This window comes from Ferrimonas balearica, from assembly GCF_019802085.1.
GTDB lineage: Bacteria > Pseudomonadota > Gammaproteobacteria > Enterobacterales > Shewanellaceae > Ferrimonas > Ferrimonas balearica_B.
In genome coordinates, this window is sequence record NZ_JAHVHV010000005.1 from 224,997 (window position 1) to 277,233 (window position 52,237).

The following is a 52,237-nucleotide window of genomic DNA, read 5'->3' on the forward strand; positions in this document are numbered from 1 at the left end:
TATGCCCAAGGCGGGGTTTGAGGCGATGAACGCCAAGGCGATGGCGGCGGGGGAGAAAACCTTCGTCAACCCGCGCAACGCCGCCGCCGGCAGCCTGCGCCAACTGGACAGCCGCATCACCGCCGCACGCCCCCTGGCCTTCTACGCCTACGCCGTGGGCGTGGTGGAGGGGGAGGACACCCCCATGGCCAGCAGCCACAGCGCCCAGCTGGCCCAGCTGGGCCAGTGGGGTTTGCCGGTCAGCGATCTGGTCACCGTGGCCGAGGGGGAAGCCGAGGCGCTGGCCTATTTCCGCCGGGTGGGCCAGGAGCGGGACCAGCTGGCCTATGAGATCGACGGCGTGGTGATCAAGGTGGACAGCCTGGCGGAGCAGGCCACCCTGGGCTTCGTGGCCCGGGCGCCGCGTTGGGCCATCGCCTGCAAGTTCCCCGCCCAGGAGGAGATGACGGTCCTCAAGGACGTCGAGTTCCAGGTGGGCCGCACCGGCGCCGTCACCCCGGTGGCCCGGCTCGAGCCGGTGTTTGTTGGTGGGGTGACCGTCTCCAACGCCACCCTGCACAACGCCGATGAGATCGAGCGCCTGGGGGTCAAGATTGGGGATACCGTGGTGATCCGCCGGGCCGGTGACGTGATCCCGCAGATCGTTTCTGTGGTGGCGGACAAGCGACCGGCACAGGCCCGCGACATCGTGTTTCCCAGCCAGTGCCCGGTGTGCGACTCCAAGGTGGAGCGCTTCGAGGGCGAGGCGGTGGCCCGCTGCTCCGGGGGCCTGTTCTGCGAGGCCCAGCGCAAGGAGGCGATCAAACACTTCGCCTCCCGCAAGGCCCTGGATGTGGACGGTCTGGGTGACAAGCTGGTGGAACTGATGGTGGATCAGGAGCTGGTGTCCACGCCGGCGGACCTGTTCGGCCTGTCCGCCTCCCGGCTGACCCTGCTACCCCGCATGGGCACCAAGTCGGCACAGAACCTGGTGAATGCCCTGGATGCGGCGCGAACCACCACGCTGCCCCGTTTCCTCTACGCTTTGGGGATCCGCGAGGTGGGGGAGGCCACCGCCGCCAACCTGGCGCGCCACTTCCGCACCCTGGAGGCGCTGATGGCCGCGGACACCGAGCAGTTGATGGCGGTGGATGAGGTGGGGGAGGTGGTGGCCAAGCACCTCTACTACTTCTTCCGTCAGCCCCATAACCTGGAGGTGATCCAGGCCCTAACCGATCCGGCGGGGGCCAACGTCCACTGGCCGGCCATTGAGGCGGTGGCCGAGGACGCCCAGCCGTTGAAGGGGCAGACCTGGGTGCTGACCGGCACCCTGAGCCAGATGGGGCGCAGCGACGCCAAGGCGGCCCTGGAAGCCCTGGGCGCCAAGGTCAGCGGCAGCGTGTCCAAGAACACCCACACCCTGGTGGCCGGTGAGAAGGCCGGCTCCAAGCTGACCAAGGCGACGGAGCTGGGGGTGGCGGTGCTGGATGAGGCGGGCCTGCTGGCCCTATTGGCCAGCCACCAAGGTTAAACGTCAACGGCGGCCGAAAGGCCGCCGTTGTTGATTCGGGCAGAAAAAAGCCGGTGGCGTGGCCACCGGCGAACGGGAATCAACCCATTACCACAACCGTCCCGAGGGGGCGGGATGAGGGGTCGAGGACAAAACGGAAAAACCCTACTGCGGCACTGTGACGAGCCAGGGAACGGGATTACCCTATCACCTGTGAATATTGTATGCAATATAAAGGCGAGAGGGAGATGGCCCGGAAACGGCGCACGGCGAACGGGCCAAACAAGGGGGATGCTTGTTGCCGTTCCTGGGCTATAATCGGACGCGAAACAGTGTGTTGGGCAGGACTGCCCGGGCACGGGCCAGGGAATACAGGGTGGACAGTTATGGCGGTCAGGGAGTGCAAGATCCCGGTGAACCAACTCAAGCTGGGGCAGTCGATCCGCCTGCCCCTGGCGTGGAAAGAGCACCCCTTCCTGTTCAGCCGGTTCCGCTTAAAGGATCCCGCCCAGATCCAGTTGATCCAGCGACTGGGCCTCAACCACGTGTTCCTGCAACTGGCCGAGGGCGAGCCCGCCCCCCAGTTCGACCTGCCCTCCACCCCCCAGTCGCCCCCCGCCCAGCTCGACCAAAGCGAAGTGCGCCGCCAGCAGGCGGAGCGGAACGCGGTGGCGGAGGAGAGCCGGGTCTACCGACGCCTGCTCAAACGCTGCGAGCAGGCCTATGGCCAATCCCTGGAGCAGGTGCGCAGCAGTTTCACCCGCATGCCCACGGCCCCGGAGCGGGCCTACGCCGACTGCAGCCTGGTGGTGGATGAGATCCTCACCCAGTTCGACGCGGCGGGCAGCGATACCGTGCTGCAACTGGTGGCCGCCAACCAGGAGGGCACCATGCAGTTTCATGGCCTCAACGTCTGCGTGGTGGCCATGGTCCTGGGCAAGGCCCTGGGGCTGGAGGGGCCCAGCCTGCGGGAGCTGGGACTGGCAGCACTGATCCACGATGTGGGCAAGCTGAGGGTGCCCAGCACCATTCTCAACAAACGAGCCCCCCTGACCAGCGCCGAGCAGAACTACCTCAAAGAGCACCCCAAACTGGCGCTGGAGCTGGTCAAGAACACCCCCTTCGCCACCAAGCCCATCCAGGCCATGGTGACCGGGCACCACGAATACCTGGACGGTAGCGGTTACCCCCGGCGCCTGGCCGGCAAGGCAATTACGCCCCTGACCCAAATTCTCACCATCGCCAACGAGTACGACAGCCTGGTCAACGGCACCACCAAATCGCTCCCGCCGTACCAGGCCCTGGCCTATCTGTTCAAGCACCGCGGCGACCAGCTCAACGCCACCTTCCTGCAAACCCTGGTCAAGACCATCGGCGTCTACCCGCCGGGCACCTTGCTCAAGCTGGAGAACGAGCAGGTGGGCAAGGTGATCAGCAGTGAAGCCTCCCAGCCGCTCTACCCGACGCTGATGCTCTACGATCCGGAGATCCCCAAGAAGGAGGCGCCCATGGTGAGCCTGGAGATGCTGGATCTGAAGATCGCCGGAGTGCTCAAGGCCAGCGAACTGACCGAAGCCCAGAGCCACTACCTGGATGTGACGCCGGCGGTGGCCTACTACGTGCGCCGTTAGGCCCACAGGAGTCTCAATGCAATCCCTCTCCATCATCGGCTGCGGCTGGCTGGGGCTCGCCCTGGCGGAGCAGCTGCAAAGCCAGGGCTGGCCGGTGCGCGGCAGTGCCCGCCAGGCAGATACTCTGGCCCGCCTGAAGCTGCTGGGCATTCCGGCTTACTCCCTGAGCATCGGCACCACCCTGGACGGCGACGATCTGGCCGGGCTGTTCCAGGCCGAGGCGCTGTTCGTTAACGTGCCGCCGGGCCGCCAGGCCCAGGACAACAGCTACGCCGACCGGATGGCGCTGCTGGCCGAAGCTGCCTGGCAGCACGGGATCCGCCGGGCGCTGTTCGTCAGTACCACCGCGGTCTACGCCCCGGGGGAGGCGGTGGATGAGCTAGGGGCCCTGGATGAGGGGCCGCGGGCGGCGGCAATGCTGGCGGCGGAGCGGGCGATGGCAGCGCGGTTTGGCGCCGGGCTGACGATACTGCGGCCGGCGGGGCTGGTGGGGGGCGAGCGCCACCCCGGGCGCTTCCTGGCCGGACGCCAGGGGTTGCCGGGGGCCGAGGCACCGGTGAACCTGGTGCATCGGGAGGACGTCATCGGGGCCGTGGTGCGGGTGCTGGAGGCGGAGGCCTTTGGCGAGGTGTTCAACCTGTCGGCGCCGGGCCACCCCAGCCGGGGGGCTTTCTATCCCTACGCGGCCCAGGCCTTGGGCCTGCCGGCGCCCACCTTTGGCGATGCCCCCATGGCCATCAAGCGGATCGACGGCTACAAGATCTGCCGCCAGCTGGGGCTGGTCTACCGCTACCCGGACCCCTTCAAGATGCCGCCTTTGCCGGCGTGATCCGGTAGGCGCAGCGGCTGGCGCCCCCCAACAGGTGCTCGGTGCGGGTCACCTCGGCCTCTGGGGCCAGCAGGCCCTGGAACAGCTCCAGTTCCTGTCGGCACAGCCCCTGACAGTGGCGGGCGGCGGCGCAGATGGGGCAGTGATCCTCCACCAGCAGCCAGCCCTCCTCCTGGGGCAGGACCCGGGCCATGTAGCCCTCCTGGTGGCGCAGTTCGGCCAACCTTTCGACCCTCTGGGACAAACTTTCGCAGTCGGAGAGTGTCTGAGAGTACAGGGTTTTCTGACTCTCGGACCGGTGCTGGATCAGGCGGTCCAGGCCGGCGTCACCGAACAGGTCCTGCACCGACTCCAGCAGCTGGAGGGTGAGGTCCTGGTGACGATCGCCAAACTCCCGGTGGCCCGCGTCGCTCAAAAACCAATGACGGCTGGGTCGGCCGGGGCCCTGGCGACGGTCCTCAAACTGGACCAGGCCGCGCTGCTCCAGCTTCTGCAGGTGCTGGCGCACCCCCATGGTGGTCAGGGCCAGCGCCTCGGCCAGGGGGGCCAGGGGAGAGGGGCCTCGCTGTTTCAGTAAAAACAGGATCTTACTCGCGGCTGAAGACATGGTGCACTCCGAACGGGACCAGGCTCCATTGTCGACGGCTTACCGTACTATTTCAAGTAATCGCTTTATATAAGGAGGCGAATGTGGCATCGCTCAAAACCTGGACCTGCCTGTTGCTGCTGTTGCCCTCGCTGGCCATGGCGGAGGGGCGCTGGATTGAAGTGGAGGGGCTGGGCAGCCTCGAGGTGGCGCCGGACAGAGCTCGGCTGACCGGTCAGATCACCGCCTTGGCGAAAAGCCCCGACGAGGCCAAGGCCGAAGTGGACGAGGTGGTGGACCGGGTGCTGGATGCGCTGGATGAGGCGGAGCTCTCCCCCAGCCAGTACGGCGCCGGCAGCCTCACCCTGGGGCCGCGCTACGACTACCAGGAGCGTCAGCGGCGCCTGTTGGGCTACGAGGCCCGGCGCAGCGTCACCCTGGAGGTGGAGGTGGCCGAGGTGGCCACCTGGCTGGCCCGCTTTACCGAGCTGGGGCTGAACGAGCTGTCCAGTCCCGGCTACTTCGCCAGTGACGATCTGGAGCGTCGGCGCGATCTGTTTCGCCTGGCGCTGGAGGACGCCCTGGACAAGGCCGATGCCCTGGCCCAGCGGCTGGACAGCGAGCTCGGTGAGGTGCTGACCATCACCGAGCAGGGGGCCACCCCCATGCCGCGCCAGATGGCGATGGCGGAGGCGGCCGACAGCGGTCGTTACCAGCCGGCCCGTCAGGCCCAGCAGGTGCGCCTGCTGGTGCGAGTGGCCCTGGATTAAGCCAGGGTCTTCTTGGCTTTCTCCAACATGCTCAGCAGATCACCGGTGTTGTCGGCAAAGGGGTTTTTCAGGCTCGCCTGCTGCTGGGCCTGAAACTCCTCCTGCACCGCCGCCACCTGCTTGGCGGTTTTGTCGTTGGCCTTGCTCTGGGCGGCGGAGACCTTCTGGGTTTCCAGCTGCTGCTCGAACCCCTTGGCCGGCGCGCTCTGGGTGGCGGTGGACTTGGGTTGAATGTTGGCGTCGAAGTTGGCACCGGGCTCCCGGTGGTACTTGGACGTCATCTGGCTTTGTACCGGTGAGACGATCATGGGCTGTCCTCATTGGGTTTGGGGACCTGGGCAATGCAAGGAGTGTGCTCAATCGAACAGTTTCTGGCACCTGGGCGGCACAACCGGCCAAAAAAGCCGCAACTGTTTTGCCGGTGTTAACCGGGCAGAGCCCCAAGTTTGGAGCGATAACAAGGGCGTAACCTGGCCGGGGCAAGGCCTTGCCAGGCGGCAATAGGGGCATTGCCGCCGGGGCTGAGACTAAAGTCTAACGCCCTGAATGGGCCCTTCCAATGGGCCAGTGAACAACATTAAATTACTGAAACAAAAGGAAATTGTATTTTCGCCATTCCTTTTCGCTTCGCGCCCCTTTGACTAAGGTCGATCTTCCTCACACCGCCTCCCTTGCTAGGTTAGCTCTGACTATTCCAACGATAAGGAAAGGGGAGCAGCTCATGGCTTTCGAAAGCAACGAACAGGCAAAAGCATACTGGCGCGAGAACTTGCGTCTGATGCTCAGCCTACTGGCCGTCTGGTTCATCGTGTCCTACGGCTGTGGGATCTTGCTGGTGGACACCTTGAATGCCATCCAGCTGGGGGGGTTCAAACTGGGATTCTGGTTTGCCCAGCAGGGGGCCATCTACGTCTTTGTCGCCCTCATCTTCGTCTACGTGGCCAAGATGAACGCCCTGGATCAGAAGTACAACGTGCACGAGGACTGATGCGATGGACCTGCAAACATTGACCTACATCGTAGTGGGCGCCACCTTCGCCCTCTACATCGGCATCGCCATCTGGGCCAAGGCCGGCTCCACCAACGAGTTCTACGTGGCCGGTGGCGGCGTACACCCGGTGGCCAACGGCATGGCCACCGCCGCCGACTGGATGTCCGCGGCCTCCTTCCTCTCCATGGCGGGCCTTATCGCCTTTATGGGGTACGACGGTGCCGTCTACCTGATGGGCTGGACCGGGGGCTACGTGCTGCTGGCCCTGTGCCTGGCACCCTACCTGCGTAAGTTCGGCAAGTTCACCGTGCCGGACTTTATCGGTGACCGCTACTACTCCCAGACCGCCCGGACCGTGGCGGTGATCTGCGCCATCTTCGTCTGCTTCACTTACGTGGCCGGCCAGATGCGGGGCGTGGGCGTGGTGTTCTCCCGCTTCCTCGAAGTGGACGTCACCATGGGGGTGATCATCGGTATGGTGGTGGTGTTCTTCTACGCCGTACTCGGTGGCATGAAGGGGATCACCTACACCCAGGTGGCCCAGTACGTGGTGCTGATCACCGCCTACCTGGTGCCCGCGGTGTTCATCTCCATCATGCTGACCGGCAACTTCTTCCCGCAGATTGGCTTCGGCTCCGACCTGGTCTCTGAACCGGGCACCTCGGTGTTGTCCAAACTCGATGGCTTGATGTCGGAGTTGGGCTTCAGTCAGTACACGGACGGCTCCAAGTCCACCGTGGACGTGTTCTTTATCACCGCCGCCCTGATGGTGGGCACCGCTGGTCTGCCCCACGTGATTGTGCGCTTCTTCACCGTACCCAAGGTGGCCGATGCCCGGATCTCCGCCGGTTGGGCCCTGGTGTTCATCGCGCTGCTGTACACCACCGCACCCGCCGTGGCCGCCTTCGCCCGTCTGAACATGATTGACACCATCAACGGCCCGGACGGCAAGGGGACCCTCTACGCCGAGCGGCCCCAGTGGATCCAAAACTGGGAACAGACCGGTCTGATTGGCTTCTCCGGCACCGATGAGAACGTGACGGCCGCCGGCGCTGCTGGTGAGCAGATGGCGGAGCAGGGCGTGATGTTCTACTCCGGTGATGAGCGCAACAACATGAAGATCGACCGCGACATCATGGTGCTGGCCAACCCGGAGATCGCCAACCTGCCTAACTGGGTGATCGCCTTGGTGGCCGCAGGGGGGATCGCGGCGGCGCTGTCGACCTCGGCGGGCTTGCTGCTGGTGATCTCCACCTCGATCTCCCATGACCTGCTCAAACGGAACCTGATGCCCAACATTACGGACCGGCAGGAGCTGACCTACGCGCGGATCGCCGCGGCGGTGGCCATCTGCATCGCCGGTTACCTGGGGATCAATCCGCCCGGCTTCGTGGCGCAGGTGGTGGCATTCGCCTTCGGGTTAGCGGCATCGTCGTTCTTCCCGGCCATCATCATGGGGATCTTCTCCAAGCGCATGAACAAAGAGGGCGCCATTGCAGGCATGATCGTCGGCATCACCTTCACCGCCGGCTACATCCTGGCGTACAAGGGCGTGTTCTTCGAGCCGCTGATTGCCAACACGCCGGAGAACTGGCTGTTTGGGATCTCCCCCGAGGGGATCGGTACTCTGGGCATGCTGCTGAACTTCATCGTGGCCTTCTCCGTCAGCCGGATGACCCAGGAGTCACCGCAAGAGGTCCAGGATCTGGTGGAAAGCATCCGCTTCCCGAAAGGGGCGGGAGAAGCCACCCACCACTAAGCAAAAAGGGCACCGCAAGGTGCCCTTTCTCTTTGTTGTCTCAAATCAAACGCCGTTTAACGTCAGGTTGACGATGCGCAGCAGGATCCCGATAAATAGAAACAGGATGCCGCTGCGGTAGAAGCGGAACTCGCTGAGGCTGAGGTCCTTCAGCTTGCCCACCCAGATCTGCCACAGCGCGTGCCAGTTGGCGGTACGACGCAGGTACAGGCCGACCGCCACCACCACCAGGGCCAGGCCCAGGGTGAGGAAAAAGAGTTGTGCTATCGCAATCATGTCTCGCTCCCTGATGTTTTGCCCAGTGTATCAAGGATGTAATGGATAAACATGACCGACCACGACCTGGCGCCCATCATCGATTTTCTCGCCGAGCTGGTGCCCTTTGACCAGCTGGACGACGCCGGGCGGGAGACCGCGGCCCGGGGCATCGAGATCGCCTATTTCGCCAAGTCCAGCGGCGAGGTGCCCCTGGACTACGACAACCCCCACCTCTACATCGTCCGCTCCGGCGCCTTCGAGGTGCGCAGCGACCGGGGGGAACTGTTGGACCGGCTGGGAGAGGGGGACTACTTCGGCTTCCCCTCGCTGCTGACCGGCGAGCAGGTCAGCAACCGCATCCAGGTGCTGGAGGATGGCCTGGTCTACATCTTAAGCGAGTCCTGCTTCCGAGCCCTGAGAGCCCTGAGCCGGGATTTCGACCGTTTCTTTAACCGCAAGCACGCCGAACGGCTTCGCTACAGCGCTCGCTACCTGGCCCGGGAGCACCTCAATACTGCCCGGATCCGCTCGGTGATGGCCTCGCCGGCCAAGAGCGTGGGGCCCTTTGCCCCGGTGCAGGAGGCGGCGCGGTTGATGCGGGATGCCCGGATCTCCTGCCTGCTGGTGGTGCAGGACAACCGCCTGCTGGGGATCCTCACCGACCGGGACCTGCGTAACCGGGTGCTGGCGGAGGGGATCGCCGTGGACACCCCGGTCAACGAGGTGATGACCGCGGATCCCGTCTCCGTGCCCCCCAATACCCTGGTGTTCGAGGCGATGCTGGCGATGAGTCAGCACAACATCCACCATCTGCCGGTGGCCGAGGAGGGGGTGCCCCTGGGGGTGGTGACCAGCACGGATCTCATCCGGCTGCAGCGCAACGACCCTCTTCACCTGATTGGCGAGATTGACCGTCAGAGCGACCGGGCCACCCTGGTGCAGGTGGCCGGCCAGATCCCGGCGCTGCTGCAAAGCCTGATCCAAGCCGACGCCCGAGCGGAGGAGATCGGTCGGGTGCTGACCCTGGTGACCGATGCTCTGACCCGGCGTCTGCTGGTGCTGGGCCAGCAGGCCCTGGGGCCGGCTCCCATGGCCTGGTGCTGGCTGGCGTTCGGCTCCCAGGCACGGATGGACCAGGCGGGCAAATCGGATCAGGACAACGGCCTGTTGCTGGCCCGGGAGCCCAACGACGAAGAGCGGGATTACTTCCAGCGCCTGGCCACCTACGTCTGCGATGCGCTGAACGACAGCGGTTACATCCACTGCCCCGGCGGCATCATGGCGATGAACCCCAAATGGTGCCTCTCCCTGGCCCAGTGGCAGGCGCAGTTTGGCCGCTGGATCGATCAACCGGAGCCCAAGGCGGTGATGCACGCCAGCATCTTTTTCGACATGCGCGCCATCGCCGGTCGCGGCGATCTGGCCAAGACCTTGCAGCAATCGGTGTTGGCCCGCTGCAAGGACAACCAGATCTTCCTGGCGATGATGGCCACCAACGCCGGCCATAACTCGCCGCCGCTGGGGTTCTTCCGCCAGCTGGTGCTGGAGCGGGACGGGGAGCAGCGCAAGGCGCTGGACCTGAAACACAAGGGGCTGGCGATCATCAATGACGTGGCGCGGATCTACGCCCTGGCCTGCGGCAGCGAGGCGGTGGGTACCGCCCAGCGGATCCAGGCGGCGATGAAGGCGGGGCTGGTGACCCGCAAGGACGCCCTCAACCTGGCGGACGCCCAGGAATTTATCGCCCACCTGCGCCTGGCCAACCAGGGAGAACAGTGGAGTCGCGGTGAAGATCCCTCCAACTTCCTGCGCCCGGGCCGGGTGTCGGGGCTGACCCGTCACCAGCTCAAGGACGCGTTTGCCGTGGTGGCCCGGGCCCAGGACGGGGTCCGGCTGAGCTTTGCCCGGAGCCTGTGATGAGTGCCCTGGCTCATCGACTCAAACGCCTGGTGGCCGGCTGGGGTGCCTTGCCCGAGCCGCTGGCGCCCTTTTTCGAGGCCCCTGCGCCCAAGTTCTCTGCCGATTACCGCAGCCAGTCGCTGCTGGCGCTGGACCTGGAGCTGACCGGCCTCGACCTGCGCAACGACGCCATCCTCTCCATCGCCACTGTGCCCATCGAGGGGGGCCGGGTTCAGCTGTCGGATGCCTGGCATCAGCTGGTGGCCATCGACGGCGAGGTGGGGCAGAGCGCCACCATCCACGGCATCCACGACCGCCACCTGGCGGACGGCGTGCCCCTGTGCGACGCCCTGGCGGCCCTGGTGCCCCAACTGGCCGGCCGGGTGCTGGTGTGTCACCACGGCGCCCTGGACCTGGGTTTTCTCAACGCCGGTTTGCAGCACTGCTTTGGCCAGGGGTTGCCGCTGCTGGCGATCGACACCCTGCTGCTGGAGCAGCGGCGCCTGGAGCGGCGCGGTGAGGTGCTCAAGGGGGACCAGCTAAGGCTGGCCCAGTGTCGGCGTCGCTACGGCCTGCCGGACTACCCGGGCCACCACGCCCTGGTGGACGCCATCGCCTGTGGCGAGCTGCTGCTGGCCCAGGCCAGTGCCCTGGCAGGGCGCCAATCCCTGAGCCTCTCCGCCCTGCTCAAACTGAGTCGTTGAAAACCGTTACATTTTGATGTCCCCAAAGGACGCCGAACCCGCTAGGTTAGGGCCATAGGAGGTGTGAGATGGCCCTACCCGCACTGCTGTTGCTCGCCGGCGCCCTGGCCGCCGTGGAGTATCACGACCACCGCCGCCAGGTTCAGGCCCGGCGCTACCGCACGCCCAGTGGGCCGGCCCGCCTGGCCCTGGGACCCAGCCAGTGGATGCCCGGGGCGGTGGCGGTGACCCCGACGCCGGGCACCCTGATGGCCTGTCACGTGTTCGGGGTGGTGGAGCACACCGGGATCTGGCTGGGGGGGGATTGCATCGCCGAGCTGCACGGCAGCGGCCTGGTCCGGGGGGTCTCTGCCCAGCGCTTCCTGCACAACCGAAGCGGCGCCACCATCTTCTGCCTTAGTGACAGCCGGCATCGGGCCCTGGGCAGCGAGCGGGCCGCCGAGCGCGCCGCCAAGGCGCTGTTTACCTACCGGGATTACCACCTAAGACGCAACAACTGCCACCGCTTCGTCTGGGCCTGCTTAAGCGGGCAGGAGCAGGTGATCCCCAGTTTTTCCGCCCTCAATCGCCTGCTGGCGGAACACCACGATACCCACCTCTACTGGGATCCGGCCAGGCTGAGCCCCTAGACGGGGCTGGGCTGGGGGTCACACTCAGCCAGATCCTCGGCGCTCAGTCCCAACTGGGCCAGCGCCGCCTCTGGCAGTGGAGCCCGGGGACCCGCCATCACCCGGTGCCGGGCCAGGGCCACCAGGGTGGCCAGGGCGCGACTGGGGCCGGGGGCTCGCTCCGGGTCCAAATGGTGGCGGCAGACGTCGCCGATGAGGGCTGGAAACTGCCAGCGCCGGGCCAGTTCGGCCCCCAGATCCCCGTAATCGAACCCCAGCAGCTCCCGCTCCACAAGGTGGCGCGGGGTGCCCTGGGCGCTGCGCGCCATCACCTGCTGGGCCTGGGCCGGCAGGCTTTGGTGAAGAAACAGCTGGCCGACGCTGTGCAGCAGACCGCAGGTGGCGGCCTGGCCCGGATCAAGCCGACAGCGCCGGGCCAATGCGGCGCTCAGTTGGGCGCAGGCCAGGTTCTGTTGCCAGAAGCGTTCGGTATCCAGGTGGGGGACGTGCTGCAGGCGCTGCTGCATGGCGGTGCACAGCACCAGCATCTTGAGGTTGTTAAGCCCCAGCAGGATGGCGGCGTCATTGACGCTGTCCACCTGCCGGGCACCGGCAAAGCGGGCGGAGTTGGCCAGGCGCAGCACCTTGGTGGCGAAGCCCTGGTCCTGGGCCAGTTGGTCGGCAATGTTGAGCAGGTCCGGCTCCGGCTGGGCGAACGCCGCCATCAGGGACTGCACCAGGGGGCCGAGGCTGGGCAGCCGCTGCACATCGGCAAACAGCCGTTGAATGTCCATATTCCGTGTGTCCTTGTCACTTGGGCCAAAGGCCCGGGCCACACCAGTATGGCACTAAACGCAATCAGGCCGCGATAGCGGCCTGATTTTTCAGCGGTTTGCGACGGCTCGGTCTCGTTCGACGGCGCTTTGAATCAGCGTCAGGGCGTCGACGTCGCAGGGCGGCAGTTCGGCGTCACTCTGGGCCAGCGGTGTGGTGCGCTCGCCCCACTTGATCACCGCCGCGGCGGAGGTCAGGCCGGCGCCGAAAGCGCAGGAGAGCAGGGTGTCGCCGGGCTGGATCCGGCCGGACTCCAGGGCATCGCACAGGGCGATGGGCACCGTGGCGGCGGAGGTGTTGCCGTAGTGCTCGATGTTGACGAAGGCCTTCTCCTTGGGGAGCCCCATCTTGCCGATCAGGGTGTCGATGATCCGCACGTTAGCCTGGTGGGGCACCACCAGGTCGACCTGCTCCGGCGATACGCCGCTTTCCGCCAGCACTTGCTGGCTCAGGCGACCCATGCCGGCGATGGCGCGCTTGAAGATCTCCCGCCCCTCGAACTGCAGGAAAAACTCCATGGCGTGGGGGCTGCCCTTGTCCATGTTGGTGCCAAAGCCGGACACCTTGAGGATCTCCCGCCCTTCGGGGTCGTTGTTCATGGCGTAGCTGAGTACTCCGGCCTCATTGTCGCTGGCCTCCAGCACCACGGCGCCGGCGCCGTCGCCAAAGAGCACCGCGGTGTCCCGCAAGGTCCAGTTGAGGTAGAAGGTCAGGCGTTCGGCGCCCACCACCAGCACCCGCTGGCACTGGCCGGAGCGGATCTGGGCGGTGGCCAGTCCCAGGCCGTAGAGGAACCCGGAGCAGGCGGCGTTGATGTCGAAGGCCGCGCACTGGGCACCGATGTTGGCCTGCACCGTGGCGGCGATGTTGGGCACCAGGGTGTCCGGCGTCGCGGTGGCCAGGATGATCATGTCGATGTCGCTGCCCTTAAGGCCGGCCGCGGCCAGGGCGCGCTGGGCGGCCACGGTGGCCAGCTCGGAAGTGCCGACGTGGCTGATGTGGCGCTGGCCAATGCCGGTACGGGTGCGGATCCACTCGTCGCTGGTGTCCATAAAGGTGGCCAGATCGTCGTTGGTCAGCACGGCCGGTGGCAGGCATTTACCCCAGCCGGTGATTTCGGCAGAACGCATGGGAAGACTCCTGAAAGGCGGCGTCACATCGCCGCTTCTTTGATAATAGTGGGACGCCTTAGGCTTGAAGCGCCACGTGCTCCGCCACCAGGGATTTGACCCCCTCGGCGGCGTGCTCGATGTGCGCGCGAAGCAGGGCCGTGGCCCCCTCGACGTCCCGTTGACGACACCGCTCCAGCAGCTCCCGGTGCTCCTGTTCAGCCCGGGGAATGCCGCCGGCCAGCAGCAGCTGCAGCCGGATGTAGCGGTCGGAATTGGTGTTCAGGCCCCGCACCACCTCCAGGGTGTGGGGGCGGTCGGCGCCGGCATAGAGACTCAGGTGGAACAGGGTGTTGAGTTCGCTCCAGCTGTTGACGGCGTTCTCCGCTTGGAAGGCGGACTCCAGTTGCTCCAGGTAATCCTGGGCCAGCGCCAGCTGGGCCGGGGAGAGCCGGGGAATGGAGCGGGCCAGCAGGCCGGGCTCAATGAGCGCGCGCAACTCGAACAGCTCCTCCACCTGGGTGACCGACAGCTCGGTGGCGGTGGCCCCCTTGTGGGCCTCGAATCGCACCAGCCCTTCCGCTTCCAGCTGCAGCAGGGCTTCTCGGACCGGGATCCGGCTGACGTTGAGCTCGGTGGCCAGCGCACTCTGGCGCAGGGGTTCACCGGCTTTGATCTCGCCGGAGAGGATCTTCTCCCTCAGCACCTCGACCACGACCTGGGTACGGGTTTTGTGAATGATGGGGCTTCCCTGACGCATCCTGTATATTTTCGAAAACCTGAACTGGCCACTAGGTTACCCATTCACAGGGGCAAAGAAAAGGGAGCCACCAGCGTGGCTCCCTGCAGATCACTGTCCTTTTTGAGTTTTTACTTCAATGCTGCGGGAAGCTGGTGCTGAGGCCAGTTCTGATAGGCCACCGGGCGCAGGAACCGCTGCATCGCCTGGGCCCCTACCGAGGTGGTCTGGGGAGCGGTGCTGGCCGGCCAGGGGCCGCCGTGGTTTTGGGCCGCGCACACCTCCACCCCGGTGGGCATCTGGTTGGCGATCAGCCGCCCGGCCCGGTAGGCGAGGCGCTCCAGCAGGGACGCTTGATGGGCAAAGTCCGCCTCGTTGCCGTGCACCGAGACGGTGAGCTGGCCGGGCAGGGCGTCCACCAGGGCGTCGTCCAAGCCATCCTGGATCACCAGCACGCAGGGGCCGAACACCTCCTCGAACAGCACCGGATTGTCCAGGGCGTCATCCCGGTGCACCCGATAGAGCCGCGGCACGGCGCCGTTGGGGTGGCCCTGCTCTTGTCCCTGCCCCTGCCCTTGTCCCCGGGCCAGCAGGGTGACCCCGGTCTGGCTGGCCAGGCGTTCGACCTGGCGGCGGTAGGCCTTGGCGATCCCCGGGGTCAGCATCACCCCGTCGGACTGGCTTTTGAGCCCCTCGGACAGGTGGGCCAGGTAGCGCTCGGCGCCCTCAGTCTGGGGTAGCAACACCAGGCCCGGACTGGTGCAGAACTGCCCCTGGCCCATCATCATGGAGTCCAACTGGGCCTGGGCCAACGCCTCGGGCTGCTCCGCCAATCGGCCCGGCAGCAGCAGCTGCGGGTTGACCGCCCCCAGCTCGCCGAAAAAGGGGATGGGGCGGGGCCGGCTGGCCGCTTCCCGGGCCAGGCTCTGGCCCACCGCGGCGGAGCCGGTAAAGCCCACCGCGGCGATGCCGGGGTGGCGCACCAGGGCCAGCGAAAGGGCCGGTGTGCGCCCCTGCAGCAGGGCAAAGAGCCCCGGGGGCAGGCCACAGGCCTCGATGGCCCGGCCGATGGCACCGGCCACCAGCTCGGCGGTGCCGGGGTGGGCCGGGTGACCCTTGACCACCACGGGGCAGCCGGCGGCCAGGGCCGAGGCGGTGTCACCGCCGGCCACGGAGAAGGCCAGGGGGAAGTTGGATGCACCGAACACCGCCACCGGGCCCAGGGGCACCTGGCCCAGGCGCAGGTCCGGTCGCGGCAGGGGCTGGCGGTCCGGCAGCGCCGCGTCCTTCAGCACCGCCTGCAGGGGGGCGCGCAGCCAGGTTGCAAAGGCGCGCAGCTGACCGCAGGTGCGGCCCCGCTCCCCCTCGAGCCGGGCCCGGGGCAGGGCGGTCTCCTGCTCGGCGCGGGTGATGAGCGCCTCCCCCAGGGATTCGATCCCCTCGGCGATCGCCTCCAGCAGCCTTGCGCGGGTCTCGGCGGGGGTTTGGCGATATGCCACAAAGGCGGTTTCGGCGGCGGCCACCGCCTGGGCCACCTCCTGTTCGCTGGCCTCGGCGAAGGCCGGGGCAAGGGGGGCGTCGGCCCGGGGATCCCAGGCCAGGAAATCGGTTTGGGGCGCGCCGCACCAGCGGCCGGCGATCCAGTGTTGTCCGGTCAGTGTCATGGAAAAATCCTTATTTCACCTGAAAACCAAAGGCGTAGGGGTCGGCATCGTCCACCACCAGGGTGTTGTGGCCGAACACCCGGGCCCAGCCCTGGATGCTGGGCACGATGGCCGGGCGTCCCGCCAGCTCGGTGACCCGCTCCACCCGACCCACGAACTGGCTGCCGATGATCGACTCGTGGACGTAGCGGTCGCCCTCGGCCAGCAGGCCCTTGGCAAAGTGCTGGGCCATCCGCGCGCTGGTGCCGGTGCCGCAGGGGGATCGGTCCAGGGCCCGCTCGCCGTAGAACACCGCGTTGGCGCCGTCGGAGTCGGGCCGGGTGGGGGTGCCGGTCCAGAGCACGTGGCTGACCCCCCGCACCGTGGGATCCTCGGGGTGGACGCAGGCCAGGGTGGCGTCGGCCACCTGGCGCACTATGGGGCTCCAGCGCAGCAGGGTGTCAGCGGACCAGTGCTCGATGCCGGGGAAGTGCGCCTGGGGTTCGACGATGACGTAGAAGTTGCCGCCGTAGGCCACGTCCACGGTGAGCGAACCCAGCCCCGGCACTTCCAGGGTCTGGTCGGCGTGGGCCAGGTAGGCGGGGACATTGGTCAGCCGCACCCAGGCCACCTTGTCGCCTTCCTGCTGGTACTGCACCTGGATGAGCCCGGCGGGCACCTCCAGGCGCAGCTGGCCGGGCACCTTGGGGGTAATCAACCCCGCTTCCAGCGCGGCGGTGACGGTGCCTATGGTGCCGTGGCCACACATGGGCAGGCAGCCGGAGGTCTCCACGAAGAGGATGGCGGCGTCGTTGGCCTCATCACAAGGGGGGTAGAGAAAGGCACCGGACATCATGTCGTGGCCCCGGGGCTCAAACATCAGCGCCTGGCGGATCCAGTCGTGGTGGGCCAGGAAATCCTGTCGTTTCTCGCTCATGGTCCGGCCCACCAGCGGCGGGTGGCCGCTGGTGATCAGGCGCACCGGATTGCCACAGGTGTGGGCGTCGATGCAGGCGAAGGTGCCTTTGATCATGCCGCCCCCTCAGTCCAGGTTGTAGGGGGCCAGGGAGGGGCGCTGGGCCATCGCCTGCTCGAACACCCGGGTGACCCGCTTCCGCTCGGCACCACTGAGGGGCAGACGCGGGGCCCGCACGGTTTCGCTGCCGCGCCCGGCCAGCTGCTCCGCGTACTTGATGCACTGCACCAGGTGGGGCACGGTATCCAGCCGCAGCAGGGGCAGGAACCAGCGCCACAGGGTGAGCGCCTCCTGGTAGCGCCCCGCCTGGGCCAGCTTGAAGATGGCCACCGATTCTCTGGGGAAGACGTTGGTCAGCCCGGAGATCCAGCCGGTGGCGCCCAGCATCAGGCTCTCCAGGGCGATGTCGTCCACCCCGCAGAACACGATGAAACGATCGCCGAAGCGATTGTGCAGCTCGGTGATGCGGCGGGTGTCGGTGGTGGACTCCTTGATCGCCACGATGTTGGCCTCCTCGGCCAGCTCGGCGGTCATCTCCAGGTCGATGTCCACCCCGTAGGTCACCGGGTTGTTGTAGATCATGATGGGCAGGGCGGTGGCCCGGGCCACGGTGCGGTAGTGGTAGAGGGTCTCCTCCCGGTTGGCCCGGTAGACCATGCCCGGCAGCAGCATGATGCCGTCCACCCCCATCGCCTCGGCGTCACGCACGTAGTCGACGGCGAAGGCGGTGGTGGTTTCGGCGCAGCCGGCGATCACCGGAATGCGCCCCTTGGCCACGCTCAGGGTGTGGCGCAGGAAGGTGCGCTTCTCCTCGGCGCTCAGGGAGCAGTTCTCCCCCACGGTGCCCAGGGCGATGATGCCGTGGATGCCGTCGTCGATGAGCTGCTCCAGCATCCGCTGGTTGGCCGCCAGGTCCAATTGACCGTTGGCGTGAAACTGGGTGGAGATGGCGGGATAGACACCGTACCAATCAACCTTCATGGAAGATCCCTCTTTGCTGTAGTGTTGGCCTGAAGCAGGCGATTGCGTTGACTTGAATATTGTATACAATTATAAAATCGGTAACGCAAGTACCGGTTACTCTAACCCAAGCTGGTCGAATCTCGACCGTTTTTTGACCAAGGTCGATAGCGGAGGAAAGACAATGACATGGACGGTTCCCGCTGCCCTTAGCCAGGGCGCCACCCGGTTCACCACCCTGGACGCCCACACCGAGGGGGAGCCGCTGCGGATCATCACCGGCGGCTATCCGCCCCTGCCCGGTGACAACATTCTGGCCAAGCGACGCTACCTGACCGAACACCTGGATCACTACCGCCGTCTGCTGATGCACGAACCCCGGGGCCACAGCGACATGTACGGGGCGCTGCTGACCGAACCGGTGACCGACGACGGCGACTTCGGGGTGCTCTTTTTGCACAACGAGGGCTACTCCTCTATGTGCGGCCACGCGGTGCTGGCCCTGGCCCAGGTGGCGGCCCAGTGTGGCGAACGCCGCGCCCCCTTTACCCTGAAGATCGACGCCCCCGCCGGGCGGGTCACCGCCTACCTGACCCCCACCGATTCGGGCTGGGAGGCCTGTTTCGATAACGTCGCCAGCTTTGTCGAGTGCCTGGACCAGACCGTCGAGGTGCCCGGGCTGGGGCGGGTGGCCTACGACATCGCCTTCGGCGGGGCCTACTACGCCTTTGTCGATGCCGATGCCCTGGGGCTCAGCCTGGTCCCGGAGCAGGGTCAGGCCCTGAAGCAGGCCGGGCAGGCGATAAAGCAGGCGGTGGCCGAGGCCTGGCCCTTGAGCCACCCCCTCGAGCCGGACCTGAGTTTTCTCTACGCCACCATCTTCACCTCGGCCCGGGTGGCCGAGGCGGGGCGCCACAGCCGTCATGTGTGCATCTTCGCCGATGGCGAGCTGGATCGCAGCCCCACCGGCACCGGGGTGTCGGCCCGGGCCGCTCTGCTGCACGCTCGGGGGGCGCTGGCGTTGGGCCAGAGCATTGAGATTGAGAGCATCGTCGGCGGGCGGATGGGGGTGAGGGCGCTTGAGAGCCTGGACTACCACGGCAAACCGGCGGTGGTGCCCCGGGTCAGCGGGCGGGCCTGGATCACCGGGGAGCACCGCTTCTACCTGGACCCCAAGGACCCCTTTCCCCAGGGCTTTCTGATCCGCTGATGGAGGGGGCGATGAACAACGAAGATGTGGTGATCGTCGGTGCCGGGGTGGTGGGGCTGACCACGGCCGCGGCGCTCAGCCGCGCCGGCCGCCGGGTGCTGCTGCTGGACCCCCTGGGGCCGGGGGAGGGCACCTCCTACGGCAACGCCGGCCACTTTGCCACCGAGCAGGTGTTCCCTTTGGCGGATCCGGCGCTGCTGCCCCGTCTGCCGGGGATGCTGCTGGACCCCCTGGGGCCCTTTCGCATCCGCCTGGGTTACCTGCTTCGGGCCCTGCCCTGGTTTGGCCGCTTCCTGCTCAACATGCGCGCCGGGGCCCGGGCCCGAAACACCGAGGCGCTGCGCCGGCTCAATGAAGCGGCCCTGGCCCAGTGGGGCGCGCTGCTTGGGGAGTGGGGGCTGGAGTCGCACCTGGTGCGCGAAGGCTCTTTGCTGGTGTTTGAGCGGACCGACGAGGCCAAGGTGCAGAGGATATTGGCCCAGTACCTAAGCCAGGGGGTGGCGGCCCGCTACCTGGACAGGGCGGCGCTCAGGGCGTTGGAGCCGGCGCTGTCGGAGGCGGTGCAGCGGGGGATCTGGTTTACCGATACCGGTCACACCCCGGACCCCTATGCCTTGAGCCTGGGGATCTGGCAGCGACTTCGCGAGCAGGGAGCCCGTCACAGGGCGGTGTCGGTGGCGGCCATCGAGCCGGGGGGCACCGTGGTGCTGGAGGGTGGAGAGCGCCTGGTGGCCCGTGAGGTGATCCTCTGTGCCGGGGCCCACTCCAAAGTCTTGGCGGCGGGGGTGGGGCACCGCCTGCCCCTGGACACCGAACGGGGTTATCACCTGATGCTGCCCGGTCACAGTGGCCTGACCCGGCCGGTGAGCAGTTACGAGCGCAGCTTTATCATCACCCCCATGGCCGGCGGCACCCGCCTGGCGGGCACCGTGGAGTTTGCCGGGCTGGCCGCCCCCATGGACCCACGCCGGGCGGACATCCTGTTGACCCATGGCCAGGCGCTGCTGCCGGGGCTTGAGGGCAAAGGGGCCGAACGCTGGATGGGGTATCGGCCCAGCCTGCCCGACTCCCTTCCGGTGATGGGGGCCGCCGCCCCCGGGGTGTGGTTCAACTTTGGCCACCAGCACCTGGGGCTGACCCAGGCGGCGGTGAGCGGTGCCTGGCTGGCGGATGCGGTGCTCCAGGGGCAGAGCGCGCCGCTGGCGCCCTTCTCCCCCCGGCGCTTTACAGGGCCTTGAAGTAGGCCTTCAGCGCACTCAGGCGCACCGTGGCCGCACCGATGATGTCGATAAAGCCCAGGGCGGAGTGGGGCTTGGTGCCGGAGATCCAGGCCGAGCCCACGGCGCCGATGGGCAGTTCCAGCCCCTCGGGCTCCTCGAACTCGATGATCACCGTACGGCCCACCGAATTCATGCCCCGGCCAACGAACTGGCGGGTCATGGGGTCCCCGGCCACGGGGCTTAAGCTGGCCTCACCGGTGCCCGGGCGTATCGAGTGCACCCGCCCACGGAAGATCTGCCCCGGGTAGGCGTCCACGTAGAACTCGGTGAAGGCGCCCTCCACCAGGTGGCCGTAGAACTGGTCCGCCACCCGCACCTCGAGAAACTTCCGGCTGGTATCGTACAGGTGCATGTTGCCAACCCGGCTGCCGGCGGCCAGGTTCACCACCGATAACTGGCCATCGAAGGGCGCCACCACCTGCTGACGGTCCCGCAGAAACTCCACCCGACGCCGCTCCGCCTGCACAGACGCGATCTGGGCCTCGGCGGACTGGATCTCCGCCCGCAGGGTCGCCACCTGGGTGGTGAGATCGTCCCGGCTCTGCTCACTGGCGAAATCCTCCAGCGCCTCCTGACGGGCCAGGTCCCGCTTGTTCTGCGCCTTCTGGGTGTAGAGGGCGTCGATCTTGCGGCGGGTGGCCTTGATCTGGGCCTCCAGGGAGGCCACCTGGGCGGCGGTCTCCTCATCCACCAGGGTGTAGATAAGATCGCCGGCCTGCACCTTTTGGTTGTGGGTGACGAACACCTCGTCCACCTGCTGGCCCACCAGGGGGGAGAGGATCGCCTGGGGCGCCCGCACCGTGGCGGAGTTGGTCAGGTCCACGTAGGCCCAGTAGCGGCTGCCGGTAAACAGCATCGCCAGGATGAAGACGCCGATGGCGGTGGACCAGAACTGGGTCTTGAGGTTCCAGGGCATCACCTTGAGCTTGACCAGCAGCCAGATCAGCAGCGCGTAGGGGATCATGATCTCTTTCATTGACGGGTCTCCTTCTGCATGCCGGCCCGGATCACCCGGGAGAGGTGATCGCCGATGGCGTTCCAGGGGGTAAAGGCCAGGATGATGGCCAGCACCCACCAGGCCTTGTTGATGAACAGACCGCACAGGCAAAGACCGAAGATCACCTTGGTGAGCAGGTGGTTCTCGCCCTGGGCCTTGTGCACCGGGATCTCATGCAGGTTCCACAGCAGCTTGAGCAGCAACACCACCAGGGCCAGGGTGACCACGAAGAGGAACCCCATAAACCACTCGGCGTCCAGCAGCACCATGATCGCCGGCACCTCGGCGAAGTAATCCACCGGCAGATCCTGGCCGTGGACGGTGCTGAGCCCGGTGAAAAACACCATCAGGCCGGCAGCGGCGGCCAGCAGGGCCAATTTAAGGCCCAGCTTCATCAGCCGGGCGGACAGGGATGGGGTCATCGGGGTCGCCTCAAGGTCGTTCAGGAGCGGGCAGACTAGAGGGCGGGGGCGAGGGAGACAACGGGCCGGGATCACATACGCCGGCGATTGCATTGGTTCAGCTTAGGTTTAGCTAGTAACTTACTGAAAAATATAAATAAGCAGTAATTCTCGCCTTGCTTAATTTGAAATTAAGTTAGACGGCACTCAGCCGTTGATGCAGGGTGTGGCTGGCCCCGGGGGCCAGGGTCAGGGAGCTGAGCGCCCGCGCGCTCTCCAGACAGAGGAACTCCTGCTCGCCGCCGGGGTGGAGATCACCGATCCCCATCGCGCCCTCGGCACCGGGGTTCCAGATCACCATGGCGTCGTGGCCCTCGTTGGCCACCGTCAAGGCGCCGCGCTCCTGGGGCAGCACCACCCGGTCCAGCTGTGGCACCACGGCATCCACCGGCACCGGCGGGCAGGGGGGCTCGAAGCGGGCCTTGGCACCGCCGGACAGCTTGTCCAGGTAGGGGCGGTAGGCCAGCTCCCCCAGGCTGAGGCCCGGCAGGTCGGCGGCCAGGTAGCTGTGCAGGGCGGCGGTAAAGGCCCAGGGGGCCCGGTCGGTGTTGGTGACGGTGAGGCTCATCGACAGGCTGTCCGGGGTCAGGCAATAGGCCATCTGGGCCTCGAAGCGGTGGGGCCACAGGGCCATGGTGGCCTCGTCGTCGCACAGGCTCAGCACCAGGCGGGCCTGCTGCGCACTCGCTTCCTGCTGGGCGACCTGCCAAAGCCGGGTGCGGGCGAAGCCGTGGCTGGGGCCCGGGTGGTCTTTGCCGAACCAGGGAAAGCACAAAGGCACGCCGCCGCGGATGGGGCCGCTGCCGTCCATCAGCGCCGTTCGACTGAGCCAGAGCCGCTGCTGCTCCCCCTGGCGCCAGCCCAGCGCCTGGGCGCCGAAGGGGGTCACCGTCAGGGTGCTGTCACCGCAGCTCAGGGTGAGGATGGGCAGGGACATGGACACTCCTTGTGATGGGTTGGCTGCCGACCAGTCGCTCCAGCTCGTCCACGGTGCGCGGAGCCGAGGCGGAGAGGTTCTCGGCGCCAGTATGAGTGACCAGTATGTCATCTTCAACACGCACGGCGATCCCCCGCCAGCGGGGATCCAGGTCCTCGGCATCACTGGGAATGTAGAGCCCCGGCTCCAGGGTCAGCACCATGCCCGGGGCCAGGGGGCGCCACTGACCATCGGCTTGGCGGTACTGGCCGACGTCGTGTACATCCAGCCCCAGGAAGTGGCCGGTCTTGTGCACGCTGAATCGCTTGTGGGCCTGCTGGTCCAACAGCGTTTCCAGCTCGCCCTCGAGGATCCCCAGCTCCAACAGGCCCTGGGTCAGGACCCGACAGGCGGTGTCATAGAGCCGCCCCCAGGGCACGCCGGGGGCCACCTCGGCGATGGCGGCGTCCAGGGCCGACAGCACCAGCTCGTACAGCTGGCGCTGGGGGGCGCTGAAGCGACCGCTGACCGGGTAGGTGCGGGTGATGTCCGAGGCGTAGCCCTGATACTCGGCCCCGGCGTCGATAAGCAGCAGCTCCCCGGCAAGCAGGGGTTGGTCGTTGCAGTCGTAGTGCAGACACAGGGCGCGCTCCCCCCCGGCGACGATGTTGGGGTAGGGATCGCTCTCGCAGCCCCAGTGGGCCAAAGTGGCGTTGAACGCCTGGCTGAGCTGGCGTTCGTTCACCCCGGGGGCGGTGTGAGTCATCACCACCCGATGGGCGTCGCAGGCGGCGCTCACCGCGTGGCGCAGCAGGGCGATCTCGGTCTCGGACTTGATGACCCGCATCTCGTGGGCCACGCCGGCCAGGGGCTCCAGGCTGCGAAAGTGGCGCCGCTGGTCGAACTTGGTGCTGCGCCGCTGCTGGTTGGCCCAGCCCCAGGCCCGCTGGGTCAGGCGCTGCTCCTCGTCTCCCAGCAGCACCCGGGTACGCCCCTCCAGCAAGGTGGGCAGCACCTCGTCGAGCTGCGCCAGGGGGTAACCGCGATCCGCCCCCAGGGTGTCCACCACCCCTTGGGGCCCCAACCGGGCGCCGAAACTGGTTTCTGCCTCCGGGTCCCGGGGGCGACAGAAAAGCACGAAGGGCTCGGCGTGGCCGGGGCGGATCACCGCCACCGCGTCGGGCTCGTCGAAGCCGGTGAAATAGAGAAAGTCCTTGTCCTGGACAAAGCGATAGGGTTGGTTCTTAGAACGGGTGCGCTGGGGGGCAGCGGCCAAAATCACCGCACAGTTGGCGTCCAGCTGGTGGCACAGGGCGCGGCGGCGCGCTTGATGGGTCATGGGGTCTCCTTGTGGTGGCGCTCCACCAGACGGGCGGCGGCCAGGTCTTCCAGGGCGTGGCCGACGGACTTGAACAGGGTGATCTCAGATTCGCAGGTCCGGCCCGGGTGGGCCTCCCGGGTCAGCTCGAACAGGCTGGCCTGGATCCGCTCGGGGGTGATGACGCCCCGGGCCAGGGGCTGGACCAGATCGCCGGTCTCCTTAAGGGCGCCCTCCCGGCTGTCCACAAACAGGGTGCAGCGGCGCACCACCTCGTCGTCCGCCTCCCGCATGTCCGGTCGGTAGGCCCCCACCAGGTCAAGGTGTTGCCCGGGGCGCAGCCAACGGCCCTGGATCAGCGGCGTCTGGGACAGGGTGGCGACGCTGATGATCTCCGCCTGGGGCACGGCGCTGGCCAGGCAGTCCACCGCCTCCAGGGCGACCCCCAGGGGGGCGAGTCGCTCGGCCAGGGCCCGGGCCTTGGCGGGCTTTCGGCCCCAGATCAGCACTCGGCGAAGGGGGCGGACCTGGCAGTGGGCTTCAATCAGCAGCGGGGCCAGGGTGCCGGTACCCACCATCAGCAGGGTGTCGGCGCCGTGGGGGGCCAGGTAGCGGGCCGCCAGGGCGGAGGCGGCGGCGGTACGCCGGGCGGTCAGGGCCGGGGCATCCAGCATCAGCTCCGGGGTGCCGGTGGGCAGGTCCAGCAGCAGGTAGATCCCCTGGATGCTGGGCCTGTCCTGGTTGTGGGGGGCCACGGTCACCAGTTTGACCCCGGCCTTATCGCCGGATTGCCAGGCGGGCATCAGCAGCAGCGTGGTTTCCCGATGACCGGGGTTGGTCATGTCGTGGTGGTGGCGCAGGGGCACTGTGGCCCCCTCGGCAAAGGCCTGCGCCAGGGCCGGGATCAGCGTGTCGAAGGGCAGGGCGCGGTGCACCTGTTCGGCGGTCAGTGAGATCATAATTGCATACAATATCCGTTTGTGCGTTTGATGATAGGGGGCCGAATCGGCGAAGTCACTCATCAAGGGGAAATTAATTCGATTCTCACTGTCGCAAAAGCGCTTCTCGACTAGATTTAAATCTCTATTAACTGCCGAGCCTTGCCGATGCGCAGAGTCACTCGTGGTGAAATAGAATGGACTCTGCTTCCCCCCCTTAAGGATTTGCTGCCTTATCGCTTCGAAAACGGGGCCTCATTCAAGGGGTTTCGGGCCGAGTGCGACAGTTGTGGCACCTACATTGAACTGCCCCAGGTGCACGGCAATATCACCCCGCTGGCGGGCAACCGCTGCGTGGTCAATGCCCGGGGCCGCTGCCCCGACTGCGGCACTTTGTGTGAGTACCTCTACCTGCTGAGCGCCGAGGGGGAGATGTCCGCCCAGCGCCTGGACGAGTTTGAAGACCCGCCTCGCCCCAACGCCTGATCCCGTCTCTCTGTTCTTCCTGTCATCCTGTCGTTTCCAGCCAATCGCACACGCCCGCCCAAGGGGCAGGCGTGTGCGGTTGGCGAGTCCAGGGTGTTGCGGGGCCAACGCCCCCATGGCGCTCAGCGCAGGGTGGGTTCGATGGGCGCGTCCAGGATCAGCGACAGGGCCTGCAGCATCACCTTTTCGGCGTCGCTTACCACCCCATCCTGGTTGACGCAGAGCACCAACGCCCGGATCAGCCGCTGCTTCTCCATCGGCGGCGATTGACTGAGCCAGGGCAGGGTGTCGCTGGCACGCTGCCAGTCGGCGCGGTCCGGGAAGCTGGCCTGGTAGGCGGTCAGGCTGTTGGCGCCGCGGAAAAACGCCTTCTTTTGCTCCTCGGGGTCGTCCTGACCCACATGGGCCAGCAGGGACAGCAGTGCCAGGCCCCCCTCGGTGCGTTGCTGGCGGCTAACTCGCTTGGGGATGGGGGTGAGGAAATGGCGCAGCAGTTGCCAGGTGCACCAGGGGCCCAGCCGGTCCGGTTGGGCCTGCCACAGGACGTCGAGCTGGGTCAGCAGCGCCTGCTGCTGGGGCTCGGAGAGCTGTTGCAGAGCCGGAGGCAGCATCTCCACCAGGGTCAGTCGCTGTTGGGGGTCCAGCGCCGAGAGCTGCTCGCGTAGGGTGTCGACTCCCCGGCGGACCGCAGGGGCCAGCTGGGGCAGCAGCTGAGGCTGGTTGTCCGGCCACATCAGGGCCAGGGCCAGCTCCCGGGCCGGCTCCGGTTCGTGACTGGCGTCTTTGAGCACCTCGGGCAGGGCGGCCAGCAGCAGGGCACCGGTGATCAGCTGCTGGGGATCCGGACGGGCCGATTGGGCGGTAGACGTTGTTGGCTCTGGCGGCGCCTGGCGACGCTGCATCCGTTTGACCACCTCGGCGTAGCTGCCGTCCCAGGTCGGCTCGATGGCGCGGATCCGCGATTCCAGCGGCGGGTGGGTGGCCAGCCAGGCGGTCTTGGGGCGGATGTTGCCGAAAAACAGGTGGCTGGATTCGGTGGCCTTGGGGTGATCGACGCCGCTGCCGTACTGGTCGGCGCCGATAAGCTTGAGGGCATCGGCGATGCCGCTGGGATTACGGGTGAACTGCACCGCCGAGGCGTCGGCGAGAAACTCCCGCTGGCGGCTGACCGCCGCCTTGATCGCCTTGCCGAACAAGGTGCCGACCCAACCGAGGATCAGAAGTCCCAGCCCCAACAGCGCCACCTGGCCGCTCTCCTTGCTGCGCCCGCGACTGCCGTGCATCAGCAGCTCACCAATCTGGCTGATAAAGAGGATCCCCGCCAGCACCGCCATCAGGCGCAGGTTCAGACGCATATCGCCGTTTAGGATGTGGCTGAACTCGTGGGCGATCACCCCCTGGAGCTGGTCGCGGCTGAGCTTCTCCATGGTGCCGCGGGTGACGCCAATCACCGCATCCTTGGGGCCGTGGCCGGCGGCGAAGGCGTTGATCCCCATCTCGTGTTCTAGGAGGTAGACCGGGGGCACCGGGGTGCCGGCAGCGATGGCCATCTCCTCCACCACGTTCAGCAGGCGCTGCTCCTGGGCATTGGCCTGGTTGGCGTTCAGCCGACGGCCCCCCATGGACTCCGCCACCGCCCGACCGCCACCGCGCAGCATCAGCCACTTGAACAGGCTGACCAGGCCTATGACGGCCACGGTGGCCAGGCCAATCATCAGGGTGTCCAGGGAGAGCAGGCGCTCCACCAGCGAGGGGACTTGTTGCCCCGGGGCCGGTGGGTTGAGCGTAACGAAGACCACCTGGGCCAGCAGGTTGATCAGGGCGACGATGCACAGCACCGCCAGCAGGAAGAGTCCCACCAGCTGCCCGGTGCGACGGCGGGCCTGGTCCTGCTGGGCGAAAAAATCCATCGTAACGGGTCCTTAGAACTGCACCTTGGGGGCAGCCTGGATGGCGGCGCTGTCCTCGAACTCCAGCAGATTGGCGTCCTGGCCGTGGCCAAAGGCCCCGGCAAAGAGCACCGGCGGGAACTGCTGCTTGTAGCTGTTGTAGGCGGTAACCGCGTCATTGAACGCCTGGCGGGCGAAGGCCACCCGGTTCTCCGTGGTGGTCAGCTCCTCGGAGACCTGCATCATGTTCTGGTTGGCCTTGAGATCCGGGTAGGCCTCCATCACCACGTTGAGCCGACCCAGGGCGGAGGTCAGGGCCGATTCGGCGCCCCCCAGCTGGGCCATGCCGGTGGCGGAGGTGGGATCGGCGCTGGCGGCTTGCAGGCCGGCCAGGGCCTGGTTACGGGCGCTGATCACCGCTTCCAGGGTCTCCCGCTCGTGCTTGAGGTAACCCTTGGCGGTCTCCACCAGGTTGGGGATGAGATCGTAGCGGCGCTTGAGCTGCACCTCGATTTGGGCAAAGGCGTTCTGGTGGCGGTTTTTCAGGCTCACCAGCTTGTTGAAGATGCTCACCACGTAGAGGGCGAGGGCGGCCAGCACCACCAGGGTAATGATCGTGGACATGGGGCATTCCATCCGTTGCGTGGGATTCCTGCACAACATAGCGGTGCCGGGCCGGGATGAAAAGGGCGGATAAACCGAATTTGAATTAAGGAAACAGGAACTTACTAAATAAAACAGGAGGCTTACGCCTCCTGTTTTATTTTGCTGGCCGTCAGCGGGGACAGCGCAGGGTGGCGTCGGGGCCGGCCCCGGGCTCCAGCATGATGGTGCCGAAGCTCAGCGCCGCCGGGGCCTCGCTGCCGAGGATGAAGGGCGAGGTGATCTTGGCAAAATCCACCCCCTGCTGAGCGAAGCAGGCCAGATCGATGCTGATGGTGCCCCACTGGCCATCGAGCTGGTTGATGGCGTCCTGGACAGCCAGCGTGCCCAGGCAGTCGCCTTCGCAGGCCATGCCCAGGTAGAGGGGGCCTTCGATGGGCTGACTGGCCTGGAACTCCACGGTCAGTGCCGAGTTGGCTTCGACGTAGGCCCGCAGGTCCTCCGGGAAGTTGGCCTGCAGGCGTACCCAGCCGAGGCCTTCGCCGTTGAAGCTCAGGGCCCGGGCATCCTCCTGAACCTGGCGGTCCTGGGTGCGCAGGGTCAGAACCGCGTTGCTCTGCACGCTGCTGCTGATGGCCGACGAGCTCTCCTTGTCACCCATTCGGGCCCCCATCAGCATCGCCCAGGGCGCCTTAACCCCCTGTTCGAACAGGGCGCGGGTGGTAACCTGCTGCTGTGCCAGACCGTTGTCCTCGCTCAGGGCGCTGGACAGGGTGCTGGGCTGGCCGTATTGGAGGCCATAGCCGTAGGGCAGCAGCGGCGCGGCGTCGCTGTCCTGCAGATTGACCCGGGCCTGCTGTGGTGTGGCGGGCCAGGAGAAGGGCAGGATCCCGGTAAAGTCGTGGCGCACCTGGCCGTCGGCATCGGTGAACAGCAGATCCGCCACCCCGGCCCCTTCGCTGCCCGGCAGCCAGGCGGCGACAAAGGCGTCGGAGGCGTTGAGCTCCGGGTTGACCCACATGGCACGCCCGCTCAGGAACACCGCCACCACGGGGATCCCCTGCGCCTGCAACCGCTGGAGCAGTGCCAGGTCCTGCTTGTTGCCCCGCTGGTACTCCAGGTTGTCCAGGTCGCCGTGACCTTCGGCGTAGGGTTCCTCGCCGAACACCACGATGGCGGCGTCCGGGGGCGTGGCCTGGGTCCATTGGCCCTGCTCGGTGAGCACCGCCTGGCCGCCGGCGGCGGTGACGGTCTCGGCGATCCCCTGGTAGATGGAGGTGGCGCCCGGGAAATCGCTGTTCTGGTTGCCGGTGCCTTGCCAGGTGATGGTCCAGCCACCGGACTGCTTGCCGATGTTGTCGGCGCCGTCACCGGTGACCATCACCGTCATGTCCGGGCGCAGGGGCAGCAGGTTGTCCTGGTTTTTCAGCAGCACCAGGGATTCGCGCACCGCCTGACGGGCGATGGCCCTGTGGTCGGCGTGGCCAATCAGCTCGGTTTTGCCGGAGAGGGGGCGCTGGGCGGGGCTGGGCTTGTCGAACAGCCCGGCGCGGAACTTCACCCGCAGGATGCGGCGCACCGCATCGTCCACCCGCGCTTGGGCGATGGTGCCGTCTTTGACCTGGGCGACGGTATTGTGGAACAGTGGTTCCCAGTCGTTGGGCACCATAAAGATGTCCAAACCGGCGTTGATCGCCTGGGCGCAGGATTCGTTGCTGCAACCGGGGATCTGGCCGTGGCCGTTCCAGTCTCCCACCACCAGACCGTCAAAGCCCATGCGGGTTTTCAGCACGTCGGTGAGCAGGTAGGGGTTGCCGTGCAGCTTGCTGCCGTGCCAGGTGTTGAAGGAGGCCATCACCGTCTGGGCGCCGGCACTGAGGCCGCCGACGTAACCCTGACCGTGGATCTCAAACAGCTCCTGCTCGGAGGCCAGGGTGTCGCCCTGGTCGTCCCCGCCCTCGGTACCGCCGTCCCCAAGGAAGTGCTTCACCGTGGCGATCACCCGCCGGTCCGAGAGAAAGTCCTGGTCCGCGGCGCCCTGCAGGCCCTCGACGATGGCCCGGGCGTAGTCGCGGACCACCGCCGGATCTTCGGCGTAGCTTTCGTAGGTGCGGCCCCAGCGGTCGTCCTGGGCCACCGCCACCGTGGGGGCAAACACCCAGTCGATGCCGGTGACCATCACCTCGGTGGCGGTGGCCGCGGCGATCGCTTCGATCAGCTCCGGGTTGCGGGCTGCCCCCAGGCCGATGTTGTGGGGAAAGAGGGTGGCGCCGATGACGTTGTTGTGGCCGTGCACCGCGTCGGTGCCCCAGATGGGCGGGATGGCAATGCCGTCGACGCTGTCGTCCATCGCCGCCTGGTACATCGCCTCCGCCAGGTTGATCCAATCCTGGGGCGTGGCGTGCTTGTCGTCATTGGGGTAGGCCCCGCCACCATTGAGGTAGGAGCCAAAGCCGTACTGACGCATCTGCTCGACGGTAATGGCGCGGATCTCCGGCTGGATCATCTGCGCCACCTTCTGCTCTACCGTCATTTTTGCCAGCAGGTCATCCACCCGCTGTTCCAACTCGGCGTCACCCTGGGCGGGCAGGGTCAGTTCGGGCCAGAGGGTGATGTCGGTGGCCTGGCCATTGACCAGGTACCCGTTGGCGGAGTTGAAGGCCTGGGGGGCCTCGCTTTGCGCCGCGTCGGATTGGGACTCGGAGCCGGAGCAGCCGGCCAGGGCGCTACAGAGGGCGCCGGTCAGGGTCAGGGCCACCAGGGCACCGACTCTTGTGGGCCGGCTTGGGGTCTGGGGTTGTTGCATCGATTCATCCCTAAGTCGTTGAACAGTTTCGCTCGGTGCCAGGGTGCACCGGCGGCGGAATCAGAGGCTCGGCCGGGGGGCCCGGCTGCCCTTGGTACCATAAAAGGCGATGTAGGCGTAGCAGATAAGCGGCAATACGAAGGCCACCTGGATCCCCCACTGGTCCGCCACCAGACCCGCCAGCATGGGGATGATGGCCCCGCCGACGATGGCCAGGCAGAGGATCCCGGAGCCTTGGCTGGTGTGCTGCTTCAGATCCTGAATGGCCAGGCTGAAGATGGTGGGGAACATGATGGAGTTGCACAGCCCCACCAGCAGCAGAGACCACATCGCCATGGTGCCACTGCTCATCATGGCAACGCTGACCAGCAGCACGGCGCCGACGGCGTTGAAGGCCAGGGCCTTGCCGGCGGGCACCTTCTGCATCACGGCGGCACCGATAAAGCGGCCCACCATGGCGCCCCCGAAGTAGTAGGCGATGTAGTTGGCCGCCTCGGCGTGGTTCAGGCCGCCGATCTCCGGCTGGGCCAGGAAGCTGACCAGGAAGCTGCCGATGGCCACCTCGGCGCCCACGTAGACAAAGATCCCCACGGCGCCCAGCACCAGGTGGGGGTAGCGCCAGGCGTTACCAGCCAGTGCCTTGCCGGCCTGGGCGGGGGCTTTGAGCCCCAGCAGCGGCAGCTTGAGCACCATAAACACCAGCGCCAGCACAAAGAGGGCACCGGCCAGGATGAGGTAGGGCACCTGGACGTCGGCGGCGGTGGGCTCCAGGCTGGGGTCGTGGGCGGCGGCGAGGATCAGCCAGCTGCCAAAAAAGGGCGCCACGGTGGTGCCGAAGGAGTTGAACGCCTGGGTCAGGGTGAGGCGGGAGGAGGCGGTTTCCGCCGGCCCCAGCACGCTGACGTAGGGGTTGGCGGCCACCTGCAAGGTGGTGATCCCCGAGGCCAGGACAAAGAGGGCGGCGAGGAACATCCAGTAGGAGGCGTAGCTGGCGGAGGGGTAGAACATCAAGCAGCCGATGCAGGCCACCACCAGGCCCACCACGATCCCCTTCTGGTAGCCGATGCGGCCCACCAGGGCCCCCGCCGGGATGGAGACCAGGAAGTAGGCACCAAAGAAGCAGAACTGCACCAGCATCGCCTGGGTATAGTTCAGTTCAAACAGCCCCTTGAGGTAGGGGATCAGGATGTCGTTGAGGCAGGTCAGAAAGCCCCACATAAAAAACAGCGAGGTGAGGGCCACCAGAGCGAATCGGTACTGGCCCGGTTTGGCGTGGGCCAGCGGGGCGGCCGCGTCGGTGGATAGGGGGGTGTCTGCCATCTTGCTTCTCCCGGAGTCGTTGTTGTTGGTATCGGTGTGAAGGCCGGAGTGCAATGCCCAGGCAACGGATTTGTCGTCAACGGTTGACCTGGCATCCCGCAATCACTAGTCTCATGAAAGCGCTTACATTGTTGGCGCAATGTGAATAAGAAGTCAACGCCGCCGAATGGCATTACGAACAGAGCGGCGCAGCGCACCGCCAGCGGGGGGCGCTCGGGGCCGGGAGGGCACCGAGGCCCAGGGTGAGGGTCGGACGTCATTGGCACCGGCCGCGTGGTCTCGCACACCGCTTCCGACGACAGCGAACAGGATGACAAGCAACAGCATGAAATTGGAACTTCCCCACGACTCGCGGCTGCGCCAGCGCGATTTTCTTTACGGCGTGGCCACCGCCTCCTTTCAGATCGAGGGCGGCGCCAAGCACCGTCAACCCTGCATCTGGGACACCTTCTGCGCCACCCCCGGCAAAGTTCGGGATGGCTCCGATGGCCAGGTGGCCTGCGATCACTACCACCGCTGGCCCGAGGATCTGGACCTCATCCAGTCCCTCGGAGTGGACGCCTATCGCCTCTCCATCTCCTGGGGCCGGCTGCTCAATCAGGACGGTTCGGTCAACCCGGACGGGGCCCGCTTCTACCTCGAGTTGCTCGATGGGCTCAAGGCCCGGGGGATCAAGGCCTTCGTCACCCTCTACCACTGGGACCTGCCCCAGCACCTGGAGGACGCCGGCGGCTGGCTCAACCGGGACACCGCCTACCGCTTCGCCGAGTACGCCGATAAGGCCAGCCGTCTGTTCGGCGACCGGGTCCACGCCTACGCCACCTTGAACGAACCCTTCTGCAGCGCCTACCTGGGGTACGAAGTGGGCATTCACGCCCCGGGGCTGGCCCAGCCCGCCTACGGGCGCCAGGCGGCCCACCACCTGCTGCTGGCCCACGGCCTGGCGATGGCGGTCCTCAAGCGCAACTGCCCCGACACCCCAAGCGGCATCGTGCTCAACTTCACCCCCTGCTACCCCCACAGCGACAGCGAGGGGGACCGGGCCGCGGCGGCCTACGCCGACGACTACATCAACCAGTGGTACATCCGGCCGCTGTTCGAGGGGCGCTACCCCGAGATCATCGAGACGTTGCCGGAAGCGGTGAAACCGACCATCGAACCCGGCGACATGGATGTGATCGGGCACCCGCTGGATTTTCTCGGGGTCAATTTCTACACCCGGGAGGTGTACCAGGCGGCCGCGGATGCGCCCTTTCAGACCGTCCACCTGGAGGCGGTGGAGCGCACCGACATCGGCTGGGAGGTCTACCCCCAGGCGCTGACGGATCTGCTGGTCTCTTTGCACCGGCGCTACCCCCTGCCACCGGTCTACATCACAGAAAACGGCGCCGCCATGGCGGACCAGTGGCAGGGCGAAGGGGTGCAGGATGAGGACCGCACCCGCTACTACCAACGCCATCTGGAGGCGCTGCATCATGCCATCGAGCAGGGGGTGGACGTGCGCGGCTACTTCGCCTGGAGCCTGATGGACAACTTCGAGTGGGCCGAGGGCTACCTCAAACGGTTCGGGATCGTGTACGTTGACTATCCCAGTCAGCGACGCATCATCAAGGACAGCGGCCTGGCCTACCGGGACTTCATCCAGTCCCGGACTGAAACGCCATAACGAAAACGATAAAGCGCAAGGAGTCGCACATGGTTGGCGCCAAGGAAAAGATCGCCTACGGCTTGGGGGACACCGCCAGCAACATCGTGTTCCAGACGGTGATGCTGTTCCTCACCTACTTCTATACCGACATCTTCGGGATCTCACCGGCCTTTGTCGGCACCATGTTCCTGGTGGTGCGGATCATCGACGCGGTGACCGATCCCCTGATGGGCAGCATCACGGATCGCACCCAAACCCGCTGGGGCAAGTTCCGCCCCTACCTGTTGTGGTTTGCCCTGCCTTTTGGCCTTATCAGCGTGCTGGCCTTCACCACCCCGGATCTCTCGCCCCAGGGCAAGATGGTGTACGCCTTTGTCACCTACACGGCGCTGATGATGGTCTACACCGCCATCAACATCCCCTACTGCGCCCTGGGCGGGGTGCTGACCGCGGATCCCAAGGAGCGGGTGTCGGTCCAATCCTACCGTTTTGTGTTCGCCATGCTCGGCGGCCTGCTGGTCTCAAGCCTGACCCTGCCCTTGGTGGAGTACTTCGGTCAGGGGGACAAGGCCAAGGGCTACCAGCTCACCATGATGGCGATGAGCTGCCTGGGGGTAGGGCTGTTCCTGGCCTGCTTCTGGGGCACCCGGGAGCGGCTGCATCCGCCGGCGGAGCAGGAGGGGGATTTCAAGACCCTGTTCGCCTCCTTGTGGCAGAACGACCAGTGGCGGGTGCTCTGCGTCGCAGCGTTTTTCCTGCTCACCGGCAACGTGCTCAAGACCACCCTGGCCATCTACTACGTCAAGTACTACCTGGGGGCGCCGAACAGCATCACTCTGTTCATCACCCTGGGGATGGTGGCCAACATCATCGGCTGCATGTCCGCCCAGCCCCTGGCCAAGCGGGTGTGCAAGGTGAAGGCCTACATCGGGCTGCAGCTGCTGGCGGCGCTGGCCTGCGTCAGCGCCTACTGGATAGGCCCGGAACAGCACGGCCTGGCCTTTGGCGCCTACATGCTCTGGTGCGGCCTGTTTAACATGGCCACCCCGCTGCTGTGGGCCAAGATGGCGGACACCGTGGATTACGGTCAGTACAAGACCGGGGTGCGGGTGACCGGCCTGGTCTACTCCTCGGTGATCTTCTTTATCAAGCTGGGCCTGGCGGTGGGCGGGGCGGCCGCCGGTTGGCTGCTGGCCGGTTACGGCTACCAGCCGGACAGCGTCCAGTCCCCGGAGGCGACCGCCGGGATCCTTATCTCCTTCACCCTCTACCCGGCCATCGGTTCGCTGGTGGTGGCGGTGGTGATGCGCTGGTACAAGCTCGACGCCCACAAGGTGGAGAAGATGACCATGCAAACCAATGGTTTGACTCAATAAGTTAGTGTTAGACTGCCCACGTTTGGAGAGTGAATCGGATTACTTATGGCTACCATCTACGACGTTTCGGTCATGGCCGGAGTCTCACTGGCGACCGTGTCCAGAGTGGTCAACAACAACGCCAAGGTCAGCGAAAAGACCCGGCGCAAGGTGCTCGAGGCGATGGAGAAGCTGGATTACCGGCCCAACGCCATCGCCCGTTCCCTCGCCTCCAACCGCTCCGACAGCGTCGGGGTGCTGGTCTCCCAGCTGGAGGGGCCCTACTACGGCACCATGATGGCGAAGATCGAGGGCGCCCTGCGCGAAGCGGGCAAGCACGTGATCATCGCCGCCGGCCACGGCAACGAGGCCGAGGAGCGGGAGGGGGTGGAGTTTCTCCTCAACCGCGGCTGTGATGCCCTCATCCTGGACGTCGAGTCGGTGTCCGACGACTACCTGGTGGAGCTGTGCCGGGGGGACACCCCCATAGTGCTCATTAACCGTTACGTGGACGGCATCGCCGATCGCTGCATCTTCCTGGACAACGAACTGGGGGGCTACCTGGCCACCCGGCATGTGTTGGAGCAGGGGCACCAGCAGGTGGCCTACATCTCCGGCCCCCTCTACAAGCTGGATGTGCGCCAGCGCCTGGCCGGCCATAAACGGGCCCTGGCGGAGCGGGGGCTCGCCTTTGATGAGGCGCTGTTCTTCGAGGGCGACTTCCAGGAGGACAGCGGCCGGGCCGGGGTGAACGGCTTCTTCGAGCAGGGCCGTCCCTTCACCGCGTTGGTCTGTGCCAACGACGGCATGGCTTCCGGCGCCATCGCCGCCGCCATGGAGCGGGGTCTGTCGGTGCCCAGCGATCTCTCGGTGATGGGCTATGACAACGTCCGCTTCCCCCAGTACACCACCCCCAAACTCTCCACCGTCAGCAACCCCATCGCCCAGATGGGGCAGATGGCGGCGCTTTGGGTGCTAAAACACGTCTATCAGAAAGGCGAGGTGACCGTGGTGGGTGAGTTCGTGCCCGAGCTGGTGGTGCGCGACTCCGTCGGCAAGATCTGACCGCAACATTATTTCGGTTTTTACCCTCATTGACCGGGGAGCCCTAGGCGGATCCCCGGCGCATTCCTGTCTTAAATTTCCATAAAAATCAGAACATTAATCTAAAAAATGGCCGCATAAACAAAAAGTCAACATTTCATTGACATATGGCACCATCTCACTTAGGTTGAATGTAAGCGCTTTCATTTTGCGCTCAAGGGATTGGAAAGATGAGTCAGTGGTACATGTTTCCGTCGACCGGATTTTAAAAACAGAAAGTTGTACCAGAGAAACGACTCGACAGGGGAGAGGGGATGAACTCTGTAACCTTTAAACGGACCAAGCTGGCCACCAGCTTGTCACTGGCACTGGGGATGGGCGTCGCCGTGCCGGTTGTGGCGGCCGACGAGGATTCAGCGGACCAGGTGGAAGTGATCGAGGTGCGCGGGATCCGCGGCAGCCTGGTCAAATCCATGGACATGAAGCGCGGCTCCGACGGCGTTGTGGACGCCATCAACGCCGAGGACATCGGTAAATTCCCGGACACCAACCTGGCGGAATCCCTGCAGCGGATCACCGGGGTGTCCATCGACCGCTCCAACGGCGAAGGCAGCCGGGTGACGGTACGGGGCTTCGGTCCGGACTACAACCTGGTGATGCTCAACCAGCGTCAGATGCCGGTGACCACCGGCTCGCGCTCCTTCGATTTTGCCAACATCGCCTCCGAGGCGGTGAGCGCCGTGGTGGTGGAGAAAACCAGCCAGGCCAAGAACCCCACCGGCGGCATCGGCTCCACCATCAACGTGCTGACCCATCGTCCGCTGAACTCCCCGGGCCTCAAGGCCACCTTCGGGGTCAAGGCGGTGGATGACGACTCCAGCCGCGATGGCGACATCACCCCCGAGGTCTCCGGCCTCTACTCCCAGACCTTTGCCGACGACAAGTTCGGCGTGCTGATCTCCGCCAGTTACCAGGAGCGGGAAAGCGGCAACCGTCAGGCCCAGGTGGGCACCGGCTGGCGCAGCTTCCCCGGCATCGTCGACCAGGACTGGAGTGGCAACAACGCCGAGTGGGGCGGGGTGCCCAAGGACGACAACCAGATCAACCGTCCCGGTGACGACGACGTCTACAGCGTCCCGCAGACCACCGTCTACCGCTTCGAAGAGCAGCAGCGTAAGCGGACCAACGGTCAGCTGGTGCTGCAGTACGAGCCCATCGACTCGCTGCGCGCCACCGTGGATTACACCTACATGCGCAACGACGTGGACACTCAGTTCAACGACGTGTCCGCCTGGTTCACCTTCGTACCCAGTGAAAACACCTGGAGCGACGGACCGGTCTCCTCACCCCTTATCTACTCCGAAACCTACCCCGGTGGCGGCGCGGATCTCTCCATGGCCGCCGGTGACTTCGGCACCCGTGACGAGAGCGGCTCCTTGGGGATCAACCTGACCTGGGCGGTCAACGATAAGCTGAGCCTGGAGCTGGATTACCACAACTCCTACGCCGAAGAGACCCCCAACAGCCCCTGGGGCAGCAGCAACACCCTGAGCACCGCGGCCTTTATCCGTAACAGCGCCGCCACCGATTTCACCGGTGAGATCCCGGTGCTGGCGGTGGGCATGGACAACCCGCTGGACCCCACCGACATGCGGGTCACCGGCTCGGTGTTCGGCTACAACAAGAACCGCTCCGAGATTGAACAGACCCAGCTGTTCGGTGAGTACCTGTTCGATCATGGCGGCAGCATCGACTTCGGTCTGGCCATGACCGACGTGGACAACCGCACCCAGTCCTCCAACGTTCAGCGTAACGACTGGGGCGGCGTGGGTGGCCCGGGGGATCTGGACCCGGCCTGGTTCCCGGAAGGGACGGTGCTGGACCAGTTCGACGGCTCCAAAGGCGATTTCTCCCTCTACCAGGGCAGCGCCAGCACCATGCCGCTGAACACCATCTTCCTGTGGGACTTCGACGCCGTGCGTAACTACGCCGCCGCCAACTACGCCTCCAGCGTTGTGGGCGACTGTGGCAACGGTTTCTGCCCCACCACCAACTTCGACACCGACCGCTACACCCTGGAGGAGTCCATCTCGGCCTACTTCCAGTACAACTACGTCGGTGAGTGGGGCACCATGCCCTACGACTTCCACATCGGCCTGCGCTACGAGGACACCGACGTGACCTCCACCGCCAAGGTGGTGGAGTACGACAGCGCCACCTGGATCGCCGAGACCGAGATCGCCCTGAACAGCACTGGCGGCAGCGTGTTCGAGACCCGTACCGGGAGCTACGACTACTGGTTGCCCAACGTCAACTTCAACATCGAAGTGATGGACGATCTCTACCTGCGGGCGGCCTACAGCGAGACCATCGGTCGACCGGACTACGTCTCCATCCAGGGCGGCACCGTGCTGGGTACCCTGGCCAACCGGGGTGGCGGCAGCGGCAGCGGGGGTAACCCGGGCCTGTTGCCCCTCGAGTCCACCAACTACGACCTCTCCGCCGAGTGGTACTACGACGAAGCCAGCTACGTCTCCGTGGGCTACTTCCGCAAGGACGTGACCAATTTCATCGACAACACCCCGTTCGATGAGAACGTCAACGGCATCACCAACCCGGCCGCCGGCCTGCTGGTGCAGGAAGCGATCGCCAACGGCGCCAGCACCGCACCGGAGCAGCGCCAGTGGATCCTGGACAACTACGGTCCGGACTCCCCGAACCCCAGCCCGCTGGTGAGCGTCAACGAGGCCAACGGCAACGTGGAGATACTCGGTGGCCCGGATGACCCGCTGATGGACTTCCTCATCAACCGTCCGAGCAACACCAGCGACGAGCTGGACTTCGATGGCTGGGAGTTTGCGATACAGCACCTGTTCTGGGATACCGGTTTCGGGGTGCAGGCCAACTACACCCTGGTGGACGCGGGGGAAGATTACGACAACGCCAACCTGGGCCGCGAAGGTGACGCGCCGCAGGAGGTGATCGTCGGGATCAGTGACACCGCCAACGTGGTGGCCTTCTACGAGAACTACGGCTTCCAGGCCCGGGTGGCCTACAACTGGCGGGACGAGTTCTTGAACTCCACCGGCCAGGGGACCGGCGGTAACCCTCAGTACACCGAGGAGTACTACCAGATCGACTTCAGCGTCAGCTACGACATCCCGGTGTTGAAGGGTCTGACGGTGTTTGTTGAAGGCCTGAACGTCACCGACGAGAAAGTACGGGTGCACGGTCGAGCCTGGAACCAGGTGCTCAACTACACCCAAACGGGTGCTCGTTATAGCCTCGGTGCCCGTTACACCTTCTAACGGCCCGGCATTGGCTATCTCCCATGGGGGCAACGCGGTGTGTTGCCCCCTTTTTTATGACCGGTCGGCGGGGCAAAACCGTTGGCCTCACCGGACCCCTGTAGTAAGGTGGACCACAGGATGAAAGCGGTTTCTTTTTGCCGCTGATGCGGCGGCAGACCGCGGCCGAGTCGCCTTTTGCGCGACCGGCTGACAAGGAGTACAAGGACATGGCAGTAGGGACGCAGCAGCGAGTCGAGCGGGTGGTGATCGTCGGTGGCGGGGCCGCCGGCTGGTTGACCGCCGGTCTGCTGGCGGCCCACCACAACGTCGACCAGGGCCAACTGGCCCCCAAGCCCAAGCTCCACATTACCCTTATCGAATCCCCCGAGGTGGCCACCATCGGCGTGGGGGAGGGCACCTGGCCCTCCATGCGTCAGACCCTGAACACCTTGGGGATCAGCGAAACCGAGTTTTTGCTGCGCTGCGACGCCAGCTTCAAGCAGGGCTCCGAGTTTCGGCAATGGCGCTCGGAGTCGGCGCAGCCGGACCGCTATCTCCACCCCTTTACCCTGCCGGTGGGTCAGCCGGAGTTTGACATCGCGCCCCACTGGTTGCCCCACCGTCAGCAGGTCAGCTTCGCCGAGGCGGTGTGCGGTCAGGGGCCGGTGGCCGACGCGCACCTGGCCCCCAAGACCCTGGCTACGCCGCAATACCATTTCCAGTTCAATTACGGCTACCACCTGGACGCCGGTAAGTTCAGCCAACTGCTCAAGGAGCACTGCACCGAGCGGCTCGGGGTGCACTTTGTCTGCGACCACGTCGAGCGGGTCTGTCCCGACGATCAGGGTGGGATCCAGGCGGTGGTGACCCGCCAGCGTGGCCCCATCGAGGGGGATCTTTTTATCGACTGCACCGGGATCCGCTCCTTGCTGCTGGGGCAGCAGCTCAAGGTGCCCTTTATCGAGCAGCGCTCGGTGCTGTTCAATGACCGCGCCCTGGCGGTGCAACTGCCCTACGAGCGCCCCGATGCGCCCATCGCCTCCTGCACCCTGTCCACCGCCCACGAGGCCGGTTGGGTGTGGGACATCGGCCTGCCCACCCGGCGCGGGGTGGGGGTGGTGTACTCCGCGGCCCACAGCGACGAGGCCGCGGCCGAGGCGGTGCTGCGCCGCTACCTGGGCCGGGAGGTCAGCGACGCCCGCACCATCGCCTTCAACCCCGGTCATCGGGCGGTGTGCTGGCAGGGCAACTGCGTGGCCATCGGCATGGCGGCGGGCTTTATCGAACCGCTGGAGGCCTCGGCCCTGGCGATGATCGAGCAGACCGCCACCCTGGTGGCGGAGCAACTGCCCCCCACCCGGGCCACCATGGCGACGGTGGCCGCGCGGGTGAACCGCCGCTATCGCCTGCACTGGCAGCAGATCATCGAGTTTCTCAAGCTGCATTACGTCATCAGCCAGCGAGAGCTGTCGGACTACTGGCGGGATCACCGCGACGCCGCCTCGGTGCCCGAGTCGCTGCAGGCCCTGTTGGCACTGTGGCGTCACCAGGCGCCGTCGGAGTCGGACATCGAATACAAGCGACCGCTGTTTCCCGCCGCCAGCTACCAGTACGTGCTGTACGGCATGGGCTTTGTCACCGAGCCGCCGGCTCAGCGCAAACCCTCACACCAGCGCCAGGCGCACCAGCTGTTCGAGCAGAACCGCCAGCGCACCGAGGCGCTCATGCGCACCCTCCCCACCAACAGGGCGTTGCTGGAGAAGGTGCAGGAATTCGGATTTTCAAAGATTTAAACCCCAAACCAACAACAACGACCAGGGAGAGGCACATGGGCAAACCCGTTTTACTGAACAGCGTTGAACACCAGGATCTGCGCATCATCACCCGCCACGGGGCGGAGCTGGGGGACAACCAGTGGTTCACCCCCACCTTCCCCCAGGAGTTTCGTGCGGTGCAGGCCCACTACCCCATCTTCTTCTACAAGGACCCGGGCAACGGCCAGTTCCACCCGGTGGCGCTGTTTGGCTTTCGCCGCGACGACAACCTGTTCCTGGATGAGCAGGGCTGGCGCGCCTCCTACGTGCCCCTGACGGTGCGTCGGCAACCCTTCCTTATCGGTCAGCAGACGGTGCAGGAGGACGGAATGGCGGTTCACCAGCGGGTGATCCACATCGACCTGGACCATCCCAAGGTGAGCCTGACCGAGGGGGAGCCGTTGTTCCAACCCTACGGCGGCAACACCCCCTACCTGGACGAGATGGCCGAGATGCTGGAGGTGATCCACCAGGGGATGGAGGACAGCAAGGGCTTTGTTGATGCCCTGCTGACCCACGATCTGCTGGAGGCCTTCACCCTGGAGCTGACCCTGGACAACGGCGACTCCCACCAGATGATCGGCTTCTACACCATCAACGAATCGACCCTGGCCCAGCTGGGCGGCCCGGCGCTGGAGGCGCTGCACCAGGCCGGCTACCTGCAGGCGATCTACCTGAGCCTGGCCTCCCAGGCCCGGGTGCGGGATCTGATGCAGGTGGTGAACGACCGCCTGGCCGAGAGCGCCGCCTGATGAACGCCATCACGCCGGTGGAGGCCATCGCCGCCGAGACGGCCAGCAGTCTCGATGCCCTCATCCAGGACAGGGACACCCCCCTGGTGATCCGGGGTCTGTGTCGGGACTGGCCCCTGGTGCAGGCGGGGCTGCGCAGTGATGACGAGGCGGCCCGGCTGCTGCTGGAGGGCTACCGCGGGGATCCGGTCATCGCCTACTACCTGCCGCCGGAGCAGAAGGGGCGGGTGTTCTACAACGAGGCGATGGACGGCTTCAACTACCAGGCGGGCAAGTTGCCCCTGGCCAAGGTGCTTGACACGCTCTTTGCCCAGCAGGGCCAGGCGGACCCGGCCGGGGTCTACGTGGGCTCCACGGATCTGGACCACTACTTCCCGGGCCTGGCGCCGACACATCGGCTGAGCCTGGAGGGGGTGCGCCCCATGGCCCACCTGTGGCTGGGCAACCGGGCGCGGATCGCCGCCCACTTCGATTTTCCCCATAACCTGGCCTGCAACCTGGTAGGAAGGCGCACCTTCACCCTGTTCCCGCCGGAGCAGGTGAAAAACCTCTACATCGGCCCCATGGAGTTCGCCCCCGGCGGCCAGGACATCAGCCTGGTGGACTTTGATGCGCCGGATCTTGAGCGGTTTCCCCGCTTTGCCGAGGCCCAGGCCGCGGCATTGACCGCCGAACTGGCCCCGGGGGATGTGCTCTTCTTGCCCAGCATGTGGTGGCACCACGTGCGCAGTGAGGCGGATTTCAATGTGCTGCTGACCCACTGGTGGCGGGACACACCGGGTTACCTGGGCCGTCCCAACAACGCGCTGCTGCACGGGATCCTGGCCCTGCGCTCGCTGCCCAAGGCCCAGCGTCAGGCCTGGAAGGCGATGTTCGACCACTACGTGTTCGACGCCGAGCCAGAGGATCTGGCGCACCTGCCGGAGGCGGCCCGGGGCTGGTTGTCCACGCCCCTGGACGAGATGAACGCCCGCAAGCTGCGAGCGGATTTGACCAACAAACTCAAACGATAAGCCGGGCGACACCGGCGCAAAAGAGGGAGAGCCAGTCATGGAAGGAAAGAAGACTCGGGTGGTGATCGCCGGTGGTGGCACCGCCGGCTGGATGGCGGCCGCGGCCCTGTCGAAACTGATGGGCAAAACCATCGATCTGGTGCTGGTGGAGTCGGATCAGATCGGCACCGTCGGGGTGGGGGAGGCGACCATTCCCACCCTGCACATCTTCCACCGCCTGCTGGGCCTGAAAGAGCCGGAGGTGATGGCGGCCACCAACGCCACCTTCAAACTGGGGATCCAGTTTGAGAACTGGCGGGAGCGGGGCCAGGACTACCTGCACTCCTTCGGCTTCCTCGGCAAGGACTGCTGGGCCTGCGGCTTCCAGCATTTCTGGGTCAAGGGGCAGCAGAAGGGGATGGTGTCTGAGATCGGCGACTACTGCACCGAACACCTGGCTGGCCGGGCCGGGCGCTTTGCGGTGCTGCCCAACCAGGATCTCAACCACGCCTACCACATGGACGCCACCCTCTACGCCAAATTCCTGCGTCGCTTTGCCGAGGGGTACGGCGCCCGCCGGGTGGAGGGCAAGATTGTCGAGGTGGCGCAAAACGGCGAGAACGGCCACATCGAGGCCCTGGTGCTGGACAACGGTGAACGTCTGGAGGGGGATCTCTTTATCGACTGCACCGGCTTTCGCGCCCTGCTGATCGAGCAGACCCTCAACACCGGCTACGACGACTGGAGCCACTGGCTGCCCTGTGACCGGGCCATCGCTGTGCAGACCACCTCGGTGGGCACGCCGCCCCCCTACACCCGCTCCATCGCCCACGCCTCGGGCTGGCAGTGGCGGATCCCCCTTCAGAACCGCACCGGCAACGGCATCGTCTACTGCAGCAAGTACTGGAGCGACGACGAGGCCAAGCAGGTGCTGACCGACAACCTCGAGGGGGAGATGCTCACCGAGCCCCGGGTGATCCGTTTTCGAACCGGCACCCGGCGTCAGCACTGGAACAAGAACTGCGTCGCCATCGGCCTCTCCAGCGGGTTTTTGGAGCCCCTTGAGTCCACCAGCATCCACCTGATCCAGCGCAGCATCATTCGATTGCTGCAGCTGTTCCCCAACGGTGGCCTGGTGGCGGCGGACATCAACGAGTTCAACGCCCAGACCCTGGAGGAGATGGAGAACATCCGCGACTTTATCGTGCTGCACTACAAGGTCACCGAGCGCACCGACAGCCGCTTCTGGAACCACTGCCGCACCATGGACGTACCCGAGTCCCTGGCCCACCGCATCGAGATGTTTTCCGAGGCCGCCAAGGTCTACAAGCACGGCAACGAGCTGTTTGGTGAGAGCTCCTGGATCCAGGTGATGATGGGGCAGGGGATCCTGCCCAAGAGTTACCACCCCATCGTCGACATGATGAGCGATCCCGAGTTGGAGGCCTTCCTGGGCAACATCCGGGCCACGGTGAAGCGCAAGGTGGAGGCGCACCCGCCCCACATGGACTTTATCCGCCACTACTGCCCGTCGAAAACGGAGGCCTGAGGGTGGTCACGCCGGATGTGATGGATCCCAAACGGCGGGTGGTGACCCTGAGCCCCCATTGGCCGGTGCAGGTGCAGCGGGTGGGGGAGGAGAGGACGCCGGTCCTGGTGGTGGACGAGGCCACCGAGTCGGTGGCGCCCCTGTGCCAGGTGGCGTGCGAGCAGGCCCGCTTCGCGCCCGCCCAGGGGGCCTTCTACCCGGGGGTGCGGGCGCCGCTGCCCCCCTCCTACGTCATCGACGTGGTCAACCGGGCGGTGCCACTCATTCGCCAGCACTACCAGGTGCCGCCGGGCCTGACGCTCAAGCCCCGGGGCTTCAGCTTCTCCCTGGTGACCACAAACGAAGCGGACCTGGTGCCGCTGCAGCGCCTGCCCCATTTCGACACCCCGGAGCCCTACTACTTCGCCCTGCTGCACTACCTCAATCCCGGCCCCCACGGCGCCACGGCGCTGTTTCGCCACCGGAGCACCGGCTTTGAGCGGGTCTCCCCGGCGCGCAGCGAGGCCTACTTCGCCGCGGCCCAGCCGGGCCTGGACCGGCTGATGACCGAGCCCGGACGCTACCTGGTGCAGAGCAACGCCGAGTACGAGTGCTATCACCGCATCGACTACCGGCAAAACCGCCTGGCCATCTACCCGGGCAACCTGCTCCACTCCATCCAGGTCAACCCGGACACCGACATCGACGCCAATCCCGGCAGCGGTCGCCTGACCGCCAACATCTTCATCAGCTTCGGCCCGCCCAAGGGGTAAGCCCAATAAAAAAGGAGGCCTGGGGCCTCCTTTTTTGGATCGGGTGTCGGGCTCGCCTGGGACTTACCAGCCCTTGACGATGTTGCCGCTGAACAGCTCCAGGGCCTTGTTGTACACCGCGTCGGACTGGTACGCCTCGATGAACTGGGCGATGCGCGGGTCGTCCTGGTTGTTGGTGCGGGCGACGATCAGGTTGACGTAGGGGCTCTCCTTGTCCTCCACGAACAGGCCATCCTGCTCCAGGGTCAGCCCGGCCTGGCCGGCGAAGGTGTTGTTGATCACCGCGAAGCTCACGTCCTGCAGGGCGCGGGGCAGTTGGGCCGCTTCCAGCTCCAGGATCTCAAGCCCCTTGGGGTTCTCCACGATGTCGCGGGGGGTGGCGGCGATGCCCACACCGGCTTTGAGGGTCAGCAGGCCCTGTTGCTCCAGCAGCACCAGGGAGCGGCCCAGGTTGGTGGGATCGTTCGGCAGGGCCACCTTGGCACCCTGGGTCAGCTCATCCAGGCTCTTGATCTTCTTGGAGTACGCGGCGATGGGGTAGACGAAGGTGTTGGCTACGGCCACCAGGTCGTAACCCCGGGCTTCCACCTGACCCTCCAGGTAGGGACGGTGCTGGAAGGCGTTGATGTCGATGCTGCCGTCGTTCAGGGCGGCGTTGGGGGTGACGTAGTCGGTGAAGGGCACGATCTGCACGTCCAAGTCAAACTTCTCCTTGGCCAGCTTGGCGGCCACCTCGGCCACCTGGGCCTCGGGCCCGGCCATGGCGCCCAGCTTGAGGACGTCGTCGTTGCCGCCGCCACAGGCGGTCAGGGCCAGCGCAGCGGCGCCGGCGATCAGGGAGCGAAATGCGTTCATCGGAGTTCTCTCTGTGTTGTCGTTATAGGAATAGGGATTAACGGTGGTCGATGCGCCGAACCAGGGCGTCACCGGCACTTTGCAGGGCCTGAACCAGCACCAGCAGAATGACGATGGTGGCCAGCATCACGTCCAGTTCAAATCGGTAATAGCCGTAGCGAATGCCCACGTCGCCCAGGCCGCCGCCGCCCACGGCACCGGCCATGGCGGAGTAGCTCACCAGGGTCACCAGGGTGATGGTGATGCTGTTGACGATCCCCGGCAGGGCCTCGGGCAGCAACACCTTGGTGATGATCTGGGCCGGGCTGGCGCCCATGGTCTGGGCCGCTTCCACCAGGCCGGCGGGCACCTCCATCAGGGCCCCTTCGATCAGGCGGGCGATAAAGGGGATGGCACCCACGGTCAGCGGCACCACCGCCGCCATGGTGCCGATGCTGGTGCCCACCACCAATCGGGTGAAGGGGATGATGGCCACCAGCAGGATGATAAAGGGCACGGAGCGCCCGGCGTTGACCAGCATGCCCAGCACCCGGTTCACCGGCGCGTTTTGCAGCAGTTGGCCCTTCTTGGTCAGGTGCAGCACCACCCCCAGGGGGATCCCGGCCAGGGCGGCGATAAAGCCGGAGAGGAACACCATCTGCAGGGTCTGCACCGTGGCGCCCCACAGCAGGGGGATCAGATCATTGGACATAGCCGAGCACCTCCACGTCGATGTTGTGTTCCACCAGGTAGGAGGTGGCTTGGTCGATGGCGCTGGCCGGGCCCATCAGCTCCGCCAGCATCAGGCCGAACTTGGTGCCGCCGACGTACTCCATCTGGGCACTGAGGATGCTGATGTCGATGCCGAAACGCTTGGCCGCCTGGGTGATCACCGGGGCGTCCACACTGTCGCCGTGGAAGCTCAGCCGGATCAGTGGCAGGCCATTCTCACCGGGGGTGGAACTGAGGGCCGCCTTGTAGCTGGCGGGGATGTCCAGGTGCAGGGTGGAGCGGATAAAGCGTCGGGCCAGCTCGGTCTGGGCGTTGGCGAAGAAGGGGCCCACCTCGCCCTGCTCAATCAGCCGGCCCTGATCGATGATGCCCACCCGGTCGCAGATCTGCTTGACCACCTCCATCTCATGGGTGATGAGCAGGATGGTCAGGCCCAGGCGCTGATTGATCTCCTTGAGCAGGGTCAGGATCGACTTGGTGGTTTCCGGGTCCAGGGCCGAGGTGGCTTCGTCACACAGCAGCACCTTGGGGTCGTTGGCCAGGGCCCGGGCGATGGCCACCCGCTGCTTCTGGCCGCCGGAGAGGTTGGCCGGGTAGCTGTCCGCCTTGTCCGCCAGGCCCACCAGCTCCAGCAAGGGGGTCACCTTTTTGGTGATCTCCGCCTTGGGGGTGCCGGCCAGCTCCAGCGGCAGGGCGACGTTGTCGAACACGGTGCGGGAGGCCAGCAGGTTGAAGTGCTGGAAGATCATCGCGATGTGCTGACGGGCCTGGCGCAGGGCCTTGGGGCTCAGGGTGGTCAGGTCCTGACCGTCGATCACCACCTGGCCGGCGTCGGGGGCCTCCAGCAGGTTCACGCAGCGGATCAGCGTGCTCTTGCCGGCACCGGAGCTGCCGATGATGCCGAAGATGGTGCCGGCGGGGACGTGGAGATCGAGGGGCTTGAGGGCCTCGATGGTCCGGTCGCCCTGGCGATAGGACTTGGATACTGCGGTCAGTCTTATCATGGTGCGTTCTGTCAGGACTCTGGGTGGCTGGGCGCTCGGGCCCGGGAGTGGGGGCAGTGTATGGGGGCGTCTGGACGTCTGTCAACGGACATTCAGCCTTTTGGATGGCTAAATGTCCAATGTGTGGCCTTTGTGGGGAGTTGCCGCGGGTTTAGGTGTGGGGGTCTCAGGTCCAGGTCTCGGCAAACACCCTTGCCAGGTTGGCGCCAATCACCTTGTCGATGACCCGAGAGGGGTAGCCCAGTTCGGCCAGATCGGCGGCCACCAACTCCATGCGACGGGGGTTGTTGTAGTGGGGGATAAAAGGAGGGCGATCCGGGCTCTCTCCCGGGGCGGAGATCCCGGCGGCGCGGCGGGCCAGCACTTCGGCCTTAAGGGCCTGACGGTATTCTGGGCCGTCGTCGATGGGCTCGATCCCCTGGTCGCTGCCAACGCTGACGGCGTCTTCACCGCACAGGTTCAGGGCATGCTTAAGGTGGGCCAGGAACATCTCCTTGGTCAGCTCCCCCTGGCCGCCATCCAAAAACGGCATCTGGTAGATCCCCACCACGCCCCCGCCTTCGGCGACCCGCTTGAGCTCGGCATCGTCGTTGTTGCGTGGGTGGCGATAGATGGCGTTGCAGCCGGTGTGGGTCAGCGCCAGGGGTGCCTGGGCCTGGTCCAGGGCGTCGCGCACCGTCTGGCGGTTGCCGTGGGAGAGATCCACCAGCACCCCGTGCTGCTGCGCGGCTGCCAGCCATTGGCGTCCTGCCTCGCTCAGCCCGTTGGACGCCGAGGCCAGACCGCCGGTGCCGATGGGAGAGGGGCCGTTGTAGGAGGGCTGCATGATGCGGGCGCCCAAACCGGCAAAGGTGGCCATGGCGTCTTCGTGGTCGGCGAACATCTCTACCGATTGGAAACCGATGATGATCCCCAGCTGCCCCTGGGCTTTGGCCAGGCGCAGATCCTCGGTGCGGGTCACCAGGCGCAGGTGATCCGGGTGGCGGCGGATAAGTGCCTGGGTGTTGGCGATCTTGGCCACGGTGGCGTCGAAGTCGTCGCCGGGGTAGGGGATGGTGGCGTTAACGGCGGTAATGCCGCTGGCCTTGAACGCCGCAAGTTGCGCTGGGCTGAGGTTCGTTTGCCCGGCATCAAAGGGCAGACAGAGACCGTCGATCACCATGCCCCGGTCGTAGTCCGGCCAGAGTGGGGAGAGCGAAGCGTGCGCCGGCAAGCCCAGGGCCAGGGCACCGGCCCCCAGGCCCACCTGTTTGATGAACGTTCGACGATCCGTGGTCATGCTGTCGCTCCTTGCGCTTGACTGTCGTTCCACCTTAGAGCATCGCCATCCAGTGAATAAAGGGGGGCAAGAAACAAATACCTTTTACTCTGGGTAAATAATCTTTTCCCTCGCGTCCGCTTTTTCCTCGCTCGTCCCAACGCTACCATCTACCCACAGGACACTGACCACCCATCAAGGAAGACCCATGCGAACACTGCCGGCCACCCTGGCCCTGCTGGCCGCCACCCTGTGCGGAGCGGCCTGGTCCGCCCCCCATACCGCCCTGACCGGCGTAACCGTCATCGATGGCCGGGGCAACCCGCCCAAGCCCAACCAGACCCTGCTGCTTGAGGAGGACCGCATCGCCGCCATCTACCCCACCGGCAGTCGGCCCCTGCCCGACGGGGTGACCGTGGTGGCGCTGACCGGCAAGCACGTGATCCCCGGGCTCATCGACAGTCACGTTCACCTGGCCACCGCGCCGGACCAGGGGGAGGATGTGGCGGACAACGTCGTCAATCTGCGCCACCTGTTGCACGGTGGCGTCACCGCAGTGCGAGACATGGGGGGCGATGCCCGGGTGCTGGGCTACCTGGCCCGCCAGACCCTGCTGGACCGCATCGATGGGCCGGATCTCTTCTACTCCGCCATCATTGCCGGGCCGGCGTTCTTTACCGATCCCCGCACCGTGGCCTCCAGTGCCGGCTTTACCTCGGGCCAGACCCCCTGGATCCGTTCGGTCACCAGTGACAGCGACTTGCCCAGGCTGCTGGCCCAGGCCAAGGGGGCCGGGGCTACCGGCATCAAAATCTACCGCAACGTGCCCAAGGCGCTGATGGCGCCTTTGGTGGAGGAGGCCCATCGCCAGGGCCTCAAGGCCTGGTCTCACCTCTACGTGAATCCCGCCTCCCCCGTCTCCGCCGCCGAGGCGGGCATGGACGGGGTGTCCCACGCCGCCTATTTCCCCGGTTGGACCGACCAGGCCTATCAGCGGTGGACCAGCCAGAAGGTGTTTGAACCGGCCATGCTGGAGCGCGCCGAGGTGGATGAGCTGCTGGCGGAGCTCAAACGCCAAGGGGTGATCATCGACGCCACTTTGGTGATCTTCGACCGCCTCAGTCGCACCCTGGCCACGCCCAAGTACATCAACAACGATTTGGCCGGGGTGGCCTTTGTCCAGCGGGCCCACCAGGCGGGGGTGCGGATAGCCGCCGGCACCGACCAGGGGATCAGTCTCGAGGATCCCACCCCGCCCATCCACGATGAGTTGGTGCTGCTGGTGGAGCGGGGCGGGCTCAGTCCCCTCGAGGCGATCCAGGCGGCCACCCACCACGGTGCCCTGCTGCTCGGCCGGGAAGCGGAGTTTGGTGCCATCGAGGTGGGTAAGAAGGCCAACCTGTTGGTGCTCAATGCCGACCCCATCGAAGCCATCCACAACACCCGCGACATCGGCCATGTGCTGAAGAACGGTCGCTTCATCTACCGCGGTGTTGAGCAGATGAACCTGCCCTTTTCGGACGCCCGGGCGTTGGGGGAACAGCTCATCCTCTCCGGTCAAATCGGCAACCTGCCGGGCACGTTTTCCGTGGTGCAGGGGGGAATCAAAGCGGAGATGACCCAGGCGCTGGCCAATATGGATGCGGTGCTGCGCCAACACGGCATGAGTGCCACCGACGTGCGCAAGTGCACCGTGATGCTGGCGGACATTGACGAGTGGCCCCTGGCCAACGAGGCGTACCGGGCCTATTTCAACCAGGCCCCCCTGCCGGCCCGCAGCGCCTTCGCCACCGGCGGCCTGGCCCTGGATGCCCGGGTTGAACTGGAGTGCACCGCCGAGCGCTGACTCCCGCCCGGCGCAAGACGCTCACCAGCGTGGCCGGGCAAAATGGGCCTTCAGGGCCTCGACGAAGGTGCGCACCTTGGGGTGCTGGGCCGCGGTCTGGGGATAGATGGCGGAGATGGCGATGGGCGGAATGCGCCAGGGGGCGAGGACTTCGACAAGCCGGCCCTGGCGAACGTACTCGGCCACCGAATAATCCGGGGCCTGGACGATCCCTTCGCCCATGGCGGCCATGTCGTTCAACACCCGGCCGTTATTGGACGCCAGGTGCCACTGCAGTCGCTGTTTGCGCACCTCTCCCTGGTGTTGAAACAGCCACTGCTCACCCCGGGGAGTTTCGGTAAAGAGCAGACAGCGATGCTGGGCCAGGGCTTCCGGGCGCGCCGGAGTGCCCATCTGTGCCAGGTATTCGGGACTGGCCCAGGTGCCCAGGTGGGTGTGGGCAATGGCGGTGGCAATCAGACGGGAGTCGGGCAGAAATGGGGCCACGCGGATGGCCAGGTCCACCCGGTCGGCAATGAGATCCACGGTACGGTTGGTCAGTGACAGGTCGACCTGCACCTGGGGATAGCGTCGCTGGTAGCCGGCCATCATGGACGCCAGGTACTGGGAACCGAACTCCAAACTGGCGCTGACCGTCAGCCGCCCGGTGGGAAACTGCCCCTGCTGGGCGGCGTTCTGGTCTGCCTGGGCCAGTTGTCTGAGCAGGCCGCGCACCTCGTCGTAGTAGCGTTGCCCTACCTCAGTCACCGTGACCTGGCGGGTGGTGCGATGAAACAAACGCACCCCCAGGTGGGCCTCCAGCTGGGTGATGTGTTTGCTGACCATCGCCGTGGACAGATTCTGCTGGCGGGCCACGGCGCTGAACTGGCCCAGCTCCACCACCTGGCAGAACACTTCAATGGCTTCGAGCCGCTTCATCGGCACCGCACTCCTTTGCGTGGAAAAACGCCATCTCACCACAATGGCCGCGCGATGCCCACAAAACCGTCACTTTTGCCTGGGGAGGCGAATCTTTCGCCACTCGGAATCAATTGTCGAAAAACCCCTTGCGCCGGGCAATTCGCTCCCTATAATGCGCTCCCTGTCGACGGGGCACGGCACCGGGCTTAACCGGTAAAACCGCCACGACGACCGACCCGGTCCTTAGGGATTTGGTCGGCCGCAAAGGAAAGTTTCGCACTGACCCTTGACGGCGTGGGAGGATTCACTAGAATACGCCTCCTGTCCCTAACGGGACGACGCTCTTTAACAATTAGTCAGACAATCTGTGTGGGCACTCACGCGGGATTGAGATTTCATCATTTATCTCAATGCTAACTGAGTGACACCAAGTTAATTCAGTATTCATTGAGTAGGTC

Annotated in this window: 45 protein-coding genes (1 of these 45 running past the window's edge); 22 read left to right on the forward strand and 23 right to left on the reverse strand. The window is 65.8% G+C overall.

Going from position 1 to position 52,237, the window contains the following annotated elements:
- From ligA to KUV81_RS17775, 3 genes are all read left to right on the forward strand, one after another.
- Window positions 1-1,510, forward strand: partial view of an NAD-dependent DNA ligase LigA gene (gene ligA / locus KUV81_RS17765; RefSeq protein WP_222545229.1) — the 3' portion only. Its footprint begins 521 nt before the window's first position; only the last 1,510 of its 2,031 coding nucleotides appear in the window; its start codon lies off the left edge, out of view; it ends in the stop codon at window positions 1,508-1,510.
- A gap of 365 nt (window positions 1,511-1,875) precedes the next feature.
- Window positions 1,876-3,120 carry an HD-GYP domain-containing protein gene (locus KUV81_RS17770; RefSeq protein WP_222545230.1) on the forward strand — a complete coding sequence of 415 codons (1,245 nt, stop codon included), beginning with the start codon at window positions 1,876-1,878 and terminating at the stop codon, window positions 3,118-3,120.
- Window positions 3,121-3,136: 16 nt separating this feature from the next.
- Window positions 3,137-3,949: an NAD(P)H-binding protein gene (locus tag KUV81_RS17775; RefSeq protein WP_222545231.1), complete on the forward strand. Its 813-nt coding sequence runs from the start codon at window positions 3,137-3,139 to the stop codon at window positions 3,947-3,949.
- Here KUV81_RS17775 and KUV81_RS17780 read toward each other — a convergent pair.
- Entirely contained in the window at window positions 3,924-4,556 is a 633-nt protein-coding gene (locus KUV81_RS17780; RefSeq protein ID WP_222545232.1) for a helix-turn-helix transcriptional regulator, read from the reverse strand. The two genes, KUV81_RS17775 and KUV81_RS17780, sit on opposite strands and share 26 nt — an antisense overlap.
- Before the next feature lie 83 nt (window positions 4,557-4,639).
- On the opposite strand from KUV81_RS17780, the gene KUV81_RS17785 reads away from it, so the two are divergent.
- Window positions 4,640-5,305 carry an SIMPL domain-containing protein gene (locus KUV81_RS17785; RefSeq protein ID WP_222545233.1) on the forward strand — a complete coding sequence of 222 codons (666 nt, stop codon included), beginning with the start codon at window positions 4,640-4,642 and terminating at the stop codon, window positions 5,303-5,305.
- On the opposite strand, the gene KUV81_RS17790 is transcribed toward KUV81_RS17785, so the two are convergent.
- Window positions 5,302-5,613, reverse strand: a complete 312-nt coding sequence (locus tag KUV81_RS17790; protein ID WP_222545234.1) for a hypothetical protein — start codon at window positions 5,611-5,613, stop codon at window positions 5,302-5,304. The genes KUV81_RS17785 and KUV81_RS17790 overlap by 4 nt on opposite strands.
- A gap of 413 nt (window positions 5,614-6,026) precedes the next feature.
- On the opposite strand from KUV81_RS17790, the gene KUV81_RS17795 reads away from it, so the two are divergent.
- Together KUV81_RS17795 and KUV81_RS17800 are read left to right on the forward strand one after the other, a co-directional pair.
- Entirely contained in the window at window positions 6,027-6,293 is a 267-nt protein-coding gene (locus KUV81_RS17795) for a DUF4212 domain-containing protein (RefSeq protein WP_222545235.1), read from the forward strand.
- 4 nt (window positions 6,294-6,297) lie between these two features.
- Window positions 6,298-8,055 carry a sodium:solute symporter family protein gene (locus tag KUV81_RS17800; protein WP_222545236.1) on the forward strand — a complete coding sequence of 586 codons (1,758 nt, stop codon included), beginning with the start codon at window positions 6,298-6,300 and terminating at the stop codon, window positions 8,053-8,055.
- 45 nt (window positions 8,056-8,100) lie between these two features.
- On the opposite strand, the gene KUV81_RS17805 is transcribed toward KUV81_RS17800, so the two are convergent.
- Window positions 8,101-8,331, reverse strand: a complete 231-nt coding sequence (locus KUV81_RS17805) for a hypothetical protein (protein WP_222545237.1) — start codon at window positions 8,329-8,331, stop codon at window positions 8,101-8,103.
- A 51-nt stretch (window positions 8,332-8,382) separates the two neighbouring features.
- Between KUV81_RS17805 and KUV81_RS17810 the strand changes: the two genes are divergently transcribed.
- The 3 genes from KUV81_RS17810 (at window position 8,383) to KUV81_RS17820 (ending at window position 11,545) form a co-directional block, all read left to right on the forward strand.
- Window positions 8,383-10,230, forward strand: coding sequence for a DUF294 nucleotidyltransferase-like domain-containing protein (locus tag KUV81_RS17810; protein WP_222545238.1), 1,848 nt, complete (start codon window positions 8,383-8,385; stop codon window positions 10,228-10,230).
- Window positions 10,230-10,916: an exonuclease domain-containing protein gene (locus tag KUV81_RS17815; protein ID WP_222545239.1), complete on the forward strand. Its 687-nt coding sequence runs from the start codon at window positions 10,230-10,232 to the stop codon at window positions 10,914-10,916. The genes KUV81_RS17810 and KUV81_RS17815 overlap by 1 nt, the downstream gene beginning before the upstream one ends.
- Before the next feature lie 68 nt (window positions 10,917-10,984).
- The gene (locus KUV81_RS17820) at window positions 10,985-11,545 is read left to right on the forward strand and encodes a hypothetical protein (protein ID WP_222545240.1); all 561 of its coding nucleotides are present in this window, start codon (window positions 10,985-10,987) and stop codon (window positions 11,543-11,545) included.
- Here KUV81_RS17820 and KUV81_RS17825 read toward each other — a convergent pair.
- From KUV81_RS17825 to KUV81_RS17850, 6 genes are all read right to left on the reverse strand, one after another.
- Window positions 11,542-12,318 (reverse strand): HDOD domain-containing protein, encoded by a 777-nt coding sequence (locus KUV81_RS17825; RefSeq protein WP_222545241.1) that lies wholly within the window; start codon window positions 12,316-12,318, stop codon window positions 11,542-11,544. The genes KUV81_RS17820 and KUV81_RS17825 overlap by 4 nt on opposite strands.
- A 90-nt stretch (window positions 12,319-12,408) precedes the next feature.
- Window positions 12,409-13,488: a ketoacyl-ACP synthase III gene (locus tag KUV81_RS17830; RefSeq protein WP_222545242.1), complete on the reverse strand. Its 1,080-nt coding sequence runs from the start codon at window positions 13,486-13,488 to the stop codon at window positions 12,409-12,411.
- Window positions 13,489-13,546: 58 nt separating this feature from the next.
- Entirely contained in the window at window positions 13,547-14,227 is a 681-nt protein-coding gene (locus KUV81_RS17835; RefSeq protein ID WP_222545243.1) for a GntR family transcriptional regulator, read from the reverse strand.
- Window positions 14,228-14,337: 110 nt separating this feature from the next.
- Window positions 14,338-15,870 (reverse strand): aldehyde dehydrogenase (NADP(+)), encoded by a 1,533-nt coding sequence (locus KUV81_RS17840; protein WP_222545244.1) that lies wholly within the window; start codon window positions 15,868-15,870, stop codon window positions 14,338-14,340.
- A gap of 10 nt (window positions 15,871-15,880) precedes the next feature.
- Window positions 15,881-16,882, reverse strand: coding sequence for a 4-hydroxyproline epimerase (locus tag KUV81_RS17845; RefSeq protein ID WP_222545245.1), 1,002 nt, complete (start codon window positions 16,880-16,882; stop codon window positions 15,881-15,883).
- Window positions 16,883-16,891: 9 nt separating this feature from the next.
- A complete protein-coding gene (locus KUV81_RS17850; protein ID WP_222545246.1) occupies window positions 16,892-17,806 on the reverse strand; it encodes a dihydrodipicolinate synthase family protein in 915 nt (304 codons plus the stop codon).
- Between the two features lie 163 nt (window positions 17,807-17,969).
- Here KUV81_RS17850 and KUV81_RS17855 point away from each other — a divergent pair, with 163 nt between their 5' ends.
- The gene (locus KUV81_RS17855) at window positions 17,970-18,995 is read left to right on the forward strand and encodes a proline racemase family protein (RefSeq protein WP_222545247.1); all 1,026 of its coding nucleotides are present in this window, start codon (window positions 17,970-17,972) and stop codon (window positions 18,993-18,995) included.
- 11 nt (window positions 18,996-19,006) lie between these two features.
- Entirely contained in the window at window positions 19,007-20,233 is a 1,227-nt protein-coding gene (locus KUV81_RS17860; RefSeq protein ID WP_222545248.1) for an NAD(P)/FAD-dependent oxidoreductase, read from the forward strand.
- Here KUV81_RS17860 and KUV81_RS17865 read toward each other — a convergent pair.
- The 5 genes from KUV81_RS17865 to KUV81_RS17885 form a co-directional block, all read right to left on the reverse strand.
- Window positions 20,220-21,251: an HlyD family secretion protein gene (locus KUV81_RS17865; protein WP_222545249.1), complete on the reverse strand. Its 1,032-nt coding sequence runs from the start codon at window positions 21,249-21,251 to the stop codon at window positions 20,220-20,222. The genes KUV81_RS17860 and KUV81_RS17865 overlap by 14 nt on opposite strands.
- Window positions 21,248-21,694, reverse strand: coding sequence for a magnesium transporter (locus tag KUV81_RS17870; RefSeq protein ID WP_222545250.1), 447 nt, complete (start codon window positions 21,692-21,694; stop codon window positions 21,248-21,250). The genes KUV81_RS17865 and KUV81_RS17870 overlap by 4 nt, the downstream gene beginning before the upstream one ends.
- A gap of 175 nt (window positions 21,695-21,869) precedes the next feature.
- On the reverse strand, window positions 21,870-22,670 hold the full coding sequence (locus tag KUV81_RS17875) for a D-hexose-6-phosphate mutarotase (RefSeq protein ID WP_222545251.1): 801 nt from the start codon (window positions 22,668-22,670) through the stop codon (window positions 21,870-21,872).
- Window positions 22,636-23,988 carry an aminopeptidase P N-terminal domain-containing protein gene (locus KUV81_RS17880; protein ID WP_222545252.1) on the reverse strand — a complete coding sequence of 451 codons (1,353 nt, stop codon included), beginning with the start codon at window positions 23,986-23,988 and terminating at the stop codon, window positions 22,636-22,638. The genes KUV81_RS17875 and KUV81_RS17880 overlap by 35 nt, the downstream gene beginning before the upstream one ends.
- Window positions 23,985-24,926: an ornithine cyclodeaminase family protein gene (locus tag KUV81_RS17885; protein ID WP_222545253.1), complete on the reverse strand. Its 942-nt coding sequence runs from the start codon at window positions 24,924-24,926 to the stop codon at window positions 23,985-23,987. The genes KUV81_RS17880 and KUV81_RS17885 overlap by 4 nt, the downstream gene beginning before the upstream one ends.
- Window positions 24,927-25,130: 204 nt before the next feature.
- Between KUV81_RS17885 and KUV81_RS17890 the strand changes: the two genes are divergently transcribed.
- On the forward strand, window positions 25,131-25,391 hold the full coding sequence (locus KUV81_RS17890) for a hypothetical protein (RefSeq protein WP_222545254.1): 261 nt from the start codon (window positions 25,131-25,133) through the stop codon (window positions 25,389-25,391).
- Window positions 25,392-25,513: 122 nt separating this feature from the next.
- On the opposite strand, the gene KUV81_RS17895 is transcribed toward KUV81_RS17890, so the two are convergent.
- The 4 genes from KUV81_RS17895 to KUV81_RS17910 form a co-directional block, all read right to left on the reverse strand.
- Window positions 25,514-27,301, reverse strand: coding sequence for a M48 family metallopeptidase (locus KUV81_RS17895; RefSeq protein WP_222545255.1), 1,788 nt, complete (start codon window positions 27,299-27,301; stop codon window positions 25,514-25,516).
- 12 nt (window positions 27,302-27,313) lie between these two features.
- Window positions 27,314-27,904, reverse strand: coding sequence for a LemA family protein (locus KUV81_RS17900; RefSeq protein ID WP_222545256.1), 591 nt, complete (start codon window positions 27,902-27,904; stop codon window positions 27,314-27,316).
- A gap of 151 nt (window positions 27,905-28,055) precedes the next feature.
- Window positions 28,056-30,689, reverse strand: a complete 2,634-nt coding sequence (locus tag KUV81_RS17905; protein ID WP_222545257.1) for a glycoside hydrolase family 3 protein — start codon at window positions 30,687-30,689, stop codon at window positions 28,056-28,058.
- A 60-nt stretch (window positions 30,690-30,749) separates the two neighbouring features.
- Complete coding sequence (locus KUV81_RS17910) at window positions 30,750-32,009, reverse strand: sugar MFS transporter (RefSeq protein WP_222545258.1); 1,260 nt, start codon at window positions 32,007-32,009, stop codon at window positions 30,750-30,752.
- Between the two features lie 325 nt (window positions 32,010-32,334).
- Between KUV81_RS17910 and KUV81_RS17915 the strand changes: the two genes are divergently transcribed.
- The 9 genes from KUV81_RS17915 to KUV81_RS17955 all read left to right on the forward strand — a co-directional run bounded on the left by KUV81_RS17915 (window position 32,335) and on the right by KUV81_RS17955 (window position 45,205).
- Window positions 32,335-33,675, forward strand: a complete 1,341-nt coding sequence (locus KUV81_RS17915) for a GH1 family beta-glucosidase (protein ID WP_222545259.1) — start codon at window positions 32,335-32,337, stop codon at window positions 33,673-33,675.
- Between the two features lie 29 nt (window positions 33,676-33,704).
- Window positions 33,705-35,033: a glycoside-pentoside-hexuronide (GPH):cation symporter gene (locus KUV81_RS17920; protein WP_222545260.1), complete on the forward strand. Its 1,329-nt coding sequence runs from the start codon at window positions 33,705-33,707 to the stop codon at window positions 35,031-35,033.
- Between the two features lie 45 nt (window positions 35,034-35,078).
- Entirely contained in the window at window positions 35,079-36,077 is a 999-nt protein-coding gene (locus KUV81_RS17925; protein ID WP_222545261.1) for a LacI family DNA-binding transcriptional regulator, read from the forward strand.
- A gap of 293 nt (window positions 36,078-36,370) precedes the next feature.
- Entirely contained in the window at window positions 36,371-39,364 is a 2,994-nt protein-coding gene (locus KUV81_RS17930; protein WP_222545262.1) for a TonB-dependent receptor, read from the forward strand.
- Between the two features lie 209 nt (window positions 39,365-39,573).
- Window positions 39,574-41,139 carry a tryptophan halogenase family protein gene (locus tag KUV81_RS17935; RefSeq protein ID WP_222545263.1) on the forward strand — a complete coding sequence of 522 codons (1,566 nt, stop codon included), beginning with the start codon at window positions 39,574-39,576 and terminating at the stop codon, window positions 41,137-41,139.
- Window positions 41,140-41,174: 35 nt separating this feature from the next.
- Window positions 41,175-41,912: a SapC family protein gene (locus KUV81_RS17940; protein ID WP_222545264.1), complete on the forward strand. Its 738-nt coding sequence runs from the start codon at window positions 41,175-41,177 to the stop codon at window positions 41,910-41,912.
- Window positions 41,912-42,925 carry a cupin-like domain-containing protein gene (locus KUV81_RS17945; RefSeq protein WP_222545265.1) on the forward strand — a complete coding sequence of 338 codons (1,014 nt, stop codon included), beginning with the start codon at window positions 41,912-41,914 and terminating at the stop codon, window positions 42,923-42,925. The genes KUV81_RS17940 and KUV81_RS17945 overlap by 1 nt, the downstream gene beginning before the upstream one ends.
- A 37-nt stretch (window positions 42,926-42,962) precedes the next feature.
- Window positions 42,963-44,453 (forward strand): tryptophan halogenase family protein, encoded by a 1,491-nt coding sequence (locus KUV81_RS17950; RefSeq protein ID WP_222545266.1) that lies wholly within the window; start codon window positions 42,963-42,965, stop codon window positions 44,451-44,453.
- A 2-nt stretch (window positions 44,454-44,455) separates the two neighbouring features.
- On the forward strand, window positions 44,456-45,205 hold the full coding sequence (locus tag KUV81_RS17955) for a DUF6445 family protein (RefSeq protein ID WP_222545267.1): 750 nt from the start codon (window positions 44,456-44,458) through the stop codon (window positions 45,203-45,205).
- Window positions 45,206-45,268: 63 nt separating this feature from the next.
- On the opposite strand, the gene metQ is transcribed toward KUV81_RS17955, so the two are convergent.
- The 4 genes from metQ to KUV81_RS17975 all read right to left on the reverse strand — a co-directional run bounded on the left by metQ (window position 45,269) and on the right by KUV81_RS17975 (window position 49,054).
- On the reverse strand, window positions 45,269-46,060 hold the full coding sequence (gene metQ, locus KUV81_RS17960; protein WP_222545268.1) for a methionine ABC transporter substrate-binding lipoprotein MetQ: 792 nt from the start codon (window positions 46,058-46,060) through the stop codon (window positions 45,269-45,271).
- 37 nt (window positions 46,061-46,097) lie between these two features.
- On the reverse strand, window positions 46,098-46,751 hold the full coding sequence (locus KUV81_RS17965; RefSeq protein WP_222545269.1) for a methionine ABC transporter permease: 654 nt from the start codon (window positions 46,749-46,751) through the stop codon (window positions 46,098-46,100).
- Complete coding sequence (metN, locus tag KUV81_RS17970; RefSeq protein WP_222545270.1) at window positions 46,741-47,775, reverse strand: methionine ABC transporter ATP-binding protein MetN; 1,035 nt, start codon at window positions 47,773-47,775, stop codon at window positions 46,741-46,743. Before metN ends, KUV81_RS17965 begins: the two co-directional genes overlap by 11 nt.
- 166 nt (window positions 47,776-47,941) lie before the next feature.
- A complete protein-coding gene (locus KUV81_RS17975) occupies window positions 47,942-49,054 on the reverse strand; it encodes a dipeptidase (RefSeq protein ID WP_222545281.1) in 1,113 nt (370 codons plus the stop codon).
- Window positions 49,055-49,241: 187 nt separating this feature from the next.
- Between KUV81_RS17975 and KUV81_RS17980 the strand changes: the two genes are divergently transcribed.
- Window positions 49,242-50,879 carry an amidohydrolase family protein gene (locus KUV81_RS17980; RefSeq protein WP_222545271.1) on the forward strand — a complete coding sequence of 546 codons (1,638 nt, stop codon included), beginning with the start codon at window positions 49,242-49,244 and terminating at the stop codon, window positions 50,877-50,879.
- Window positions 50,880-50,900: 21 nt separating this feature from the next.
- Here the strand turns inward: KUV81_RS17980 and KUV81_RS17985 are convergent, their stop codons facing one another.
- Window positions 50,901-51,797 carry a LysR family transcriptional regulator gene (locus tag KUV81_RS17985; protein ID WP_222545272.1) on the reverse strand — a complete coding sequence of 299 codons (897 nt, stop codon included), beginning with the start codon at window positions 51,795-51,797 and terminating at the stop codon, window positions 50,901-50,903.
- Window positions 51,798-52,237 lie beyond the last annotated feature (440 nt).

Coding starts and splice junctions, on each gene's coding strand:
- KUV81_RS17985 (WP_222545272.1), bottom strand. CDS start 51,797: ATGAAGCGGCTCGAAGCCATTGAAGTGTTCTGCCAGGTGGTGGAGCTG.
- KUV81_RS17825 (WP_222545241.1), bottom strand. CDS start 12,318: ATGGACATTCAACGGCTGTTTGCCGATGTGCAGCGGCTGCCCAGCCTC.
- metQ (WP_222545268.1), bottom strand. CDS start 46,060: ATGAACGCATTTCGCTCCCTGATCGCCGGCGCCGCTGCGCTGGCCCTG.
- KUV81_RS17975 (WP_222545281.1), bottom strand. CDS start 49,054: ATGACCACGGATCGTCGAACGTTCATCAAACAGGTGGGCCTGGGGGCC.
- KUV81_RS17820 (WP_222545240.1), top strand. CDS start 10,985: ATGGCCCTACCCGCACTGCTGTTGCTCGCCGGCGCCCTGGCCGCCGTG.
- KUV81_RS17895 (WP_222545255.1), bottom strand. CDS start 27,301: ATGGATTTTTTCGCCCAGCAGGACCAGGCCCGCCGTCGCACCGGGCAG.
- KUV81_RS17805 (WP_222545237.1), bottom strand. CDS start 8,331: ATGATTGCGATAGCACAACTCTTTTTCCTCACCCTGGGCCTGGCCCTG.
- KUV81_RS17875 (WP_222545251.1), bottom strand. CDS start 22,670: ATGTCCCTGCCCATCCTCACCCTGAGCTGCGGTGACAGCACCCTGACG.
- KUV81_RS17780 (WP_222545232.1), bottom strand. CDS start 4,556: ATGTCTTCAGCCGCGAGTAAGATCCTGTTTTTACTGAAACAGCGAGGC.
- KUV81_RS17945 (WP_222545265.1), top strand. CDS start 41,912: ATGAACGCCATCACGCCGGTGGAGGCCATCGCCGCCGAGACGGCCAGC.
- KUV81_RS17855 (WP_222545247.1), top strand. CDS start 17,970: ATGACATGGACGGTTCCCGCTGCCCTTAGCCAGGGCGCCACCCGGTTC.
- KUV81_RS17965 (WP_222545269.1), bottom strand. CDS start 46,751: ATGTCCAATGATCTGATCCCCCTGCTGTGGGGCGCCACGGTGCAGACC.
- KUV81_RS17775 (WP_222545231.1), top strand. CDS start 3,137: ATGCAATCCCTCTCCATCATCGGCTGCGGCTGGCTGGGGCTCGCCCTG.
- KUV81_RS17900 (WP_222545256.1), bottom strand. CDS start 27,904: ATGTCCACGATCATTACCCTGGTGGTGCTGGCCGCCCTCGCCCTCTAC.
- KUV81_RS17880 (WP_222545252.1), bottom strand. CDS start 23,988: ATGACCCATCAAGCGCGCCGCCGCGCCCTGTGCCACCAGCTGGACGCC.
- KUV81_RS17800 (WP_222545236.1), top strand. CDS start 6,298: ATGGACCTGCAAACATTGACCTACATCGTAGTGGGCGCCACCTTCGCC.
- KUV81_RS17935 (WP_222545263.1), top strand. CDS start 39,574: ATGGCAGTAGGGACGCAGCAGCGAGTCGAGCGGGTGGTGATCGTCGGT.
- KUV81_RS17885 (WP_222545253.1), bottom strand. CDS start 24,926: ATGATCTCACTGACCGCCGAACAGGTGCACCGCGCCCTGCCCTTCGAC.
- KUV81_RS17930 (WP_222545262.1), top strand. CDS start 36,371: ATGAACTCTGTAACCTTTAAACGGACCAAGCTGGCCACCAGCTTGTCA.
- KUV81_RS17920 (WP_222545260.1), top strand. CDS start 33,705: ATGGTTGGCGCCAAGGAAAAGATCGCCTACGGCTTGGGGGACACCGCC.
- KUV81_RS17845 (WP_222545245.1), bottom strand. CDS start 16,882: ATGATCAAAGGCACCTTCGCCTGCATCGACGCCCACACCTGTGGCAAT.
- KUV81_RS17925 (WP_222545261.1), top strand. CDS start 35,079: ATGGCTACCATCTACGACGTTTCGGTCATGGCCGGAGTCTCACTGGCG.
- KUV81_RS17790 (WP_222545234.1), bottom strand. CDS start 5,613: ATGATCGTCTCACCGGTACAAAGCCAGATGACGTCCAAGTACCACCGG.
- KUV81_RS17905 (WP_222545257.1), bottom strand. CDS start 30,689: ATGCAACAACCCCAGACCCCAAGCCGGCCCACAAGAGTCGGTGCCCTG.
- KUV81_RS17860 (WP_222545248.1), top strand. CDS start 19,007: ATGAACAACGAAGATGTGGTGATCGTCGGTGCCGGGGTGGTGGGGCTG.
- KUV81_RS17770 (WP_222545230.1), top strand. CDS start 1,876: ATGGCGGTCAGGGAGTGCAAGATCCCGGTGAACCAACTCAAGCTGGGG.
- KUV81_RS17840 (WP_222545244.1), bottom strand. CDS start 15,870: ATGACACTGACCGGACAACACTGGATCGCCGGCCGCTGGTGCGGCGCG.
- metN (WP_222545270.1), bottom strand. CDS start 47,775: ATGATAAGACTGACCGCAGTATCCAAGTCCTATCGCCAGGGCGACCGG.
- KUV81_RS17850 (WP_222545246.1), bottom strand. CDS start 17,806: ATGAAGGTTGATTGGTACGGTGTCTATCCCGCCATCTCCACCCAGTTT.
- KUV81_RS17940 (WP_222545264.1), top strand. CDS start 41,175: ATGGGCAAACCCGTTTTACTGAACAGCGTTGAACACCAGGATCTGCGC.
- KUV81_RS17870 (WP_222545250.1), bottom strand. CDS start 21,694: ATGACCCCATCCCTGTCCGCCCGGCTGATGAAGCTGGGCCTTAAATTG.
- KUV81_RS17795 (WP_222545235.1), top strand. CDS start 6,027: ATGGCTTTCGAAAGCAACGAACAGGCAAAAGCATACTGGCGCGAGAAC.
- KUV81_RS17810 (WP_222545238.1), top strand. CDS start 8,383: ATGACCGACCACGACCTGGCGCCCATCATCGATTTTCTCGCCGAGCTG.
- KUV81_RS17950 (WP_222545266.1), top strand. CDS start 42,963: ATGGAAGGAAAGAAGACTCGGGTGGTGATCGCCGGTGGTGGCACCGCC.
- KUV81_RS17815 (WP_222545239.1), top strand. CDS start 10,230: ATGAGTGCCCTGGCTCATCGACTCAAACGCCTGGTGGCCGGCTGGGGT.
- KUV81_RS17835 (WP_222545243.1), bottom strand. CDS start 14,227: ATGCGTCAGGGAAGCCCCATCATTCACAAAACCCGTACCCAGGTCGTG.
- KUV81_RS17910 (WP_222545258.1), bottom strand. CDS start 32,009: ATGGCAGACACCCCCCTATCCACCGACGCGGCCGCCCCGCTGGCCCAC.
- KUV81_RS17830 (WP_222545242.1), bottom strand. CDS start 13,488: ATGCGTTCTGCCGAAATCACCGGCTGGGGTAAATGCCTGCCACCGGCC.
- KUV81_RS17865 (WP_222545249.1), bottom strand. CDS start 21,251: ATGAAAGAGATCATGATCCCCTACGCGCTGCTGATCTGGCTGCTGGTC.
- KUV81_RS17980 (WP_222545271.1), top strand. CDS start 49,242: ATGCGAACACTGCCGGCCACCCTGGCCCTGCTGGCCGCCACCCTGTGC.
- KUV81_RS17915 (WP_222545259.1), top strand. CDS start 32,335: ATGAAATTGGAACTTCCCCACGACTCGCGGCTGCGCCAGCGCGATTTT.